This is a genomic window from Burkholderia sp. 28_3 (assembly GCF_003253915.1).
In the GTDB taxonomy this organism is placed as follows: Bacteria; Pseudomonadota; Gammaproteobacteria; order Burkholderiales; family Burkholderiaceae; genus Burkholderia; species Burkholderia cenocepacia.
Genome location: NZ_QKZF01000016.1, coordinates 114677 through 172210 on the forward strand (window position 1 = coordinate 114677; position 57534 = coordinate 172210).

49 protein-coding genes, 1 tRNA gene and 1 pseudogene (2 of these 51 only partly in view) are annotated in these 57534 nt (G+C 69.9%); 28 read left to right on the forward strand and 23 right to left on the reverse strand.

Annotation, left to right across the window (positions count from 1 at the left end):
- Window positions 1-794, reverse strand: partial view of an acyl-CoA dehydrogenase family protein gene (locus DFS13_RS27555; protein WP_006482812.1) — the 5' portion only. The gene continues 340 nt to the left of window position 1, outside the view; 794 of the gene's 1134 nt are visible here — the first part of the coding sequence; its start codon is at window positions 792-794; its stop codon lies beyond the left edge, outside the window.
- Window positions 795-931: 137 nt separating this feature from the next.
- On the opposite strand from DFS13_RS27555, the gene DFS13_RS27560 reads away from it, so the two are divergent.
- From DFS13_RS27560 to DFS13_RS27570, 3 genes are all read left to right on the forward strand, one after another.
- Window positions 932-1966: an AraC family transcriptional regulator gene (locus tag DFS13_RS27560; RefSeq protein ID WP_111442339.1), complete on the forward strand. Its 1035-nt coding sequence runs from the start codon at window positions 932-934 to the stop codon at window positions 1964-1966.
- Between the two features lie 122 nt (window positions 1967-2088).
- On the forward strand, window positions 2089-3639 hold the full coding sequence (locus DFS13_RS27565; protein WP_006498835.1) for a nodulation protein NfeD: 1551 nt from the start codon (window positions 2089-2091) through the stop codon (window positions 3637-3639).
- On the forward strand, window positions 3636-4409 hold the full coding sequence (locus tag DFS13_RS27570; protein WP_006483242.1) for a slipin family protein: 774 nt from the start codon (window positions 3636-3638) through the stop codon (window positions 4407-4409). Before DFS13_RS27565 ends, DFS13_RS27570 begins: the two co-directional genes overlap by 4 nt.
- A 96-nt stretch (window positions 4410-4505) precedes the next feature.
- Here the strand turns inward: DFS13_RS27570 and DFS13_RS27575 are convergent, their stop codons facing one another.
- Complete coding sequence (locus tag DFS13_RS27575) at window positions 4506-5783, reverse strand: haloacid dehalogenase-like hydrolase (protein ID WP_111442340.1); 1278 nt, start codon at window positions 5781-5783, stop codon at window positions 4506-4508.
- Window positions 5784-6292: 509 nt separating this feature from the next.
- Between DFS13_RS27575 and DFS13_RS27580 the strand changes: the two genes are divergently transcribed.
- From DFS13_RS27580 to DFS13_RS27605, 6 genes are all read left to right on the forward strand, one after another.
- Window positions 6293-7192, forward strand: coding sequence for a M24 family metallopeptidase (locus DFS13_RS27580; protein WP_006498833.1), 900 nt, complete (start codon window positions 6293-6295; stop codon window positions 7190-7192).
- 40 nt (window positions 7193-7232) lie between these two features.
- Entirely contained in the window at window positions 7233-9020 is a 1788-nt protein-coding gene (locus tag DFS13_RS27585) for an SDR family oxidoreductase (RefSeq protein WP_111442341.1), read from the forward strand.
- A gap of 29 nt (window positions 9021-9049) precedes the next feature.
- The gene (locus DFS13_RS27590; RefSeq protein ID WP_012493501.1) at window positions 9050-9955 is read left to right on the forward strand and encodes a metal-dependent hydrolase; all 906 of its coding nucleotides are present in this window, start codon (window positions 9050-9052) and stop codon (window positions 9953-9955) included.
- Between the two features lie 78 nt (window positions 9956-10033).
- Window positions 10034-10321: a hypothetical protein gene (locus DFS13_RS27595; protein WP_006486730.1), complete on the forward strand. Its 288-nt coding sequence runs from the start codon at window positions 10034-10036 to the stop codon at window positions 10319-10321.
- A gap of 251 nt (window positions 10322-10572) precedes the next feature.
- Window positions 10573-10953 (forward strand): DUF2917 domain-containing protein, encoded by a 381-nt coding sequence (locus tag DFS13_RS27600; RefSeq protein ID WP_069352604.1) that lies wholly within the window; start codon window positions 10573-10575, stop codon window positions 10951-10953.
- A gap of 265 nt (window positions 10954-11218) precedes the next feature.
- On the forward strand, window positions 11219-11593 hold the full coding sequence (locus tag DFS13_RS27605) for a DUF2917 domain-containing protein (protein ID WP_006493550.1): 375 nt from the start codon (window positions 11219-11221) through the stop codon (window positions 11591-11593).
- 171 nt (window positions 11594-11764) lie between these two features.
- On the opposite strand, the gene DFS13_RS27610 is transcribed toward DFS13_RS27605, so the two are convergent.
- Together DFS13_RS27610 and DFS13_RS27620 are read right to left on the reverse strand one after the other, a co-directional pair.
- On the reverse strand, window positions 11765-12043 hold the full coding sequence (locus DFS13_RS27610) for a hypothetical protein (RefSeq protein ID WP_006480752.1): 279 nt from the start codon (window positions 12041-12043) through the stop codon (window positions 11765-11767).
- A gap of 427 nt (window positions 12044-12470) precedes the next feature.
- On the reverse strand, window positions 12471-12722 hold the full coding sequence (locus DFS13_RS27620; RefSeq protein ID WP_111442343.1) for a hypothetical protein: 252 nt from the start codon (window positions 12720-12722) through the stop codon (window positions 12471-12473).
- Between the two features lie 121 nt (window positions 12723-12843).
- Between DFS13_RS27620 and DFS13_RS27625 the strand changes: the two genes are divergently transcribed.
- The gene (locus DFS13_RS27625) at window positions 12844-14145 is read left to right on the forward strand and encodes an NCS2 family permease (RefSeq protein ID WP_006480751.1); all 1302 of its coding nucleotides are present in this window, start codon (window positions 12844-12846) and stop codon (window positions 14143-14145) included.
- A 244-nt stretch (window positions 14146-14389) separates the two neighbouring features.
- Here DFS13_RS27625 and DFS13_RS27630 read toward each other — a convergent pair whose 3' ends face one another.
- Window positions 14390-14677 (reverse strand): DUF1488 domain-containing protein, encoded by a 288-nt coding sequence (locus DFS13_RS27630; protein ID WP_006486743.1) that lies wholly within the window; start codon window positions 14675-14677, stop codon window positions 14390-14392.
- Between the two features lie 240 nt (window positions 14678-14917).
- A complete protein-coding gene (locus tag DFS13_RS41180) occupies window positions 14918-15193 on the reverse strand; it encodes a DUF2964 family protein (protein WP_006498826.1) in 276 nt (91 codons plus the stop codon).
- A gap of 185 nt (window positions 15194-15378) precedes the next feature.
- On the opposite strand from DFS13_RS41180, the gene DFS13_RS27640 reads away from it, so the two are divergent.
- The 8 genes from DFS13_RS27640 to DFS13_RS27675 all read left to right on the forward strand — a co-directional run bounded on the left by DFS13_RS27640 (window position 15379) and on the right by DFS13_RS27675 (window position 20851).
- A complete protein-coding gene (locus DFS13_RS27640) occupies window positions 15379-17328 on the forward strand; it encodes a sigma-54-dependent Fis family transcriptional regulator (RefSeq protein ID WP_111442344.1) in 1950 nt (649 codons plus the stop codon).
- A 72-nt stretch (window positions 17329-17400) separates the two neighbouring features.
- Window positions 17401-17703 (forward strand): 2Fe-2S iron-sulfur cluster-binding protein, encoded by a 303-nt coding sequence (locus DFS13_RS27645; protein ID WP_006486753.1) that lies wholly within the window; start codon window positions 17401-17403, stop codon window positions 17701-17703.
- A 58-nt stretch (window positions 17704-17761) separates the two neighbouring features.
- Window positions 17762-18256, forward strand: a complete 495-nt coding sequence (locus DFS13_RS27650; protein ID WP_012493504.1) for an SRPBCC family protein — start codon at window positions 17762-17764, stop codon at window positions 18254-18256.
- A gap of 92 nt (window positions 18257-18348) precedes the next feature.
- Window positions 18349-18726 carry a DUF2946 domain-containing protein gene (locus DFS13_RS27655; protein ID WP_012493505.1) on the forward strand — a complete coding sequence of 126 codons (378 nt, stop codon included), beginning with the start codon at window positions 18349-18351 and terminating at the stop codon, window positions 18724-18726.
- A 290-nt stretch (window positions 18727-19016) separates the two neighbouring features.
- A complete protein-coding gene (locus DFS13_RS27665; RefSeq protein WP_006486759.1) occupies window positions 19017-19382 on the forward strand; it encodes a copper resistance protein CopC in 366 nt (121 codons plus the stop codon).
- 92 nt (window positions 19383-19474) lie between these two features.
- A complete protein-coding gene (locus DFS13_RS27670) occupies window positions 19475-19918 on the forward strand; it encodes a copper chaperone PCu(A)C (protein WP_043206152.1) in 444 nt (147 codons plus the stop codon).
- 32 nt (window positions 19919-19950) lie between these two features.
- On the forward strand, window positions 19951-20124 hold the full coding sequence (locus DFS13_RS40400) for a hypothetical protein (RefSeq protein WP_006486739.1): 174 nt from the start codon (window positions 19951-19953) through the stop codon (window positions 20122-20124).
- 97 nt (window positions 20125-20221) lie between these two features.
- On the forward strand, window positions 20222-20851 hold the full coding sequence (locus tag DFS13_RS27675) for a LysE family translocator (protein ID WP_111442345.1): 630 nt from the start codon (window positions 20222-20224) through the stop codon (window positions 20849-20851).
- Window positions 20852-20866: 15 nt separating this feature from the next.
- On the opposite strand, the gene DFS13_RS27680 is transcribed toward DFS13_RS27675, so the two are convergent.
- Window positions 20867-22180, reverse strand: a complete 1314-nt coding sequence (locus DFS13_RS27680) for a leucine-rich repeat-containing protein kinase family protein (protein ID WP_111442346.1) — start codon at window positions 22178-22180, stop codon at window positions 20867-20869.
- Window positions 22181-22322: 142 nt separating this feature from the next.
- Between DFS13_RS27680 and DFS13_RS27685 the strand changes: the two genes are divergently transcribed.
- Window positions 22323-22407 (forward strand) — tRNA-Leu (locus DFS13_RS27685).
- A 75-nt stretch (window positions 22408-22482) separates the two neighbouring features.
- Here DFS13_RS27685 and DFS13_RS27690 read toward each other — a convergent pair.
- The gene (locus tag DFS13_RS27690; protein ID WP_111442347.1) at window positions 22483-23355 is read right to left on the reverse strand and encodes a LysR family transcriptional regulator; all 873 of its coding nucleotides are present in this window, start codon (window positions 23353-23355) and stop codon (window positions 22483-22485) included.
- A 139-nt stretch (window positions 23356-23494) separates the two neighbouring features.
- Between DFS13_RS27690 and DFS13_RS27695 the strand changes: the two genes are divergently transcribed.
- Window positions 23495-24736 (forward strand): MFS transporter, encoded by a 1242-nt coding sequence (locus tag DFS13_RS27695; protein WP_059721908.1) that lies wholly within the window; start codon window positions 23495-23497, stop codon window positions 24734-24736.
- 76 nt (window positions 24737-24812) lie between these two features.
- On the opposite strand, the gene DFS13_RS40615 is transcribed toward DFS13_RS27695, so the two are convergent.
- The 10 genes and pseudogenes from DFS13_RS40615 to DFS13_RS27740 all read right to left on the reverse strand — a co-directional run bounded on the left by DFS13_RS40615 (window position 24813) and on the right by DFS13_RS27740 (window position 45639).
- Window positions 24813-26060, reverse strand: a complete 1248-nt coding sequence (locus DFS13_RS40615; protein ID WP_006486728.1) for a RhtX/FptX family siderophore transporter — start codon at window positions 26058-26060, stop codon at window positions 24813-24815.
- Window positions 26061-26573: 513 nt separating this feature from the next.
- A pseudogene (locus tag DFS13_RS40620) lies at window positions 26574-27599 on the reverse strand (PepSY-associated TM helix domain-containing protein); the annotation flags it as partial.
- Window position 27600: 1 nt separating this feature from the next.
- A complete protein-coding gene (locus DFS13_RS27705) occupies window positions 27601-27864 on the reverse strand; it encodes a hypothetical protein (RefSeq protein WP_006486734.1) in 264 nt (87 codons plus the stop codon).
- Window positions 27864-30047 carry a TonB-dependent siderophore receptor gene (locus tag DFS13_RS27710; protein WP_208328486.1) on the reverse strand — a complete coding sequence of 728 codons (2184 nt, stop codon included), beginning with the start codon at window positions 30045-30047 and terminating at the stop codon, window positions 27864-27866. The genes DFS13_RS27705 and DFS13_RS27710 overlap by 1 nt, the downstream gene beginning before the upstream one ends.
- A gap of 146 nt (window positions 30048-30193) precedes the next feature.
- The gene (locus tag DFS13_RS27715; protein ID WP_043206150.1) at window positions 30194-31957 is read right to left on the reverse strand and encodes an ABC transporter ATP-binding protein; all 1764 of its coding nucleotides are present in this window, start codon (window positions 31955-31957) and stop codon (window positions 30194-30196) included.
- Window positions 31957-33678, reverse strand: a complete 1722-nt coding sequence (locus DFS13_RS27720; protein ID WP_034202021.1) for an ABC transporter ATP-binding protein — start codon at window positions 33676-33678, stop codon at window positions 31957-31959. Before DFS13_RS27720 ends, DFS13_RS27715 begins: the two co-directional genes overlap by 1 nt.
- Window positions 33675-34727 carry a Gfo/Idh/MocA family oxidoreductase gene (locus DFS13_RS27725; RefSeq protein ID WP_059721902.1) on the reverse strand — a complete coding sequence of 351 codons (1053 nt, stop codon included), beginning with the start codon at window positions 34725-34727 and terminating at the stop codon, window positions 33675-33677. The genes DFS13_RS27720 and DFS13_RS27725 overlap by 4 nt, the downstream gene beginning before the upstream one ends.
- Window positions 34724-40210, reverse strand: coding sequence for a non-ribosomal peptide synthetase (locus DFS13_RS27730; RefSeq protein WP_111442349.1), 5487 nt, complete (start codon window positions 40208-40210; stop codon window positions 34724-34726). The genes DFS13_RS27725 and DFS13_RS27730 overlap by 4 nt, the downstream gene beginning before the upstream one ends.
- The gene (locus DFS13_RS27735) at window positions 40207-44574 is read right to left on the reverse strand and encodes a non-ribosomal peptide synthetase (RefSeq protein WP_111442350.1); all 4368 of its coding nucleotides are present in this window, start codon (window positions 44572-44574) and stop codon (window positions 40207-40209) included. Before DFS13_RS27735 ends, DFS13_RS27730 begins: the two co-directional genes overlap by 4 nt.
- A gap of 123 nt (window positions 44575-44697) precedes the next feature.
- A complete protein-coding gene (locus DFS13_RS27740; RefSeq protein ID WP_046338026.1) occupies window positions 44698-45639 on the reverse strand; it encodes a helix-turn-helix transcriptional regulator in 942 nt (313 codons plus the stop codon).
- A gap of 217 nt (window positions 45640-45856) precedes the next feature.
- On the opposite strand from DFS13_RS27740, the gene DFS13_RS27745 reads away from it, so the two are divergent.
- From DFS13_RS27745 to DFS13_RS27760, 4 genes are read left to right on the forward strand one after another with little or no spacing between them, the layout of a single operon-like run.
- Complete coding sequence (locus DFS13_RS27745; protein WP_060263776.1) at window positions 45857-47506, forward strand: (2,3-dihydroxybenzoyl)adenylate synthase; 1650 nt, start codon at window positions 45857-45859, stop codon at window positions 47504-47506.
- Window positions 47503-48276: a thioesterase II family protein gene (locus DFS13_RS27750; protein ID WP_111442351.1), complete on the forward strand. Its 774-nt coding sequence runs from the start codon at window positions 47503-47505 to the stop codon at window positions 48274-48276. The genes DFS13_RS27745 and DFS13_RS27750 overlap by 4 nt, the downstream gene beginning before the upstream one ends.
- Window positions 48273-48578, forward strand: coding sequence for an isochorismate lyase (locus DFS13_RS27755; protein WP_006484772.1), 306 nt, complete (start codon window positions 48273-48275; stop codon window positions 48576-48578). The genes DFS13_RS27750 and DFS13_RS27755 overlap by 4 nt, the downstream gene beginning before the upstream one ends.
- Complete coding sequence (locus DFS13_RS27760; RefSeq protein WP_111442352.1) at window positions 48575-50008, forward strand: isochorismate synthase; 1434 nt, start codon at window positions 48575-48577, stop codon at window positions 50006-50008. The genes DFS13_RS27755 and DFS13_RS27760 overlap by 4 nt, the downstream gene beginning before the upstream one ends.
- 12 nt (window positions 50009-50020) lie before the next feature.
- On the opposite strand, the gene DFS13_RS27765 is transcribed toward DFS13_RS27760, so the two are convergent.
- A complete protein-coding gene (locus DFS13_RS27765) occupies window positions 50021-50905 on the reverse strand; it encodes a LysR family transcriptional regulator (RefSeq protein ID WP_012493511.1) in 885 nt (294 codons plus the stop codon).
- Window positions 50906-50982: 77 nt separating this feature from the next.
- Here DFS13_RS27765 and DFS13_RS27770 point away from each other — a divergent pair, with 77 nt between their 5' ends.
- On the forward strand, window positions 50983-52284 hold the full coding sequence (locus DFS13_RS27770) for an aspartate aminotransferase family protein (RefSeq protein WP_111442353.1): 1302 nt from the start codon (window positions 50983-50985) through the stop codon (window positions 52282-52284).
- Window positions 52285-52357: 73 nt separating this feature from the next.
- Here DFS13_RS27770 and DFS13_RS27775 read toward each other — a convergent pair whose 3' ends face one another.
- Window positions 52358-53107: an SDR family oxidoreductase gene (locus DFS13_RS27775; RefSeq protein ID WP_034202015.1), complete on the reverse strand. Its 750-nt coding sequence runs from the start codon at window positions 53105-53107 to the stop codon at window positions 52358-52360.
- Between the two features lie 41 nt (window positions 53108-53148).
- Between DFS13_RS27775 and DFS13_RS27780 the strand changes: the two genes are divergently transcribed.
- The 3 genes from DFS13_RS27780 (at window position 53149) to DFS13_RS27790 (ending at window position 55509) form a co-directional block, all read left to right on the forward strand.
- Window positions 53149-54123, forward strand: a complete 975-nt coding sequence (locus DFS13_RS27780) for an AraC family transcriptional regulator (protein ID WP_006493043.1) — start codon at window positions 53149-53151, stop codon at window positions 54121-54123.
- A 76-nt stretch (window positions 54124-54199) separates the two neighbouring features.
- Window positions 54200-55057 carry an AraC family transcriptional regulator gene (locus tag DFS13_RS27785; protein WP_006484752.1) on the forward strand — a complete coding sequence of 286 codons (858 nt, stop codon included), beginning with the start codon at window positions 54200-54202 and terminating at the stop codon, window positions 55055-55057.
- Window positions 55058-55101: 44 nt separating this feature from the next.
- Window positions 55102-55509, forward strand: a complete 408-nt coding sequence (locus DFS13_RS27790; RefSeq protein WP_006484757.1) for a DUF2000 domain-containing protein — start codon at window positions 55102-55104, stop codon at window positions 55507-55509.
- A 30-nt stretch (window positions 55510-55539) separates the two neighbouring features.
- On the opposite strand, the gene DFS13_RS27795 is transcribed toward DFS13_RS27790, so the two are convergent.
- The 3 genes from DFS13_RS27795 to DFS13_RS27805 form a co-directional block, all read right to left on the reverse strand.
- Entirely contained in the window at window positions 55540-55890 is a 351-nt protein-coding gene (locus DFS13_RS27795; protein WP_006484732.1) for a VOC family protein, read from the reverse strand.
- Between the two features lie 65 nt (window positions 55891-55955).
- Window positions 55956-56879: a DMT family transporter gene (locus tag DFS13_RS27800; RefSeq protein ID WP_006484773.1), complete on the reverse strand. Its 924-nt coding sequence runs from the start codon at window positions 56877-56879 to the stop codon at window positions 55956-55958.
- Between the two features lie 13 nt (window positions 56880-56892).
- Window positions 56893-57534, reverse strand: partial view of a 2OG-Fe(II) oxygenase gene (locus DFS13_RS27805; protein ID WP_006484762.1) — the 3' portion only. Its footprint extends 345 nt past the window's final position; 642 of the gene's 987 nt are visible here — the last part of the coding sequence; its start codon lies off the right edge, out of view — the gene reads right to left on this strand; it ends in the stop codon at window positions 56893-56895.

A 57534-nucleotide genomic window follows, 5' to 3' on the forward strand; every position in this document is an offset into this window, starting at 1 on the left:
GCATAGCGGCGCGCCTTGTCGAACGCGGCGCGCGCGATGCCGAGCGCCTGCGCGGCGATGCCGATGCGGCCGCCTTCGAGGTTCGACAGCGCGATCTTCAGCCCTTCGCCGCGATTGCCGAGCAGGTTGTCTTCCGGAATCGCGCAGTTCTCGAACGTGATCGGGCACGTATCCGACGCGCGGATGCCCATCTTCTTCTCGGGCTTGCCGACGATGAAGCCCGGCGTGTCGGTCGGCACCAGGAACGCGGAAATGCCGCGCTTGCCGGCTTCCGGGTCGGTCATGGCAAAAACGATCGCGACACCGGCGCGCTGGCCGTTGGTCACGAACTGCTTCGCGCCGTTCAGCACCCATTGGCCGTCGCGCAGCTCGGCCCGCGTGCGCAGGTTGTTCGCTTCGGAACCGGCATGCGGCTCGGTCAGGCAGAACGCGCCGATCACGCGACCGGCCGCCATGTCGGCCAGCCAGCGGTCCTTCTGCGCGGGCGTGCCGAAGCCGAGGATCGGCCCGCAGCCGACCGAGTTGTGCACGCTCATCATCGTCGCGCACGCGGCGTCGCCGGCCGCCACTTCCTCCATCGCCAGCGCATAGGCCACGTAGTCCGTATACGAGCCGCCCAGCTCCTGCGGCACGATCATCCCGAGCAGGCCGAGCTCGCCGAGCTGCGCGACGATCGCGTCGGGCAGGTGCGCGTCGTGGTCCCACTGCGCGGCGTTCGGCGCCAGCATCTCGGTGGCAAAAGCGCGCGCCGCATCGCGGATCATCCGCTGGTCTTCGGTGTAAAGCTCGTCCATGGTGCTGCTGTCTCCCGCGGCCGCCGGGCGCGACCGTCCTTGCGTTTCGATGCAACAAGTGTAGGCAAGCACGCGCGACTGTTCGATGCTCGCGTCGCTCATTTACACTGAGCGTTTTTGCCACACCGGCGACACCGATGAAGCAGGAAGACAAGGGAACCGTCGCGATCAGCCTCGTCGCGTACAGCGTCGCGCTGGCCACGCGGCGCGGCGTCGCGGCCGAGCCGCTGCTCGCGCAGGCCGGCATCGCGCCCGCGCTGCTCGGGCAGCCGCGCGCACGCGTGTCCGCGCAGCAATACGGCGCGCTGTGGAACGCCATCGCGCGCACGCTCGACGACGAGTTTTTCGGGCAGGATCACCACCCGATGCGCAGCGGCAGCTTCATCGCGATGAGCCAGGCCGCGCTGTCGGCGCGCGACGGGCTGCACGCGATGGCGCGCGCGGTGAACTTCATGCACTGCGTGCTCGACGACCTCCACGCGGAGCTCGACGCGAACCCGCAGCGCGTGCGGCTGCGTTTCGTGCACCGCAACAACGGCGCGACGCCCGCGATGTTCACGTACGCGACCTATTTCATCATCGTGTACGGCCTCACCTGCTGGCTGATCGGGCGGCGCATTCCGCTGCTGCATGCGAGCTTCCGCTGCGACACGCCACCGGCCGATCACGAATACCCGTCGATGTTCTGCGACGACATGCGCTTCAACGAGCCCGAGTCGTATGTCGATTTCGATCCCGAATTCGCGACGCTGCCGGTCGTGCAGAACGCGAAGACGCTGAAAACGTTTCTGCGCAACGCGCCGGCCAGCTTCATCGTCAAGTACCGCAACCCGAACGCGCTCGCGCAGCGCGTGCGTGCGGTGCTGCGCGGGATGCCGCCCGCCGCGTGGCCGGGCGCGGGCGGGATGGCCGCGCGGCTGCACGTGGCCGAGGCCACGCTGCGCCGCAAGCTGCATCAGGAAGGCCACGCGTACCAGTCGATCAAGGACACGCTGCGGCGCGATCTCGCGTTCGAGGCGCTGGCCGACCCCGCCCGCACGATCGCCGACGTCGCGGCCGCGACCGGTTTCGCGGAACCGAGCGCGTTCTACCGCGCGTTCCGCAAATGGAGCGGGCGCAGCCCGGCCGAGTTTCGGGAAGAAGCGCTCGCGCGCGGCGGCGGCGCCGGCTGAAGGCGCGGCCGGCCCGCCTCGCCTTCGCGCTTTGCGCCGAAACCGCCTAATCTTCAAGCATCGGGCCTACGCCCTTTCCGCCAGCCGGACGGCACGCGGCCGTGCGCCGCCCGGACGTCCCGATGCGCTTTCACCGTCATGGCCCGCCGCCGGCGCCTGCCGCGCCCGACGGCCGCCCCCGTCACCCGCTGTCCGCGCGGGTCGCGCGCGCCGCGCTGTTCGCGGCGCTGCTCGTCGTGTGCGCCGCGCTCGCCGCGCCGCCATCGGCCGACGCGCCCGCCGCGCATCCGGTCGTCGTGATTCCCGTCAACGGCGCGATCGGCCCGGCCAGCGCCGATTTCATCGTGCGTTCGCTCGACCGCGCGGCCCGCGAGCATGCGCCGCTCGCGATCCTGCAACTCGACACGCCCGGCGGCCTCGATACGTCGATGCGGCAGATCATCAAGGCCGTCCTCCGCTCGCCGGTGCCGGTCGCCGCCTTCGTCGCGCCGGGCGGCGCGCGGGCGGCGAGCGCGGGCACCTACATCGTCTATGCGAGCCACTTCGCGGCGATGGCGCCCGGCACCAACCTCGGCGCGGCGTCGCCCGTGCAGTTCGGCATCGGCGGCGCGGCGCCGCCAGGCGCGAATCCCGCCGCGCCGCGACCGACCGGTGCATCGGGTGCGTCTGGCGTGTCGGACGCGGCTGCCGTGCTGCCGACCGATACGCAATCGACCGAGATCCGCAAGGCGATCCAGGACGCTTCCGCATACATCCGCGGCCTCGCGCAATTGCGCGGACGCAATGTCGAATGGGCCGAGCGCGCGGTGCGCGAGGCCGTGAGCCTGTCGGCGAACGAAGCGCGCGCGCAGCACGTCGTCGACGTGATCGCGCCGGACCCGGCCGACCTCGCGCGCCAGCTCGACGGCCGCACGGTGACGACGACTGCCGGCACGCTGCATCTCGCGACCGCGCACGCGCCGCTCGTCGTGCTCGCGCCCGACTGGCGCAGCCGGTTCCTCGCGATCATCGCCGATCCGAACGTCGCGCTGATCCTGCTGACGATCGGCATCTACGGCCTCTTCTTCGAATTCGCGAACCCCGGTTTCGTGCTGCCGGGCGTCGCCGGCACGATCTGCCTGCTGGTCGGACTGTTCGCGATGCAGTTGCTGCCGATCAGCTATGCGGGCCTCGGCCTCGTGCTGCTCGGGCTCGGCTGCCTCGTCGCGGAGGCGTTCCTGCCGACCTTCGGCGTGCTCGGGTTCGGCGGGATCGTCGCGTTCACGATCGGCGCGCTGATGCTGATCGACACCGACGTGCCCGGCTACGGGATTCCGTGGCCCGTGATCGCGAGCCTGGCGCTCGGCGGCGCGCTGCTCGTCGCGGGCGTGTCGAGCGTCGCGCTGCGCGCGCGGCGCCGCCCGGTCGTGACGGGCGCCGAGGCGATGCTCGGCAGCATCGGCGAAGTGCTCGACGACGGCCTGCAGCCGGACCAGCCACATGGCGCGACCGACGCCGCGCCGTCGGCCGCCGGCTGGGCGCGCGTGCACGGCGAGCGCTGGCGCGTGGCGAGCAGCACGCCGCTGGCCGCCGGCTGCCGCGTGCGCGTCACCGGCCGCCACGGGCTGACGCTGACGGTCGCGCCGCTCTACGACGTGCCCGCCCCCGCCCATCCCCAGGGAGAACCTTCATGATCGGTTACACGTTCGGCTTCAGCAGCGTCCTGGTCGTCTTCGTCGTGGTCCTCGTCGCATCGTCGATCCGCATCTTTCGCGAGTACGAGCGCGGTGTCGTGTTCATGCTCGGCCGGTTCTGGAAAGTGAAGGGGCCGGGGCTCGTGCTGATCATCCCGATCGTCCAGCAGGTCGTGCGGATCGACCTGCGCACCGTCGTGTTCGACGTGCCGGCGCAGGACGTGATCACGCGCGACAACGTGTCGGTGAAGGTCAATGCGGTCGTGTATTTCCGCGTCGTCGATCCGGAGAAGGCCGTGATCCAGGTCGCGCGCTTCTTCGAGGCGACCAGCCAGCTCGCGCAGACGACGCTGCGCGCGGTGCTCGGCAAGCACGAACTCGACGCGCTGCTCGCCGAGCGCGAGCAATTGAACGCAGACATCCAGAAGACGCTCGATGCGCAGACCGATGCGTGGGGGATCAAGGTGTCAACGGTCGAGATCAAGCACGTCGACCTGAACGAGACGATGATCCGCGCGATCGCGCGGCAGGCCGAAGCCGAACGCGAACGGCGCGCGAAGGTGATTCATGCGGAAGGCGAGCTTCAGGCGTCGGAGAAGCTGCTGCAGGCCGCGCAGCGGCTCGCGCTGCAGCCGCAGGCGATGCAGTTGCGCTACCTGCAGACGCTGACGACGATCGCGGCGGACAAGAATTCGACGATCGTGTTTCCGTTGCCGGTCGATCTGCTGGGGGCGTTGCTGGATCGGCTGGGCCCGCCGCGCGAGCGTTGAGACGCGCATGCGCCGGCCGCACGACGCCGCGGGCCGATGCCGATGGGCGCGGGAGCCGCGGCGGCCAGCGCCCGGCGGCCCAGCGGCCCGCCCGCGTCAGGCCAGCAGCTTGCGCTCGGCCTTGCCGTACTTGATCGACTTCTCGTCCGGGATCATCAGGCCCGTGTGCTCGTCGCGGCCCTGCAGCAGGAAGCGCGCGTCCGGGTTGCCGATCTGCTCTGCTGCGAGCTTGCTGTCCGCGCCGATCTCGCCCTTTTTCATCCGGTTGACGATCACGCCGGCCGCGGTGTCCTTGAAATCGCGCAGCATCCACGCGTCGCCGTCGCTGTCGCCGAACACCAGCAGCGGGCCGTAGCCCTTCTTCGACGCGAGCACGTTGCGGATGCCCACCGTCTTGCCGGGCCCCCAGTTGAAATGCCAGCCGGCCGGATAGGTGCTCGTGTACTTGCCGTCCTGCATGTCCAGCCGCAGGCCGATCACGTTCTCCGGCGGCACGCCGTAGCCATAGTTCGGATTGCCGGCGAACACGCGCACGACGTCGTCGAGCGACGCGGTGCTCACGTACACGTCGATGCCGTTCGCCCGCAGCGTGTGCATCACCGCGCGGATTTCCTCGTGAATGCGGATGCCGTGGAAATGCGTATCGGCCACCACGCCGGCCTTGCCCGGCAGCGCCTTGGGGCTTTCGTAGCGGACCTTGCGCAGCGCGTCGCCGATCCCGTAGTTGTTCGACGCTTGCGCCATCGCCTGCAGCTCGGCGGTCGTCATGTTCTGGTAGAAGTAGATGATCCACTTGTAGCCGACTTCGAGCGGATGCGTGTCGCAGATCGCGTCGTACATGAAGTACAGCTTCGCGTGGAAATCCTTGAACTGATCGGTCTCGCGAATCTCGTCGAGGCTCTTGTCGCCGCCGAGGCCCTTGTAGTTCGCATGGAGCCAGCGGTAGTCGGATTCGACGTCGGCCGCGAGGTCCTCCATCGTCACCGGCTTGCCGTCGACGGTCGTGTAGTCCTTCATGAACGCGCCCTTCGGCACGTCCTTCCACATCACGGCGACGAATTCGTCCGGCGTCAGCTTGTACTGCAGATGGTTGATCTGGTACATCAGCAACGCCTCTTCGCAGTCGTTCATGATGCACGTGTTGTCCCAGTCGAACACCGCGTACGGGCGGCGCTTTCCGTCGTAGCGGGCGCTCGCGACGCCATGCTGGTCGAGCACCGCCTGCAGGCGCGCGGCGTTGAACGGCGACCAGCGGCCGGGGTCCAGCGCGTCCGGGGCGGTGGCGCTCTTCGCGCCGGCGAGGCCGGCCTTGAGCATCAGCGGCGTCGCAGCGGTCGCCGCGGCAAGGGTGTTCATGAACTGGCGGCGTTGCATGGTCTCTCCGTTGATATGCCGAATCGGCCTCGGTCGCGGCCCCGCGCGACGCGCGACACACCGGCCTCGCGAAGCCGCAAAGGCTTCGAATCGGGGCGGATGATGTGACGAAATTATTTCGGCAATTTGACAGCGTCCCGCCGCGACACGACGGCGAGTTGATCCGGCGCGACATGCCGGACCGTGCGGAAGCCTTGCATGGGGTGCCCCGACCGGTTTCCCCGTTCGGCAAGCATGAACAAGCAACGGCCATCCGGCCCCGCTCGCCGGAAATCTAGAGCTTCCCCTCCATTTCGGCCCTTCATTAGGAGAAGCCCTCATCTCCGGGGGCTGGCGCGCGACGTCGAACCGGCTATGATCATTACATTGCCCAATGACACATTAAGTGCTGACTGAATAACCGTGTGGCGATGGACGCCGGCGGACGCATTCCGGATCAGCACCCCAGCCTTGCCCAGGACCCGCGTTGCGCCGAGACGCAAACGCGGGCCGACACATGGAGACGCATCATGGCCGACCACCATCCGCTGCCGGAAGTCCACCTCGACGAGCTGCCGCAATTCCGCGCGGTCCAGCAACTGGCGTACCGCTGCGTCGAAACCGTCGGCGCGATGCTCTACCCCGGCATCACCGAGAAGGAAGCCGCGCGCCTCCTGACCGAATGGCTGCAGGACAACGGCGTGCACGACTGGCTGCACAAGCCGTTCGCGTGGTTCGGCGACCGCACCGCGTTCGAAGGCTTCTCGGGCCTCAAGCACATGGGCGGCTTCAATCTCGCGTTCTTTCCGAGCAACCGGCAACTCGAAACCGACATGCCGGTGATCCTCGACGTCGCACCGGTGCTCGACGGCATCGTCGCCGACGTCGGCTACGCGCACTGCCTGGGCCACAACCCGATCCTCGAGCAGCTGCAGGACGACCTGATGGACCATCGCGACATGATCGTGCGGCTCGTGAAGGAGCGCCGGTCGATGGCGGAAGTCGCGCAGGAAGTCGACGCGCTGTGCCGCCGCCAGGGCGTCGAGCCGCGCCACAAGGCCTATCCGTTCAAGGTGCTCGCGCATCGCGTCGCGAAGATCCACAAGCTGTCGAAGCCGCGCTTCGTCGCGCGCTTCGGGCTGAACGCGACGCGCAACCTGCTGCTCGACCAGGGCCGCGCGGCGAAGCAGCAAGGCTGGTCGCCGCTGTGGTCGATCGACCGCCGCTCCGAGCATGCGCCCGTGCCGGGCCTGTGGGCCGTCGAGCCGCATCTCGGCTTCGCCGGCGTCGGCGCGAAATTCGAGGAACTGCTGGTGATCACCGACGACGACGCGTACTGGCTCGACGAGGACCTGCCGCACGTGCGCCGCTGGCAGCGCCGCCAGGCCGAACGCGCGCAGGCGGCGTCGACCGTGCCGGCCGCCGCCTGACGCGCCCCTTCCTCACGACTCCCTGAACGACGGACTCACGATGCAGCCTCTTTCCGACGAAGCGCCGCTGGCCCTGTTCGAATCGGTTCACAACGAAACGGCGGTCGCCTCCGGCGACCTGACGCTCGCGGTCCGGACCTGGGGCGACCCGGCCCGCTCGCCGGTCGTGCTGGTGCACGGCTATCCCGACGACAGCAGCGTCTGGCAGCATGTCGCGCCGCTGCTCGCGCGCCGGCACTACGTGATCGCGTACGACGTGCGCGGCGCGGGCCTGTCCGGCGTGCCGACGCGCACGGCCGACTACCATCTCGCGAAGCTGACCGACGATTTCGTCGCGGTGATCGATGCGCTCTGCCCCGGCCGCGCCGTGCACCTCGTCGCACACGACTGGGGTTCGATCCAGGGCTGGGAATTCGTCACCGATCCGCGCCTGGCCGGCCGCATCGCGTCGTACACGTCGTGCTCGGGGCCGTGCCTCGACCACGTCGGCTTCTGGCTGCGCGAACGCGTGCTGCGGCCGACGCCCGCGTCGCTCGCCAAGCTCGGCGGCCAGCTCGTGCGCTCGTGGTACGTGTACCTGTTCCACCTGCCGTTCCTCCCCGAACTCGGCTGGCGGCTGTGGCTCGGCCGCGCGTGGCCGGGCCTGCTGCGCCGGCTCGAGAAAACGCCCGCCGCGCCGCGCCCGACGCAGGCCGACGACGGCGCGCGCGGCGTGCGCCTGTATCGCGCGAACTTCATCCGCTGCCTGTTCGCGCCGCGCGAACGCTACGCGCACGCACCGGTGCAGACGATCGTGCCGCTCGGCGACAAGTACGTGAGCCCCGCGCTGTCCGAAAACCTGTCGCGCTGGGTGCCGCAGTACTACCGCCGCGAAGTCGCGGCCGGTCACTGGCTGCCGCTCGCCGATCCCGCGCGCTTCGCGGATCTCGCCGGGCAATTGATCGACGCAGTCGAATCCGGCAACGAACCGCCCGCGCTCGCGAACGCGCGCCGCCGCGCCACCAGCGGGCGCTTCAGCGGCAAGGTCGCGGTCGTCACCGGCGCGGGCAGCGGCATCGGCCGCTGCGCGGCGCTGGCCTTCGCACGCGAGGGCGCGACGGTCGTCGCATGCGACATCGATCTCGCGAGCGCCGAGCGCACCGCGCTGCTGATCGGGCTGACCGGCGCGCAGGCCCACGCGAAACGCGTCGACGTCGGGTCCGCCGACGAGATGGAAGCGCTCGCGGCATGGGTCGGCAGCGAACTCGGCGGCGCGGACGTCGTGATCAACAACGCGGGCATCGGCATGGCCGGCGGCATCCTCGACACGAGCGCGCGGCACTGGGAGCGGATCCTGCACGTGAACCTGTGGGGCGTGATCCACGGCTCGCGGCTGTTCGCGCAGCAGATGGCCGCGCGCGGCACCGGCGGGCATATCGTCAATACCGCATCGGCAGCCGCATTCGGCCCGTCGCGGGACCTGCCCGCCTATGCGACGACCAAGGCCGCGGTGCTGATGCTCAGCGAATGCATGCGCGCGGAACTCGCGGAGAAAGGCATCGGCGTGACGGCCGTGTGCCCCGGTTTCGCGGAGACGGGAATCATGGCGTCGACGCACTATGCGGGCGCCAACGCGCAGGACGAAGCGCGGCTGCGCAAGCGCGCGACGAAGCTGTACCAGATGCGCGGCCTGAAACCGGAAACCGTCGCGCAGGCGATGGTCGACGGCGTGCTGCGCAACCGCCCCGTCGTCGCGGTCGGCGGCGAAGCGCACGCGCTGCGCTTCGTCGGCCGCTTCATGCCGTGGCTCGGCCGGAGGATCGCCCGCGTCAGCATGGCATCGCATTGACGGCGCACGACGCCGCACAGGGAGACAACATGACCGATACCGCCGACTATCACAAGATCAAGGCCCGGCACGTGAAGTTCGACTTCAGCGACACGCCGGTCACCTGGGTGCCGAACGATCCGGGCAGCACGCACATCATCAACACGCTGAACCTGCTGTTCCCGGAAGGCGAGCTGTGGTTCTGCCGCGTGTACAACAAGGCGCTGCCGCTGATCACCGATGCACGCCTGCGCGACGAAGCCGAAGGCTTCCTGCGGCAGGAAGCCGTGCATTCGCGCTCGCACGGCGGCGTGCTGAAGCACTACTACGACCGCCACGGCATCGACACGAAGCCGTTCACGCAGAAGCTCAACCGTTTGTTCACGCGCGTGCTGGGCGAAGCCCCGTTCGGGCTGAAGATCGGCCATACGCGCTTCTGGCTGCGGCAGCAACTGGCCGTGATCGCGTCGCTCGAGCATTTCTTCGGCTATCTCGGCAACTGGGTGCTCAACGCGCACGGACTCGACGAAGGCCGCGCCGACCCGACGATGGTCGACCTGCTGCGCTGGCACGGCGCCGAGGAAGTCGAGCACCGCACCGTCGCGTTCGACATCTACCGGCATATGGGCGGCACCTATCCGGAGCGGTGCGTGCACATGGCGTTCGTGATCCTGCTGCTGCTCTACTACATCACGACCGGCGCGAAATTCATGTACCGGCGCGATCCGGACGCCGGCCGCTACCCGGGCTTCGTGCTCGCGTGGTGGCAGGGTTCGCGGCGCGGGCACCTGCCGTCGTTCTGGAAGGTGATCGGCGCGGCGCTGCGCTATTTCAAGCCGGGCTATACGCCGCATCACGAAGGCTCGACCGAGCAGGCGCTCGCGTACCTCGCCCGCTCGCCGGCCGCACAGGCGGCCGCGCACGGCGGCAACTGGGGCACGACGAAAGGCGCGTGACCGGGTTTTCGGCCGGCCCGGCAGGCGGCGCCCGCCGAAATGCGTACAATCGCGGCTTCATTTCCCGGAGGTGCCGCGATGGCCATGAAGAAAACCGATCTCGAAAAGAACAAGGCGCTCAAACTGACGCACGCGATGAAGCAGTCGAGCTCCGCGCGTTTCGGCAAGGGCGCCGACGAAGCGGCCAAGCTGGACCGCCGCGCGCAGCGCAAGCTCGACCAGGAACAGGGCCTCGTGCCGTTCGCGTGCAAGCTCAACGCCGCGCTCGTCGAACAGCTGAAGGCACGCGCGGCCACGCACCCGGAAGGGATGACGGGCCTGCTGTCGGAACTGCTCGTGAACGGCCTCGCGCAACGCGACGCGTAACCGCCACGTATCTCGAAATTGCTGTTGACACGGCAGCGCGGCCACGACACACTCGTTCGCATGCCTATGCTCAAGCCCGTCGCCATCGCGCATGAAAACCGAGTGAACGCCCATACGCGGCGATCACCGGAGGCACTTGTGCGTTAGCATCGAAATTCAGTCACGCATGTCACGAGGCCTCGCCGGAAACGGATGAGGCCTTTTTGTTTGGGTGCGCGTCATCCCGCCCGGCTCAACGGATGGAGATGACGATGGACCACGCAAGCCGGCTGGTTGTCTGCCCCGATCGGGGCCGCGCCGATACGATCGCATTGCCGAGCGTCGAGCTGCATTTCATGGTCGCGCCCGGCAAGACGCTCACGTGGCGCGCGCAGCACGACGCCGAGATTCGCGTACACAACGCAACGCTGTGGATCACGCGGCTCGGCAGCATCGACGATTACCGGCTGCGCGCCGGCGACGTGCTGCGCGTACGGCGCGGTGACCGCATCTGGATCGGCACCGGCGACGCCCAGCCCGCCGAAGCGTCGATCGCGACCGTGTACGTGATGCGGCGCGATACGTCGCTGGGGCGGGCGATCGCACGAATGCGCGACATGCTGGGCAGACGAGGTCGAAGAACGCGCGAGTGACGCATCCTGTATCGCCCGCGCATATCCCGAAAATAGTCGTTGACAACGCCGCACGCCGACAACAAAATCGTTCGCATGCCTACGTTCAAGCTCATCGCCATCACGATGCATTGCCCGGTGAACATTCGAAAGAATGGATCACGGGAGGCGCTTGTGCGTTAGCAATCGGGCAGTACCGCATGTCACACAAGGCCTCGCCGGAAACGGATGAGGCCTTTTTGTTCTGGTGCACGTCATCCGTCCGGCTCACTGAATGGAGAAGACGATGGACCAGGCAAGCCCGCTGTTTGAACGCCGCGATCGGCGCCACGCCGGCACGATCGCATTACCGACCGTCGTGATCCGTTTCGCGGTCGCGCCACGCACGACGATGACCTGGCGCGCGCCGCAGGATGCGGAGATCCGCGCGCACGGCGCGGCGCTGTGGATCACGCGGCCGCCGAGCGTCGACGATCACTGGGTGCGGCCCGGCGAGGTGCTGCGTATCGCGCGCGGCGAGCGCATCTGGCTCGGCACCGATGCCGACCGGTCGGCCGAAGCGACGATCACGACCGCGTACGTGCGGCGCGGCGAGCGCGTCAAGCGCATGCTCGCGCAAGTGCAACGTTTGCTCGTCGGGATAGGGAGAAGGAGCGGATGAGCGACGTGCCGTGTCGCACGCGTCACGCGCGCGACACGCGGAGCGGCCGCGACCGGAAACGAACGCACCCGCGGCGCAACGCGCCGCAGGTGCGCATCGAAGGACGCGGCACGCCGGTGCATGCCGCGAGCGATCGCGCGCCGTGCGCAGCGACGGGATGCAGCAGAGGCATCAGGTGCTGGCGGCGAGACGCGGGCCCGTGCTTCGTGGAGTGGAATCGAGGTCGGGACGTTGCGCGGCCTGCGAGGTCACCCACGGATCGATGCCCTGCTTCTGCACCTCTTCGAGGAATGACACACGTGTGCGCCAGTAATCCGCCTGTAATTTCGCATCGATGACGCGCTGTTCGGCTGCGAACAGTTCCATGCGCGCCGTCACGAGCATCGACGCAGCGGTTTTTTCCGGCGTGGGGGCGTGTCGCATCGCCCAGCGGCTGATCCAGTTCAACATGCTGACCTCCGTGATTACGGACGAACCCGCATCGGGCAATCGCAACCGGCCGTGCCTGCCCAAACGCGCAACGGCCTTGACCGCCATTCACCGCCTGGCCTGCACGGACTGCGACTCCCCCGCGTCGGCAATGACCGGCCGGCGTGTGCATGCGCGGTGTATCTATCGTAGAAAGACTTGCCGGTTTACGCGATGGGGTCTTGCAATCTTTTACACAGAAACCACAGTCGCCCCCGCATCGCGAAATGACTGTTGCGCACGGGACGGCTTCGGCGCAGGATAGCCTGATACCTGCAACTGCCTGGACTGACGAATGGCCGCCGCACGCCGCGGCCGCGCATCCGCATCGGCCGCGCACGCGCGTTCGCGCGCACCGCCGCCTGCACCGCGTTCGTGCAGCATGCGGGCGCTCCGTTTCAGTCGCATGTCATCGCGCACCGGCCGCGTCCGATGCCGCCGGCGTGCCGTTGCGCACGCATCGGCCCGTCTCGCCCGCCTGCGCCGCGCCGCTTTCCGCCGCTTCCCGTCGTTTCCACCGCTCCCGCCGTTTCAGCCATTTCTGCCGGCCCTCACCGCGCGAACCGGTAAAATGCGCGCCTTCGTCGCGCGGGCGGGCTGCCAGACCGTTCGCGCGCAGGCAACCGATCGTGCCCCCAACTATATCGTCCGAGCTATCCACGCTATTACAATCCGCCGATAGCCGGACAATAGTGGCTGGTTACAGTTAGCCGGCCGCGCGCTGCCTTTACAACAATTCGGCACAACAATCAACACGACAACCCGACCGGAGAAACGCCTTCATGGAATCCATCAAGCGGTATTTCGGCTTCGCTGAAGCCGGCACCGACTTCCGCACCGAAATACTCGCGGGCGTCACCACGTTCCTGACGATGGCCTACATCATCTTCGTCAACCCCGCGATTCTCGGCGACGCCGGCATGCCGAAGGAATCCGTGTTCGTCGCGACCTGCCTCGTCGCGGCGCTGGCGTCGATCATCATGGGGCTGTACGCGAACTACCCGATCGCCTGCGCGCCCGGCATGGGCCTGAACGCGTATTTCGCGTACACGGTCGTCAAGGGGATGGGTTTCACGTGGCAGGCGGCGCTCGGCGCGGTGTTCATCTCCGGCTGCCTGTTCCTGCTCGTCACGCTGTTCCGCGTGCGCGAGGCGATCGTCAACGGCATTCCGAAATCGCTGCGAATTTCCATCACCGCCGGCATCGGCCTGTTCCTCGGCATCATCTCGCTGAAGACGTCGGGCGTGATCGTCGGCAACCCGGCCACGCTCGTCACGCTCGGCGACCTGCACAAGCACGAGACGATCCTCGCGATCGTCGGCTTCTTCACGATCGTCACGCTCGACCACCTGCGCGTGCGCGGCGCGATCCTGATCGGCATCATCGGCGTGACGATCCTGTCGTTCTTCTTCGCCGGCAACCAGTTCCACGGCGTGTTCTCCGCGCCGCCGTCGATCGACGCGACGCTGTTCAAGCTCGACATCGGCGCCGCGTTGTCGACCGGCATCATCAACGTGATCCTCGTGTTCTTCCTCGTCGAGCTGTTCGACGCGACGGGCACGCTGATGGGCGTCGCGAATCGCGCGGGCCTGCTCGTCGAAGGCAAGATGAACCGCCTGAACAAGGCGCTGCTCGCCGACAGCACGGCGATCGTCGCGGGCTCGGTGCTCGGCACGTCGTCGACCACCGCGTACATCGAAAGCGCGTCGGGCGTGCAGGCCGGCGGCCGCACCGGCGTGACGGCGATCACCGTCGCGGTGCTGTTCCTCGCGTGCCTGTTCATCGCGCCGCTCGCCGGCGTCGTGCCGGCCTACGCAACGGCGCCCGCGCTGCTGTACGTGTCGTGCCTGATGCTGCGCGAGATGGTCGAGGTGCCGTGGGACGACGCGACGGAAGCCGTGCCGGCCGCGCTGACCGCGCTGCTGATGCCGTTCACGTATTCGATCGCGAACGGCGTCGCGTTCGGCTTCATCGCGTACGGCGGCCTCAAGCTGCTGACGGGCCAGGGCCGCACGGTCAAGCCGATCGTCTGGATCATCGCGGCCGTGTTCCTGTTCCGCTTCTTCTATCTCGGCAGCGAGTAAGCGAAGCACATCGCCGCGCCACACGATGCAACGAAAAAACGCCACCTTCGGGTGGCGTTTTCGTTTTCGCACGATTCATCCGCGATCCTGACGAATCGACGCGCACGCCCCTATCGATGGTCGACCATCCCGCCCGGCGCGCATACGAAAATGCCGCCCGGCCCCACCGAACGGCATTGCGTGAAAGGCAACGTCTTCGTGCGCCGCGCTCGATCGCGCGCGCCGCCGGACGAGCGTCGTGTCGTCAGCGCCAGTTGGCCTCGTAGAAACGCACGTAGCCGCTACGCAGCGTCACGCACTGCGCGCGCGTTTCCGACAGCAGGCGCCGTGCGGCCGCCTCGATGCGCTCGCGGTGCTGGTCGAATGCGCCGACCATGTCCTCGAAGCGCGGCGACGCCGCACCGAAGTGGTCTTCCAGCGCCTCGGCGGTGATCTGACATTGGACGCGCTCGCCATTGACCAGTGCCGTGAACCCCAGCATCAGGTCACGCCCCGAATACTCAGGCTTCTCGTTCGTGAAATGGATCTGCATGGGCGCCGCCTCGACCGGTAGAAAACGAATGACCGCGTCCGTCGTCCGCTACCGGCCGGACGAAATGTACGCGGGCTCGCCGGCGGAGGCCCCGACCGCGGGGTGTGGCGCGGTCGATGCATGCCGGTTGAATTCCACTTTAGACGGTTTCGCGCGGGACACAAAAATTTCGGTGTGCGTCGTTCCGACGCGCATTTCGTCTGATCTGCGCGGCATCCGGCACCGTTTCAGCAACGGACGTCAGTGCGGATCGGTCGGCCAGATGTTGAGCGCGATCGCGGCGGTCGTGACGCCCACCGCAATCGCGGCCGCCCCGTATCTCACCGCATCGGTCAGATCGAACAGCAATCCGTGGATCGCCACGGCAATGCCGCCCAGCATGATGAAAGTGGCGATGGCCGCCAGCACGACTCTCAGTTCCGCCCGAACCATGATGCGTCTCCCGAACGGATGCATGTCGCGTCGCATGCATGTTGCACTGCGGAACACGGCGCGTGCGTGTTCCATTTCCATCATTGCAGGCGGGCGCTTAAAAGCAAGGGGATTTTGTTCGCGGTCGCGCATCGCACGTGGCGCTTGTATGATGATGCGTACCCGGACGGTCGGCCGTCGCGCCGAATGGTGCACCGCGAGCGGAGCCGCACTCCGCCGCCGATTCCGATCCGGTCGGCCCCGGCGGCCCCGGGAACAGGAGACACATCATGCCGCAACCCTTCGTGCTGCCCGCCACCGCGGGGCGTACCGACCTGCTCGCGCAGGCGCATGCGCGTTCGACCGCGGTCGGCCTGCGCGCGCATGAACGCCCCGATTTCTCGCCGCTGTCGCGCGTCGCGCTGCGCGAACTGCTCGACACGAACCACACGCTGTTCTCGCACGCCCGCCCGGTGATGGAGGACCTCCACGCGCAGATCGCCGAGACGCAAAGCCTCGTGCTGCTGACCGATGCCGACGGCGTGATCCTGCACAGCATCGGCGACGCGGACTTCATCGAGAAAGCGAACCGCGTCGCGTTGTGCAACGGCGTGTCGTGGGCCGAAGGCGCGCGCGGCACCAACGCGATCGGCACCGCGCTCGCGTCGGGCCAGGCCGTGGTCGTGCACGGCTCCGAACATTTCCTGCGCGCGAACCACATCCTCACCTGCGCATGCGCGCCGATCGTCGATCCGTTCGGCCGCACGCTCGGCACGCTCGACGTGAGCGGCGACCCGCGCGGCTCCAGCCCGCATACGCTCGCGCTGGTGCGGATGTCCGCGCAACTGATCGAGAACCACCTGTTCGCGAACCAGTGCGGCGAAGCGCTGCGGCTGCGCTTTCACGCGCACGAGGATTGCGTCGATTCGCTGTTCGCCGGGCTCGTCGCCTTCGGCCCCGACGGCGGGCTGATCGCCGCGAACCGCAGCGCCCAGTTCCAGCTCGGCGCGTCGTTCGACGCACTGCAGCATCAGGCGAGCGACGCGTTGTTCGGCATGCGCTTCGCCCAGCTCGCGCAGCAGGCCGCGCGCGCGCCGGGCGCCACGTTCCGCCTCACGCTGTCGACCGGCGTGCGCGTGCTCGCCCGCTGCGAATTCCCGGAAGCGCAGAAAACGACCGTCGCGGTCACGCCGCCGGCGCCGGCCGCGCGCGTGCGAGCACCGGACCCGGACGCGATCACGTTCGCGACGCTCGACACCGGCGACGCGCGCATGGCCGCCGTACTCGAACGCGTCGCGAAGATCCGCGGGCGCGACCTGCCGCTGCTGATCCTCGGCCAGACGGGCACCGGCAAGGAATGGCTCGCCCGCGCGCTGCACCAGGCGTCGCCGCGCGCGGACGGCCCGTTCGTCGCGGTCAACTGCGCGGCGCTGCCCGATTCGCTGATCGAGGCCGAGCTGTTCGGCTACGAAGACGGCGCGTTCACGGGCGCACGCAAGCGCGGCAGCCCCGGCAAGATCGCGCAGGCCGACGGCGGCACGCTGTTTCTCGATGAAATCGGCGACATGCCGCTCGCGCAGCAGGTGCGGCTGATGCGCGTGCTGCAGGAGCGCGCGGTGATGCCGCTCGGCGGCGCACGCGCGGTGCCGGTCGACGTGCGGGTGGTCTGCGCGACTCACCGCGACCTGCGCGCGATGATCGCGGAAGGCACGTTCCGCGAGGATCTGTTCTACCGGATCAACGGGCTCGCGGTCACGCTGCCGGCGCTTGCCGCCCGCACCGACCTTCCGGCGCTCGTCGAGCGCATCCTCGCGCGGCTCGCGCGCAGCGAGCCGATGCCGCGCCGTCTCGCGGCCGACGTGCTCGATGCGTTCGCGCGCCATCGCTGGCCCGGCAACCTGCGGCAGATGACCAACGTGCTGCGCACGGCCGGCATGCTCGCCGAAGACGAAGCCGAAATCACGCTCGCGCATTTGCCCGACGATTTCTGGCTCGACTGCGACGATGCGCCGGCTGGGCCAGCGGCGGCCACCCCGGCCACCCCGGCCGCATCGGCCCCATCGGCCCCATCGGCCCCATCGGCCCCATCGGCCGGCAAGCACGAAGGCACGACGCTGCAAAGCCACCAGGCCGCGATGATCGACGCGGTGCTCGCGCGGCACGGCGGCAACGTGTCGGCGGCCGCGCGCGAACTCGGCCTCGCCCGCAATACCGTGTACCGGTATCTGCGGCGGCACTGATGCACACGGCCGGCGGCCGGCGCGTTCGGGTATGCTTGGCGCGTTGCCGCCGAACCGCCGCCCGCTTCAGTCATGACCGATCCAGAACACCCGCCCGTCGTGCGCATCGAGCCGCTCGGCGCCACCTTCGACGCGCCCGATGCGCTGACCGTGCTCGAAGCCGCCGCATTCGCGCGCGTATCGCTGCCGCGCTCGTGCCGCAACGGCACGTGCCGAAGCTGCCTTTGCCGGATCGTCAGCGGCAGCGTACGCTACACGATCGAATGGCCGGGGCTCTCCCGCGAGGAAAAGGCCGACGGCTATACGCTGCCGTGCGTGGCCGTCGCGACGTCGGACCTCGTGCTCGACGTGCCCGACGCGGTCATGCTCGACTAGACGCGGCGCGCGACCGCGCGCGTCGTCCTGCAACGCTCGATCCTGCATGGAGAACGTGATGGTCCAGCCAACCGATCGCATCGAAAAACAGACGCTGCTCGCCGCATCGCCCGACCGCGTCTGGGCAGCCGTGAGCAATTCCGGCGAATTCGGCCAGTGGTTCGGCGTGTCGTTCGACGGCCCGTTCGAGGCCGGCCAGTCGCTGTTCGGCCGCATCACCCCCACCCGCGTCGACGACGACGTCGCCAAGGCACAGGAGCCCTATGCGGGCACTGTGTTCGAAATCGTCGTCGACCGTATCGAACCCAAGCAACTGTTCTCGTTTCGCTGGCATCCGTTCGCGATCGATCCGAATGTCGATTACGCGTCCGAGCCGATGACGCTCGTCACGTTCACGCTCGCGGCGCAGGCGGGCGGCACGCTGCTCACCGTCACCGAAACGGGTTTCGACCAGTTGATCGAAGCGCGTCGCGCGACCGCGCGCGACATGAACGACCAGGGCTGGGCCGCGCAGATGACGCTGATCGCAAAGTATCTGGCGCTGCACGCGTAGCGCGCCGCTACGCCGCACGTCCGCGCCGACCGGCGCATCGACGTGCGTGGCATAATCGGCGGCATCGTCGTCCACCCGCCGCCGCACATCGCATGCTGAGTCGTCGTCTCCGGAAGATCGGCAGTCTGATCGGGATGCTCGCCATCCTGATGACGGCGCTCGCGCCGACGATCTCGCAGGCGCTGACCACGCAAGGGCGCGTCGACGCGCTGCTGGCCGGCTACTGTTCGTCCGCGCCGGCCGCCGGCACGCCGTCCGCCGATGCGGCGACGAAAAGCCTGCAGGCCCATCTCCAGGCATGCGGCTACTGCAGCCTGCTTGCCCATACCCCCGCGCTGCCCGCGCCCGAACTGACGTTCGCGGCTCACGTGCACGCAATCGAGCATCGCGCGGCCACCCGCTTCGAAAGCCTGCGCCGCGCGCTACCGCTCACGTCCGCGCAACCGCGCGCCCCTCCGTTCACGTCCTGATCCGTCGTCATTGCGCGTGATGCCGTCGTGCATCGCGCCGTCCGCGCACGCCGCCGGCGTGCGCGACGTGTCACGTTTCGAAGGACGATCATGTCTCACCCTGCTGCGCACGGCGTCGTGCCGGGCATGTGGTTGGCCGCCGCCGGTTCGGATTGCCGCGCCCGCATTCGCCCGCATGCGAATGCCTGGCCGCGCAGGTCCGCGCCGACCGGCGTCGGCATCGATGCCGCTCCGCGCAGCCGTCCGTCGAATCCGTTTTTTCATCCGATTCGTCATTCGCTCATCCAGCCATGAAAACCACCCTTTTCGTTCGCGGCGCACTCGCCGCACTCGGCTTCGTCGTCATCCAGGCCGCCCACGCGCATGCGCTCCCGAAAACGCAGGACCCGGCTCCCGACGCCACGCTGTCCACCGCGCCGCACGCGGTCACGATCGATTTCGGCGAGGCGCTCGAGCCGGCGTTCAGCTCGATCGCCGTGACCGACAGCCAAGGGCAATCGGTCGTCGACGGGAAATCGGCCGTCGACGCCGGCAACCGGAAGCGAATGCACGTCCCACTCGCGAACCTGAAGCCCGGCACCTACACGGTCGCGTGGATCGCGGTGGCCAGCGACGGCCATCGCACGCACGGCCGCTACACGTTCACGCTGAAGTAACGCATGGCACGCACGCGGTGCGCATCGGCGCTTCGTGCCGAGCGCATTCGTATCGATGCCCGCGGCATCGCACCCAATAAGGAGAACACATGATGAAACGCCCGATTCCGACCGGCCTGCTCATGGCACTGACGCTGCACGCCACCGCCACGTTCGCCGCGCCGGCCATCCAGGCCGATGCGTGCTGGATCCGTACGATGCCGGCGACGGTGCCGTCGTCCGGCTACTTCACGCTGAAGAACCACGGCGACGCGCCCGCGACGCTGACCGGTATCGACACGCCCGCCTACGGGATGGCGATGGTGCATGAAACGCAGACGAGCGGCAGCACCGCGAAGATGGTGCACGTCGATTCGGTCGTCGTGCCGGCGCATGGCGCGGTGACGTTCAAGCCGAAAAGCTATCACGTGATGCTGGAGGAGCCGCGCCAGGCCGTCGCGCCCGGCGCGAAGGTGCCGTTCCGGCTGCACTTCGCGGACGGCTCGACCGTGTCCGTGACCTGCGACGCGAAGGCGCCGACCTACGCCGGCCAGTAACGCCGCCCGCCTCACGATCGAAGGAGACGTACATGAAAGACCGCCTGCCGCTGGCCGACCTGATCGTTCGCTACCGGACGCCGCTGAATGTCGCGGTACTGATCGTCTGCGGGTTGTGGGCCGCATGGATCGCGTGGATGACGCGGCCTGCCGCCATCGATACACCGCCGTCGATTCCCGCGTACTGCATGCGCGACGCGCGCTGACACGCCGGACGGCACGGTTCCGGCGGCGGCCCGCGCCATTATTGGCGTGGCATCATCGCGTCATCCCGACCGCCGGAACCGCCTCTCGGAGCGCCGCATGTCCATTCAGACCTGGATGCTGTTTGCCGCCGCCTATCTCGCGACGACGCTGTCGCCGGGGCCCAACGTGCTGCTCGTGATCCGCAACACGGTGCGCTACGGCGCGCACGGCACCGCGGCGACGATCGCCGGCAACCTCGTCGCGCAGGGTGTGATCGTGCTGCTGGTCGCGCTCGGCGTCGGCGCGGTGCTGGCCGCGATGCCGCCGCTGTTCGTCGCGATGAAGGTGATCGGCGCCGCGTACCTGATGGTCCTGGGTGTCCGGCAGTTGCGCGGCGATCGCAAGGCCGCCGCATCGAGCGGCCCAACGGAAATCGCCGTGCCCGATCGCCGCAAGCTGTTCCGCGAAGCGCTGTTCGTATCGGGCAGCAATCCGAAGACGATGATCTTCCTGTCCGCGTTCATGCCGCAGTTCGTCGTGCACGACCGGCCGCTCGCGCTGCAGTTCGTCGTGATGTACGCGACGATCGCGTGCACGGTCGTCGTCGTTCACAGCGTCTATTCGGCCGGCGTGCGCCGCCTGCATCGCGGCTTCGGCATGAGCCGCGCGGTGTGCGCGCTCAAGCGTGCGAGCGGGCTGCTGTTCGTCGGGCTCGGCATCAAGCTGCTGAGTGCGCGGCAGGCATGAGACGACCTCTTCCCGTCAGCGCAGGCGAGCGGCCAGTGCGGCGGTGATCTCGTCGAACGACGGCCGCGCATCGACGTCCTCGTTCACACAGGCCGCCGCCAGCGCATCGAGCGCGTCGGCGTGCGATCCACAGCGCTCGAGCAATTCGCCGAGCAGATAGCCGAACGCGCGCACTTCGAGCCGCTCGAACCGGGCGCCCCACGTATGCTCGTTTCGGTCGTACAGCGACGCCGCGCCGAAATCCCCGAGCAACGCGCCGCCTGCGCCGTCGTGCAGGATGTTGTGCGCATACAGGTCGCCATGCATGATGCCGCGCGCGTGCAGATGACCGGCGACCGACGCGATGCCGTGCGCGATTCGCACCGCTTGCGCCGGATCGAACCTCGCATCGGCGGCGTAGACGTCGCGCGTGCAGGACGCGAAGCTCGGCGGCCCGGCGAGGTTCGTCAGCGCCGGATCGACCAACGCCATCACCAGGCCGTGCGTGCCGTCCGGATGCCCGCGCACCTTGCCGATCACGGGAATCAGGTTTGGGTGACCGCCGGCATGCAGGCACGCGGCCATTTCGCAATCGGGCAGGCCGTCGCTCGTCACCGCGCCCTTGAACAGCTTGACCGCGACCGTGCGCGGCGGGTGGCCGTCCGCGCGCCACTGCGCACGGTAAATGACGCCCGACGCGCCCTCGCCCAGCTTCTGTTCGCATGACAGCGCCGCCCAGTCGATCTCCGCGACGTCCGGCCCGGCGGACGCCGCGGCCTCCGGCACCGCGCCGAGCGGATTGCCGGCAACGGCAAGCCATGCGAGACGCGGCAGGCGCAGCAGCCAGTCGGGCAACGCCCCCAGCCGGTTCGCGGACAGGCGCACCAGTTCCAGCGCGCGGCACGCGGCCAGTTCCGCGGGCAGCGCGCGCAGCTGGTTGCCGGCGAGCATCAGCTTCTGCAACCGCGCACAGTCGCCGATGTCGGCCGGCAGTTCGTCGATCGCGTTGTCGGTCAGGATCAGCCAGCGCAGCGCACGCGGCAGCGCGCCGCGCGGCACGGTGCGGATCCGGTTCGCCTTGAAGCCGATCATGTCGAGCTGCTCGCACGCGCCGAGCACGCCAGGGAAAGCGGTGAAGCGGTTGCCCGACGCGAACAGGATGCGCAGGCGATGCAGCCGCGGCAGATCGTCCGGCAGCGCGGACAGCGCATTACCGGTCAGGTCGAGCACTTCGAGCGTGTCGGCCAGATCGAAGATCTCGCGCGGAAATTCGGTCAGCCCGCACGCGAGCTTGAGTTGCCGCGCGCCCGCCAGTTGGCCGGCCTGCAGGTGTTCGAGGGTGTGGGTCACGGGAAGAAGACGGGTGGCGGTTGCGTTGATCGTCGGGTCGATCGGACGAATTCTACCGGGATCGATCGGGTGCCCGTGCACGACCTTGTCATACCCTCTTCACAAACGCGCGATGTGACGTTAGAATTGCGCCCCTTGCAGTGCCGACGTGGTGAAATTGGTAGACACGCTATCTTGAGGGGGTAGTGGCGAAAGCTGTGCGAGTTCGAGTCTCGCCGTCGGCACCAGATGCGTTTTCCCCGCATTCCAGCATTCTCTGAAACCCGCGACAGCACCTGGCTTCGCGGGTTTTTTGTTTTCCGCTACGCCAACAACAAAAAATTCCGCACCACCGCGGACGGCTCGTCGCAGCGCGACGCAATCGCCAGCCTGGCGCGAAACCGGTTACCCGCGAACGGCCGGTACACGACCCCGGGAACCTGCACCTGCGTAATCGCCTTCGGCACGACCGACACGCCGAGCCCGGCCGCCACCAGCGTCACCGCGGACGCGATCTGCGGCGCCGGTTGCGCCATGCGCGGCTCGAACCCGGCGGCCCGGCACGCGGCGACGATGTCGTCGAACAGCGCGCCGCCGGCCGCGCGCGGCACCTGCACGAACGACTCGTCGGCCAGTTCCGCCAGCTCGATGCGCCGCCGCTGCGCGAGCCGGTGCGCGACGGGCAGCGCGACGAACATCGGCTCCTCGTCCCAGTCCGACACCCGCAGCGTCGCGGCGACGCGACGCTCGGGCCGCACGATCGCGACATCGACGCGCCCGGCCTCGAGCGCCTCCAGCAAAACCCCCGACGTCGCTTCCTGCAACGTCAGCTCGGCCTCCGGAAACGCCTCCCGAAAGCGGCGAATCAGATCCGACACCTTCGGATTGAACGCGGCCGTGCCGGTGAAGCCGACCCGCAAATGGCCGGTTTCCCCGCGCGCGGCGCGCCTGGCCGCCCGTGCCGCGCGCTCGGCATCGTCGAGCACGCGCCGCGCCTCTTCCGCGAACACCTCGCCCGCCAGCGTCAGCTCGGCGCCGCGCGCGGTCCGCTTGAACAGCTCCACGCCGAGCTCGTTCTCGAGCACCTTGATCTGCTGGCTCAACGGCGGCTGGCCGATGCCGAGCGTTTCGGCGGCCTTCGTGAAATTCGACGCGGCCGCGACGGCCAGAAAGTAGCGGAGATGCCGGAGTTCCATGCGTGACGTGACCTCGCGGTGAGTCGGATTAATCCGTCAGCCAGTGTTAAAAGATATGGCTTCGGTTCATTTCATATATTGGACATATACATGACCGTGCGCAAGAATTCGTGTATTCCGTCGCACAACGAGTGCCTTCATGTCCTCCGCTTCGATTTCCCGTTCCCTGCCCGGCACGCAGAACACCGCACCCGATGCGCTGCCGGCCGGTGTGTCCCCGCGCTCGGCCGCGTACAAGCGCATCGCGTTCGCGCTGTTCCTCGCCGGCTTTTCCACTTTCTCGCTGCTGTACTGCGTACAGCCGCTGCTGCCCGCGTTCGCCCGCGAGTTCAACGTCGGCGCGGCGTCGAGTTCGCTCTCGCTGTCGCTGTCGACCGGGATGCTCGCGGTGTCGATCCTGTGCGCCGGCGCGCTGTCCGAACGCGTCGGGCGGCGCGGGCTGATGTTCGCGTCGATGACGCTGGCCGCGCTGTTCAACCTGCTCGCCGCGTGGTCGCCGAACTGGCACCTGCTGCTGGTCTGGCGTGCGCTCGAAGGCTTCGCGCTGGGCGGCGTGCCGGCGGTGGCGATGGCGTATCTCGCGGAAGAAATCGCGGCGGACGGCCTCGGCTTCTCGATGGGGCTCTATGTCGGCGGGACCGCGTTCGGCGGCATGATCGGACGGATCGGGATGAGCGCGCTCGAAGAGCACTTCTCGTGGCGAACCGCGATGCTGTCGATCGGCGTCGTCGACCTGCTCGCGGCGATCGCGTTCGTGATGCTGCTGCCGCCGTCGCGACGCTTCGTGAAGCGCACCGACCTGACGCTGCGTCACCACCTGCGGCTGTGGCACGCGCAATTGCAGCACGCGCGCCTGCCGTTCGTATTCGCGATCGGCTTCCTCGTGATGGGCGCGTTCGTGACGATCTACAACTACGCCGGGTTCCGGCTCATGGCCGCGCCGTTCAACCTGAGCCCGACCGCGTGCGGGCTGATCTTCGGCGCGTACCTGTTCGGGATGGTGTCGTCGTCGAGCGCCGGCGCGCTCGCCGATCGTCTCGGGCGGGCACCGGTCCTCGTCAGCGGCATCGTCGTGTTCGCGGCGGGCCTCGCGCTGACGCTGTCGCACTCGCTCGCCGCGATCGTCGTCGGCATCGTGCTCGTGACGATCGGCTTCTTCGTCGCCCATTCGGTCGCGAGCGGCTGGGTCGGCGCGCTCGCGGGCGCCGCGAAGGGGCATGCGGCTTCGCTGTATCTGCTCGCCTACTACGTCGGGTCGAGCGTGCTCGGCTCGGTCGGCGGCGCGTTCTGGCAACGCGGCGCGTGGACGAGCGTCGCCGCGTACGTCGCGGTGCTGCTCGTCATCGCATTGCTGGCGGCGCGGCGGTTGAGCCGCGCTTGAGCCACGCTCAGCCACGCGTGGCCAGACGCAGCGCGGCGCGATGCGCACCCTGCATCGCACGCCGGCCGCGCAGCCGTCACGACACCAGCGCATCGTCCCCCTTCACCGCATACGCCGCCTCGCGCCGCCGCAGCTTCATCGCGATCAGCGCCGCCAGCACCGCGAGCGCGACGCCGGTGAGAAACCCGCCCGTGTAACCGACCTTCGCGGTCAGCGACAGGATCGTCGACGACGCGATCAGCTCGCCGAGATCGCGCGTGCTCTGCACGGCCGTCACGTCGGTGCCGGCCTGATCGCTGCCGCCGGCGAAACGCATGCCGGCCGTCATGATCGACACGGACGTGATGCCGGTCGCCAGCGAGCCGAGCACCGTGCACAGCCACGCCCACGACGGCGACACCGGCAGCCACCCATTCGCCTGCGCGAACCACAGCAGCGCGGCCGCGCCCGCGCAACTCACGCCGGCCGTAAACGCGCGCCACAGCCCGAGCGCCCTCACGAGCCACGCGCCGCCGCCGCAACCGAGCACGACCGTCACGACGCCGCCCGCCATCCCGAGTTTGCCGATCGCGTCGAGCGACCAGCCCGCGTCGTTGAGGAACAGCTTCGACAGGCCGAAGCCCGATACGGCGGTCATCGCCGACAGCAATGCGAGCGACAGCAGCGACCACGAACGCGGCCGCTTCGCGAAGCGCACGAGGCTCGCATCGTGTTCGGGCCGGACGCGCGCGCGATCCGCGTCGCGCGGCAGCACCCACAGCACGCAGACGAGGCTCGCGAGCGGGACGGCGGCCAGCGCGAGAAACGCGGTAGGCTGGCCGAACAGGCCGATCAGCGTCAACGTGCCGGCGCCGCCGCCAAAGAAGCCGATCATCACGCCCGCGATCTGGATCGCGTTGATCTTCGCGAGCGTGTCGCCGCTGAAATGCTCGGCGGCCATCCCGTCGTTCGCGATGTCCTGCGTCGCGCTCGCGAGCGACGCGACGGCCAGCAGCCCGACCGCCCAGCCGGCCGTCGCGACCGTCATCCCGATCTGCGCGAGGCTGACCAGGCACAGCACGACGATCGTCTGCATCGGCAACATCCAGCTGCGCCGCCGGCCGATGCGGGGCGACCAGCGGTTGTCGACGACGGGCGCCCACAGGAATTTCACGACCCACGGCAGCCCGACGAGCGGCAGGAACGCGAGCGCGTGAAGCGGCGCGCCGTCGTGGCGCAGCAGCGTCGGCATCGCGTCCATCGCGATGCCGATCGGGATTCCCTGTGACAGGTAAAGCAGCGTGATCGTGATGACCAGGCGGCGATGTTCGAGCAGGTCGCGCATCGAAGTCTCCAGTTGCATGAGGTTAAAAAGGTTCGGCGCCGGCCGGCACGCGCGCAGGCTGCATCGCGTCGCGTCGCGCCGCGGACGGCGCGCCGCACGCAGCAGCAATGCGCCGAAGGCGACGAGCGCCACGTCGATCGGCCAGTACACGGGCTGGCCCGCGCCCCGCAGCGCGAGCGCGCAATGGGTCGCGCCGGCCAGCCCGTACGCGATGCCGGCCGCACGCATCAGCACGCGCAGCCATGCCGCGCGATCGGCGACACAGGCCGCGAGCGCGATCGCGCCGCCCCACACGGCCCAGAACAGCATCGCGAGCGCATGGTCGACGTGCACGCCGTCCGGCAGCGCACGGCCGGCGAACAGCAGGGCGCCGCCCGCGAGCACGAGCCCGCCGCACACGCCGACCGCGGCGGCGGCCAGCACGTCCGCCGAACGCTCGCGCTGTGCACGCCGCCGCTCGATCCACAGGTGCAGCCCCGTCGCGCACAACGCGCACGCGGCGAGCCCCATCAGGAAATGCAGCACGCGCAGCCCATCACCGGCCGCCCCCACCCAGCCGTATTGCGCGAAATGCAGCGGCTGCACCGCGATGAACGCGCGCAGCCAGAAGCCGCGGCCGCGCGACGTCGCATTGGCGAGCCATTGCCCGTCCGTCGCACGGTACAGGTGGCGTTCGAACACGGCGGTGCTCGGCAGGCCCGCGGTCGTGCCGGCAATCTCGACGCGCGCATTCACATCGCCCCAGCGATGCAGCACGACGGTTTCGGGCCGGAAATCCGGCCTGCGCACCGCGTCGCGCCGCAGCAGCGCATCGAGATCGGGCGCATGTCGCCACGGGCCGCCGGCTTCCACGGGCGGCGGCCCGCCCAGCAGTTCGGCGAACGCACGCTGCGGCTGCCCCGGATACGCGACGCCCGCGAGCGACACCGTGCCGAGCGCGCCGAGCCCCGACAACGCGCCGGTGAACGCGAACAGCACGAGCCACGGCGTGCCCCATAGGCCGATCCATGCGTGCAGGTCGAACAGCGCGACGCGCAAGCCGTGGCCGCGCCGGATGCGCGCCGCATCGGGCCAGCGCTTGCGATGCACGACGATGCCCGCGACGATGAGCACGAGCAGCACGATGCCCCACAGGCTGACGAAGATGCGCCCGGGGAAGCCGGCGAACAGCGTCTTGTGCAGCGTGACGATCAAGGTCGCCCGCCCTGCGTCGGGCAGCGGCGCGCCGGTTGCCGGATCGAGCGCGAGCGTGCATGTCTGGCGCGCGTCGCAGAAACGGATGGCCGGATCGTCCGGCCGCGGCAGCACGATGCGCGCGTCGCGCAACGCCACCCCGAGCGACGCCGCGCGCGTGACGAGCGCATCGAGCGACAACGTCGGCCGCGCGACGGCCACCGCCGGCGGCCGCCACCAGCCCTGCATCGAATCGAATGCGAGACTCCAGGCGCCGCTGAACAGCACGACGAACAGCACCACGCCGAACAGCGCACCGGCGCCGCGATGCAGCGCGCGCCAGCGCGAACGCGACGAAGCATCCATGTCAGCGCCCTCCCCAGAACATCGCGCACGGCACGAGCACCGCGAGCCACACACCCGCGCGCCACGCGGCCTGCCGCCAGCCGGGCGCGACGAGCACCCACAGCAGCGCGGCGACGCTCGCGGCGAGCGTCAGCAACACGGCCGCATAGAGCCGGTTCAGGCCGTCGTCGGGGTAATGACGGGCCAGCGTGAGCGCGAGCGCGACCGCACCCGGCAGCACGCCGCCGATCGCGATCGCCGCCCGCGCCCCCCAGCCGGACGCCATCAGAATTGCCCGCGCACGGTCAGCATCACGTTGCGCGGTTCCCCGTAACGGTTGTTCCAGCCCGGCTGGCTCAGGCTCAGGTAGTAGTGGCGGTCGAACAGGTTGTTGACGTTGAGCGCGGCGCTCCAGTGCTTGTCGTAGCGGTAGCCGAGCCGCACGCTCGCGAGCGCGTAGCCGCCCTGGCTCATCGTGACGCCGTTCGCCTGCGCCGAGTAGCTGCTCTGCACCTGCACGCCGCCGCCGATGCTCCAGCGCCGCTCCTGCCACGGCAGGTCGTAGTTGGTCCACAGCCGGAACAGGTGGCGCGGATTCAGCAGCGGCGCGAACGTGCCCGCGTTCGCGAGGTTGTCCGCATAGCGCATCGTGTCGTACGTGTAGCTCGCCCACACGCTCCACCACGGCGTGATGCGGCCGTTCGCCTCGAACTCGAAACCCTGGCTGCGCACGCTGCCGCCGTTCACGTAGTAGCAGCTCGGCCCCGCGCACGGATGCGCGAGGTCGACCTGCGGGTTGTTGTCGAGATCGATGCGGAACGCCGCGAGCGACACGTTGAGCTTGCCGCCCGCCAGTTCGCCCTTCACGCCCGTTTCGTAGGTGCGCCCCTTCACCGGCGTCAGGATGCCACCGCCCCACATCGACTTGGTCTGCGGCTGGAACACCTCCGCATAGCTCGCGTACCACGACCAGTCGCGCGCGAAATCCCAGATCAGCCCGCCGTATGGCGTGAACTGGTGTCCGGTGTTGTAGTGCGCGGCGAGGCTGTCCTGGTTCCACCAGCTCATCCGGCCGCCGAGCACGAGCGTCAGCGGTTCCGCGAGCTTGATGCGGCCGAGCCCGTAGACGCCCTTCTGCGAAATGTCGTTCTGCTGCGATTGCTGGTACGGCCCGATGCCGGGCTCGGGCACGCTGCTCGGGTTCCAGCGATACACGTTCACCGGCGTGCCGGCCACGTCGCCGAGCAGCGGCGCCGTCATCTGCCCGCTGCTGCTGTTCGCGTAGGTGACGCCGAACAGCAGGTCGTGCGTGAGCCCGAACGCATGCACGGGGCCCTGCACGTTCGCATCGAGGCTGCGGCTGTAGCTGCTGAACTGGTACGCGGCGCCGGTCAGCCGGCCGCCGGCGCCCGTCGCCGGATCGATCGCGCCGAACGAACCCGCGTACTTCAGGTCCGAGCGCACGCTCTGGTATTCGCCGCTGACCTTTGCTTTCCAGCCGGCGCCGAGCTTCTGCTCGACCGACGCGAACGCACGCGTCGTGTCCCAGTTGAAGCGGCCCCACGCGGTGTCGAGGAACGTCGAGCGCGACAGGCCGAGGCTCGACCCGTCGCGCGCCATCGGCACGCCGGACATGTCGGGCACCGACGACGTGGTCTGGTACTGCGCGCCGAACGTGAGCAGCGTGTCGCGCGTCACGTCGACTTCCGTGACGCTGTAGATCGAACGCGTGTCCTGCTTCGCATGGTCGTAGAAGAAGTGGCGATCCTCGTACGCGGCGACGAGCCGGCTGCGCACGGTGCCGGCCGCATTGAGCGGGCCGCCGATGTCGGCTTCCGCGCGATAGCGGTCCCAGCTGCCGACGCTTGCGGTCGCATGCGCGGAAAACTGGTATTGCGGGCGCTTGCGCACGAGGTTGACGGTCGCGGCCGGATTGCCGGAGCCGTGCAGCAGCCCGTTCGCGCCGCGCAGGATTTCCACGCGCTCGTACACCGAGATGTCCTGCGGCGCGCTCGCCATGTCGCCGATCACGACCGGCACGCCGTCGAATTCGAACGAATCGACCTTGAAGCCGCGCACGAAGTACGCGGTGGTGAGCAGCACGTAAGGCTGGACCGTCACGCCGGCCGACTGCTGCATCACCTCGTCGAGCGAGAACAGGTTCTGCTGGTCGATCCGCTCGCGCGTCGTCACGCTGACCGACTGCGGAATCTCGCGCAACGCGAGCGACATCTTGCCGACCGTCGCCACCGACGGATCGTCGGCCACGCTGCGCGACGCATTCACCGCAATCGCCTTCAACTCGCCCCCGGCAGGCTGCGCGGCGGCCGCCTCTTCCTTGCGGACTTCCGCGCCGCCCGCCGGCGCCGCATCGGCGAACGCCGCCGCCGGATGCGCGGCGATCAGCAGGCCGAGGTACAGCGACGGACGCCAGCGCCCGAAACGGGCGACGCGCGCGCCCTGCATCATCGATCTCTCAGGTTCCCGTACCTCGTACCGCATTCACGCCCCCGTATTTGATAATCATTCTCATTATCAATTAGAACCGGCAGGCGATTTTTCGATCGAGGGGCTTTTCCTATCGATTCCGGGCACGGCGGCCCGTATTGTTCACGTCACTGTTCGGATTCGGCCGGGCGGAATTCCGCGTCCGCGCCGGCGGGCGGCGCCCCGTCGGGTGGCCGTCCGGCGCGGGCGAACGTCGCGTACCACGCATCGGTCTCGATCAGTTGCGCGTGCGTGCCGGTCGCCCGCACGCGGCCCGCGTCGAGCACGACGATCGTGTCGGCGGCCGCCGCCAGCGCCGGCTGGTGCGTGACGACGATGCGCGTGCGCTGCCCGCGCAGCGCGACGAGACTGTCGCGCACGCGCCGCGCGCTCAGTTCGTCGAGGCTCGCGGTCGGTTCGTCGAACATCAGCACCGGCGCCCGCGCGAGCAGCGCACGCGCCAGGCACGCCCGCTGGCGCTGCCCGCCCGACAGCAACTGCCCGCCCGGCCCCACGTCGGTGTCGAGACCGTCCGGCAGGCGCTCGGCGTCGCGCAGCAGGCCGACCGCGTCCAGCGCGGCGCGCAGCTCGGCATCGGTCGCGTCCGGTCGCCCCATCCGCACGTTCCACGCGAGGCTGCCGCGAAACAGCCCGTTGTCCTGGAACACGAGGTTGCGCGTCGCGGCGAGCGTCGCCTCGCTCAGGTGCCGCACGTCGGCGCGGCCGAGCAGCACGCGCCCGGCGCACGGATCGTCGAGCCGCGCGAGCAGGCCGAGCAGCGTGCTCTTGCCCGCGCCCGTGGGGCCGACGATCGCGACGAAGCCGCCCGCCGGACAGTGCAGGTCGATCCCGTCGAGCAGCGTCGCGCCGCCGGCCGACCGATAGCCGACGCGCAGCGCGTCGACGCTCGCGTCATGTACCGGCGTGCCGCGCTCGGGGCTGTCGAAGCGCGGCGCGTGCAGCACCGCGAGCACCGTGTCGAGCGCGCGCCAGCCGCCGCGCAGCGCCTGATCGAGCTGCGTGAGTTGCGCGAGCGGCTCGATGAAGCGCACGAGCAGCACGAGCACCGCGACGGCCGTCGCCGCGTCGAGTCGGCCAGCCGCGACGGCCCACGCGCCGCCGATCAGCATCGCGACGAACACGCCCTGCACCGCGGCCGCGAATCCGAGCTCGAGCGGCAGCGAGCGCCGCATCAGCGCCCGCGTGCGGCGATGCTGTTCGTCGCACGCGCGCTGCAACGCCGCGCGTGCTTCGCCGTCCCGGCCCGCGAAGCGCAGCAGCCCCTGATGCGCGGCGAAGGTCTGAAGCTGCACGGCCATCTCGCGATCGCCCGCGGCGCGCGCCTGTTCGAACCCGAGCGTGCGGGCGCCGCCGCGCTGCAGCAGCGCGAACAGCAGCACGGCCGCCGCCGCGAGGCACAGCGCGATGCGCCAGTCGATCCATGCAAGGCCCGCGACCACCGCGAGCGGCGTGACGACCGCGCCGATCAACGGCCCGAGCAGGTGCGCGGGAATCCCCATCGCCTGCATCACCGGCCCGCGCAGCAACCCGGCCGGATGACTGTCGCGCACGGTCTGCCACGACGCGATGCGCGGCAGGTGTTGCACGAGGCGTTCGACGAGGCCCACGGCCAGCGCGCCGCCCGCGCGATAGCCGCCGCGTTGCGCGACGTACAGCACGAGCGCATGACCCAGCGTCAGCGCGCCGAGCACGATCGTCCAGTGCAGCGCGGCCGTATGCGCGCCGGCGAACCATGCGCGGATCAACGGCACGAGCAGCAGCCCGCACGCGCCGTCGAGCAACGCGGCGGCCACCGCCCAGCCCAGCCCGCGCCACAGCGCGCGGCGCGTGTCGCGCGGCAGGCACTGCAAACGTTTGAGCGATTTCGTCATCATGCGGCCTCCCCGCCTGCGGCGCCGCGTTCGCGCCAGAGCCGCGCATACAGCCCACCCGCGGCCAGCAGCGCCGCATGCGTGCCGCGTTCGACGATGCGGCCGCGTTCCATCACGAGAATCTGGTCCGCGTGCCGGATCGCGTCGAGATCGTGGCTGACGATCACACGGGTACGCGTGTCGGCGCGCAGCGCGTTGCGCAACGCGCGCCCGGTTTGCGGATCGAGCGCCGACGCCGGTTCGTCGAGCAGCAGCAACGGCGCACGCGACAGCAGCGCACGCGCGATCGACAGCCGCTGCAGTTCGCCGCCGGACAGGCGCACGTCGCGCCCGCATACGCAGTCGTAACCGCCCGGCAATGCGTCGATGCGTGCGTCGAGACACGCCGCACGCGCGGCGGCGCGAATCGCGTCGCGATCGGCGTCGGGCCGATAAAGCGCGATGTTCGCGGCAATCGACACGTCGAGCGCGCTCGCCTGCTGGAACACCATCGCGATCTGTTCGCGGCGCGTCTGCGAACTGACCAATCGCAGATCGGCGCCGCCGAGCCGCACCGTGCCGCGATCCGGGTCCATGAAGCGCGCGAGCAGCATCAGCAGCGTGCTCTTGCCCGCGCCGGACGGCCCGACGATCGCGGTGGTCGTGCCGGCCGCGAGCGTCGCGTCGATGTCGCGCAGGATCGGCTCGCCGTCGATGTCGACCTGCACGCCGCGCAGTTCGATCGACGCATCGCGCGGCGCCTGTGCCGCGCCGTCGGCGGGTTCCTGCAGGCCGGGCTGCGCAAGCAACGCATCGAGCCGCGCGGCGGCCGCGCGCGCGTCGCGCAGCGCATCGGCGCCATGACCGAGCGCACGCACCGGCGCCGCGACCGCCCAGATCAGCAGCGCGAACGCGCACAGCGTGCCGACCGGCAACTGTCCGGCCGTCAGCCACGTCGCGCCGAACACGACCCACGCGAGCAGCAACGGCGTGCCGAGCAGCACCTGCGTGCACGCGCCGAGGCCGCCGATGCGGCCGACCCACGCCGAGAACGCCCGCGAGAACTGCCCGCTCGACGCGAGCGCGGCCGCCTCGATGCCGGCGCCCGGATACTGCCGCACCAGCGCCGGGTTCTGCGCGAGCTGCGCGTAGTCGCCCATCAACCGTTCGAGCGCCGCGTTGCGTGCGGCGAAGGCCGGCGCGAAGCGTGCCGAGCGCATCCAGCGGAACAGCGCCGCGCCGGCGACGAGCGGCACGAGCGCGAACGCGAGCAGCGCGGGATTCAGGTAAAGCAGGCACGCGAGCGCCGCGCACGGCACGACCACGAGCTGCGTGAGATCGGCCGGCGCATGCGCGACGAGCTGGTGCAGCGCGCGCACGTCCTGGTCGACGTGGCGCGCGACGCGGTCGCTGCCCGCGCGCGCGAACCAGCCGAGCGGCAAACGCTGCAGATGATCGGCGAGGCGCTTGCGCAGGCGATCGCCGAGATCGGCGTCGACGCGGTGCGTCAGGTGCAGCGCGACCGTCTGGCCGGCCAGCCAGAACGCACCGGCCGCCACGGCCGCGACGAGCCAGCCGCGCGCCGCCGTGTCGAGCTGCGCGCTCGCGCGCCATGCGTCGGCGAGATGCGCGAGCGCGAGCCACGGCACGAGCGACGCGATGCCGGCCAGCGCCTGCAACGCCACCGCCGCGACGAGCGGCACCGCGAACGGTCGCAACATCGAAAGCAACGGCCCCTTCATGCAGCACGCTCCAGCAGCATGCCGAGCGTCGCGGCGCGCGCATCGCCCGGCGGCTGCGCCGGAAAACCGAGTTGCGCGGTCAACTGCTGCCACACGCGCGCCACGTCGATGCTGCGCTGGTTGCACGCGTGCAGCCCTTCGCCGGACACGAGGCGATCGACGGCGCGCACGGCCGCCTGCGGCCAGCTGCGCGCATGAATCTCGCCCCACGTGTCCTGCGCGTCGTCGCAGATCTGGAGGCTCGGCAGGTCGTCGCCGGCCGGCTCGCCGAAGATCGGGAACAGGCCGTCCTCGTCCTGCGCCGGCTCGCGCAGCGCGGGCGCCCACCACAGCGGGCCGTGCGGCGACGCGAGCGTCCAGGTGCCGGCGTCGGTCGTCAGCGTGATGCCGAACAGCATGCTCATCCGGCCGTCGTCGGCCGCCGCCATCTCGTTGTGCACGCGCAGCGACACCGGCGTTTCGGCGAGCACCATCGCGCATTCGCGCATCGACGACAACGCCGGCCCGATCGGTTCGACCGACCACGGCCCGACGCCCTGCAACGCGGCCGCGAGCACGTCGAGCGCCGCGTAGCTCGCCTGCACCGAGCACACCACGTCCGCATGCACCGGCGCGCTCGTCTCGCGCAGTCGCCGCGCGACCGCGATGAAACGCGCGACGACCGGCAGGTTCGGATAGAAGCTGTTGAGCAGGCAACGGCGGCCCTGGCGCGACGCGGTACGCAGCACGCCGGCCCATTCGTCGGGCAGCAGCGGATGCTCGATCACGACGTCGATCCCGCGTTCGAGCAGCCGGCAGGCCAGCGCGGCGCCCTCCGCGCCGCGGGCCGCGCCGCCGACGGCGACGCACGCGATGCGCACGTCGTCCGGCAACGCGTCGACGCGGTCGAACACCGGCGCCCCGACGCGCGCGGCCAATGCGGCCGTGCGCGCGCTGCCCTGGCCGAGGATGCCGGCGACGTGATACGAACCGGACGCCGCGAGGCCCGCCGCATAGAACTGACCGAAACGGGAGCCGGCCACGACGACCGGCAGCGGATGGACCTTCATCGTGCCTCCTTCAGGCGGGTGTCGACGAACGCGGCGTTCAGGCAGTCGAAATGACCGCCGGGGATATCGACGGCCGTGATGCCGCCGAGCGCCTGCGCCGTCCAGTAGTCCGTGAGCGCCGCGCGCTGCTGCGGAATCAGCGGATTGCAGCGCTCCGGCACGAACAGCCGCAGCGCGCCCGCATACGGCGCATCGCCGGCCCAGTGGCACGCCTGCACCGAATGCATGAAGAGCCGGTAGAGCCGCTCGCGCTCGTCGAGCAGCGGATGCGCGACCGCGTCCTGCATCGACAGGCCGGCCGCCGCGCGCAACACGCGGCCGCGCAGCACGTCGAGCGGCTCGCAGCGATCGCCGAAGATCTCGAGCTGCGCCTGCAGGCTGCCCGGCGCGAGCCGCGTGGAGTCGGCCTTCAATGCGTCGGCGAGCGCGTCGGCCAGCACGTACGTTTCCGGAAACCCGAGTGCGTCGAGCGCCAGCCCGAGCGTCGCCGCGAAGTTGAACAGCACGAGCCGTTCATCCTCGATCAGGTACGGAATCCGGTAGCTCGACACGATGTCGAGCGTGCGCACCGTGACGCCCAACTGCACCAGCGACTTCGCCATTTCGAGCGCGACCAGCCCGCCCGAGCAGTAGCCGAGCACGTCGACCTCGCGCACGCCGCTGCGCCACAGCGCATCCGCGTAACGCCGGCCCAGCGTCGCGTTCAGGTGACGCGCCGGCAGGTCGAGATAATCCTGCGCGTCGCGCACCGCGAAGCCGAGCACCGGGCCGAGCCGCGCGAGCGCGGGAAGCACCGGACGATACGCATGCACGGTGCCGAGCCCTTCGTGCACGATCACGCGCGGCACGCCGTCGCCGGGCGCGAGCGGAATCGGCCGCACGCCGGTGCGCACGCGCGGCGCCGGCGCATGGACGACCGCCGACCCATGCGCCGTGCGCGACGCGGCGGGCGCGGCCGTCGGCGTCGCGCTCGCCGGCTGTTCGCCCGCGTCGCGCAGGCATTGCGCGAACGCGGCGGGCGTCGGCTGCGCGAGCACCCAGCGCAACAGCCGGTCGAACGGATGCGCGTGCGCGAGCGGTTCCTCGCCGCGCAGCCGCGACACGAGTTGCGCGATCAGCAGCGAATCGCCGCCCGCGGCGAAGAAGTCCTGGTCCGGCGAGACGTTGCGCGTATCGAGCACGGTCTCCCACAAGCCGATCAGCCGCGCCAGCAACGGATCGGCTGCCGGTGCGGGCACCGCTCGCACCACGGCCGGCGCCGGCTCGCGGATATCGGCGATGCCGGCCAGCGTACGGCGGTCGATCTTGCCGTTCGCGGTCACCGGCAAACGTTCGAGCACGCGCAGTTGCGACGGCACCATGTAGCCCGGCACACGCTCGGCCACGAACGCCAGCAGCGTATCCGGCGCGATGCGCGCCGCGCCGCGCTTCACGTGGGCGAGCAAGATGTCGTAGCCGAGCGCGGCGAGCGGCGTGTCGGGCGCGACGCACCCGAGCGCGCGATCGCCCGCTTCCGCCTGCAGCCAGTCGAGCCACTGCGCATGCGGCACGAACAACCGCGCCGATGCGGCCCGCGCATCGTCCGGCGTCTCCATCATCAGCCCCTGGCTGATGCTGATTTCCGGATGCTCGGCCGTCAGTTCCTGGATCACCCACCACGCGTCGGGCGCCGACAGTGCGCGCAAGCCGGCAATCAGCGCGACCGTGTCGCGCGCATTGTTCAGCGCGCCGGAGCTGATCGTCATGTCGACCGAATGCGGCGCAATGCCCTGCGCGTCGCACGCCGCATTCATGTCGAAACGCACGAAGCGCATCCACGGATACGCAGCGAAACGCTCGCGCGCGGCCGCGAGGAAGTAGCTCGACACGTCGCTGAACAGGTAATCGATGCGCGTCCCGGCTTCCACCAGCGGCGCGAGCACCTCGACGATCGCCCGCGTCGCGGCGGCCGTGCCCGCGCCGATTTCGAGGATGCGCCACGCGCGCCGCGGTTCGCGTGCGACGACGGCGTGCACGGCCTGCGCCATCCCGCGATGCAGCGCGCGGGCGTGTTCGCCGTCGCTGTACATCGCTTCGGCGATATGCGAAGCCCCTTCCGGGAACATCAGGCCGGCCGGCGATACGCGGCCGTCGATCTGCGCGTCGAGGCATCCGGCGCTGGCGCGGAAGTAATCGACGAGGACGGCCGGCCACAGCGCGGGCGATGCGTGCTGCGCGAATGCGTCCCAGCATGCACGCGCGTCGACGACGCTGGCATCGGGCCGCCTGCGCCAGCCGTCGTCCGCGTCCGCGTCCAGCACGCCATGTGTGACCAGCATCGCGAGCCAGTGGCGCAGCAGATGTCGTCGCGCCGCCGGCACACGCAGCCGCTCGCACAGCGTCGCGAAACCGGTCACGCCATCGGTCGTCAAGCCGCCGGCCGGCACGATCCACGCGGCGAGCGACGCCACGCACGCTGCGTCGAGCTGCGCGACCGAACGCGACACGTCCGCCTGCGCGGGCCAGCGCGCGGCGTCGAACGCCGTGCGCACGTGCGTCGCGATCTCGTGCAGCGCGTCGTCCTGCGCCGGCGGGGGCGCTTCCGCGCCCTGCAGCGACACGAAGCTCGCAAGCCGGCGCTCCGCGCCCTCGCCGAGCACGATCGTGGCCGCCGCGCCGACGAGCGGATGCGCGGTCAGCGCCGCATCGATCTCGGCCAGCTCGATCCGGTAGCCGCGAATCTTCACCTGATCGTCCTGCCGCCCGAGGAATTCGAGCGAGCCGTCGGCGCGCACGCGCCCGAGATCGCCGGTGCGATAAAGCCTGCGCCCGTCCGGATGACGAATGAAACGCTCCTCCGTCCGCACGGGATCGTTCGCGTAGCCCGTCGCAAGCCCGACGCCGCCGATATGGATCTCGCCGCGCACGCCCGGCGGGCACGGCCGGCCGAGTGCGTCGAGCACTTCCATCGTCTGCCCGGTCAGCGCGCGGCCGTACGGAATGCTCGCGAGCTGCGTATCTTCCGGACGGATCGGATGTTCGATCGACCAGATCGACGCTTCGGTCGCGCCGCCGAGGCTGAATAGCGCGCTGTCGGGCCAGCGACGCCACCAGCGGGCCGGCAGCGTCACCGGAATCCAGTCGCCCGACCACAGCACGCGGCGCGGGCCCGGCACGTCGAGCGCCGGTTCGCCTTCGAGGTAGTCGATCAGCATCTGCCCCTGTGCGGGCACCGAATTCCACAGCGTCACGCGATGGCGCGCCATCAGTTCGGCCCAGTGCGACGGATCGTTGCCGCGCGCCGGATCGGGCAGCACGATGCACGCGCCGCGCGCGGTCGCCCCGAAAAAATCGTAGACGGACAGGTCGAAGCTCAGTTCGGCCAGGCCCAGCACCACGTCGCCCGCGCCGACCGCATGCCGCGCGCTGATGTCGGCGAGCGTGTTGCACACCGCCGCGTGGCTCAGCATCACGCCCTTCGGCTCGCCGGTGGAGCCCGACGTATAGATCACGTAAGCCAATGCATCTGGAGCGATGTCGCATGCGGCGCGCGGCGGCCATTGCGGATCGATCGGCACCGCATCGATATCGATGCGCACGCAACCATCATGGTCGAATGCGAGCGCCTGCACGCTGACGACCGCACGCACTCGCGCATTGCGCAGAATGGCCTGCTGCCGCAGCGCCGGCTGGCGGCTGTCGACCGGCACGTACGCGGCGCCCGCCTGGACGATCGCGAGCACGGCCGCGAGCTGGTGCGCGCACTTCGGCATCAGTACGGCGACGGTATCGCCCACGCCGACGCCCGCCTGTTCGAGCGCGGTACGCAGCGCCGCCGCCTGTTGCGCGACCTCGCGGTACGTGCGCGGCCCCCGTGCATCGATCACGACCGGCGCATCGGGCGTGCGCAGCGCCTGCGCGGCGAAACCGGCCGCGATATGCGTATCGGCATCCGGATGCACGTCGGCGACGGGCGCCGCGGACGGCAGCACGATGTCACCCTCACGCGACCACCATGCGGCATCGTCGGCCAGACGACCCAGCAGCGCGACATACGCGTCGAACATCGCGGCCGGCATGCCGTCCGGAAACAGGTCGTCGCGCACGTCCCAGCCGATTTCCAGCCCGCCGAACTGGTCGGTCACCTGGCAGTCGAGCCACACCTGCGGCGTCTGGCTGATCATGGTGCGCGGCGGCGCGGCGCGCGCCGCGTGCCCCGCGTGCTCGCCGAGCAGGCGCTCGACACTGCCGATCCCGCTCGTGAACACCACCGGCATCAGCGCCGCATCCTTGCCGCGCCGCCGTGCGAGTTCGCGCATCACGTCGACGCCGGTGAACGCGCGATGGTCGAGATCGTCGAACATCCGCGCGCCGATCGTGCGGGCACGCTCGACGAAATCGCGCCCGTGCGTCGCGTCGACGGCGAGCAGGCTCAGCGCGGTGAAATCGCCGAGCACCGCATCGATGCGCGGATGCACGGGCGGACGGTTCAGCACCGTCAGGTTCAGGCAGAACGCCGGCGTCTGGCTCCAGCGGCCGACGACCTCGGCGAACGCGGCCAGCGCGACGCTCGCCGCGCTCAGCCCGAAACGGCTCGCCTGGCCGCTCAGCGCGGCCCATTGCGCGCGATCGAGCCGCGCATGCCGATGCGTGAAGCGCGGCCGCCCGTCGGTGCGCCTCGCGGGCACGACCGGCAGATCGGGACGCGCGGGCAACCCGTCGAGTCGAGCGAGCCACCATGCCTTGTCGCGCGCATGGTCCGCACGCGTGCCGGCCTGCGCTTCATGCAGCACATAGTCGCGAAACGTCGCGTCGAGCGGCGCGGGCTGCCATTGCGGATCGTCGTAACGGCGCCGCCATTCGGCGAGCAGCAATTGCAGGCTCGCGTAGTCGATCAGCGTGAAATCCACGGACAGGTGCAGCACCGCCGCCTCCTGGCCGAGGCTCACTTCCGGCTGCAGCACCGGCCAGCGGTCGAGCGCATGCACCGCATGGTCGAGGCGTTCGCGCACGCGGTTCAGGTGCGCGTCGAAGGCGTTCGCGTCGGCCTCGCGCAGGTCGTGCACGGTGAGCGGCTGCCACGGCACGTCGGGCAGCACGCGTTGCCATGCGTTGTCCTCGACGATCGCGCGCAGCATCGGATGGCGCGCGACGCACGCATTCCACGCGGCTTCGAAGCGCACGCAGTCGAGATCCTGCGGTTCGTCGTATTCGACGTACAGGTGGCATGCGCTGCCGCCGAACTCGAACGATTCGTGGCGACCGAGCACATACGCGGCCTGCACCGGCGTCAGCGCGAACCGTTCGTGCCGGTGCGCCGGATCGTCGCGCCATGCGCCGTTCTGAAGGAAGCGGACGAACGCATCGCGTTCGGCCTTGATGCGCGCGGCGAGATCCGCATCGAGCGCGCCGGCCGGCGCGCGATAGCGCAACTGGCCGCCGTCGTCGCACCACAGTTCGATCCGCCGTTCGCGGCAGAGGTCGAGCACGTCGTCGAAACTCACAGCACGCCCTCCTCGATCGTCGCGACCGCTGCGTCGCCGTCGGCCGGCGCCGCCGGCGTCAGTTCGTCGAGCTGCGCCGCGAGACCGGCGAGCGTCGGCTGCCGGTAGAACGCGGCCATCCCGATCCGCACGCCGAGCCGCTCGCGCAGTTGCGCGAGCAGGCGCGTCGCGAGCAGGCTGTCGCCGCCGAGCGCGAAGAACGTCGCGTCGCGCGCGTTCGCCGCGCGGCCGAGCGCCTGTTCCCAGCAGGCGAGCAATATCGCGTGCCGCTCGCCGGCCGGCACGAATGCGTCGTGCGCGGCCGGCGTGTCGCCGAGTGCGCGCGCGAGCGCCTCCCCGACTGTCCGGCGATCGATCTTGCCGTTCGCGTTGAGCGGCCAGCGCGGCACGCACCACAGCGCATCGGGACGCATCGCGTCGGGCAAGCGGTCGCGCAACCAGTCGGCCAGCGCCGCCTGCGCGATCGGCTCGCCGACCCGGCGCGCGTCGAGGCAGGCGAACGCCGTCGAGCGCCAGCTGCGCGCATCGAGCGCAAAGCCGCACGCGTGGGCGGCCGCCGCGAGCGCGTCGTCGACGAACGGCCGCGGCGGCGACGTATCGCCCGCGACGCTCGCGACGAGTTCACGCAGCGGCGAATCGCGCAGCACGTCGGCGAGCAGCAGGCGGCCGTCCCGCGCGAGCAGCGCGGCCGCGATCCGGAACGTGTCGCGCGGATCGTCGCGCAGGTGCGCGGCCGCGAAACTGATCACGCAATCGAATGCGCCGAGATGACGTGCGGGCAGCAAGCCGTCCTGCATCGTCTGCAATGCGGGCAGCGTTCGCGTGAAGCGTGCCTGCGCGTTGTGCAGCAGGCCCGGCGACACGTCGAACAGCGTGACGTCGAAGCGCGGATCGTCGAGCACGCCGAGCCCCGCATCGAGCGCCTGGCCCGCGCGCGCATCGAGCACCGCGACGCGCAGCGCACCCGTGTGCGCCGCGGCCTGCGCGTCCAGCGCGACGGCGAACTCGCGCAGCGCACGAACGCCGTCCGGCAAGCGCGTCGCGAACGCGAGCGGCGCCACGCACGGGTCCAGCGGCACGCGTTGCGCGGCGGTCTCCGGATCGGCGGCGAGCGCGCGCAGCGCGGCCGTCAGAGCGTCGAGATCGGTTGCCTGCCAGGCGAGCCGGTCGAGCGCGTCGTCGATCGGGATCGATGCGGCGCCCTTTGCGCGCCAGTGCGCGAGCGGCGGCAGGCCCGCGTCGCCGTCGAGCAGCCGGGCGGCGACGGCGTGCGCGACGGCCGTTTCCGCCGGCATCGTGTCGACCATGTCGACTGCCGCGAGCAACGATGGCGCGGTGTCCGCCGCCGCGCAGTCGGCCGGCACGAACGCCGCGACGATGCGCGCGGCCTCGCCGTGGACGACGCTCGCACATGCGCCGTCGATCAACGGATGCGCGGCGAGCGCCGCTTCGATCTCGCCGAGTTCGATCCGGTGCCCGCGCACCTTCACCTGTCGATCCTCGCGGCCGAGGAATTCGAGCGTCCCGTCCGGCCAGTAGCGGCCGCGGTCGCCGGTGCGATACCAGCGGCCCGACGCGTGCTGCACGAAACGCTGCGCGGTCAGCTCGGGATCGTTCCGGTAGCCGCGCGCGAGACTGTCGCCACCGATCAGCAATTCGCCCGGCACGTAATCGGGCACATCGCGTCCGTCGCCATCGACGACGCGATACGCCTGCCCCGGCAACGGCCGGCCGTACGGAATCGAACGCCAGTGCGGCGGCACGTCGCGCACCGTCTGCACGTTCGACCAGATGCCGGCCTCGGTCGCGCCGCCGAGCGCGTGGAACGCACAGGCGTCGCCGCAGCGCTCGCGCAGGCGCGCCGGCAGGTCGAGCGCGATCCAGTCGCCGGACAGCAGCGCCGCGCGCACGCTGCGGCACGCGTCGCGCGCCGCCGGCACGGCCAGCGCCATTTCCAGCAGCGCGGGCGCCGAGTTCCACAGCGTCACGCGGTGCTGCGCGATCAGTTCGATCCAGCGTGCCGCATCGCGCGCTTCGTCCTGCGTCGGCAGCACGAGCTGCGCACCGGCGCCCAGCGCGCCGAACAGGTCGTACACCGACAGATCGAAATCGAGCGCCGACACCGCCAGCAGCCGGTCGTCCGCGCGCACGCCGAGCAGCGCATCGATCGCATCGATCGTGTTGACGGCCGCCGCGTGCGTCATCTCGACGCCCTTCGGCACGCCCGTCGAACCGGACGTGTAGATCACGTAAGCCGTCGCCTGCGGCGCGACCTCGAGCGGCGCAGCCAGCGGCGCATGCCGCAGCAGCGCGGCGATGCCGACATGCGGCAGCGGCCCGTCCGCGCAGGCGGTGTCGACGATCGCAGCCTTCACGCCCGCCGCGCGCTCGATCAGCGCCTTGCGCGCGACCGGCTGCGCGATGTCGAGCGGCACGTAGCACGCGCCGGCCGCCAGCACGCCGAATACGGCCGCGACCTGCTCGGGCCCGCGCGGCAAGCTGATCTCGACGGCATCGCCGTGCCCGATCCCGGCCGCGCGCAACCCGCCCGCGATCGCGAGCGCCTGCGCGGCCAGTTCGCCGCGCGTCACCGCGCGATCGCCGCACCGCACGGCGACGGCGGCCGGCTCGCGTGCGGCCAGCGCGAAGAAATCGTGATGCAGCGTGCGCGCACGGCCGGGGGCCGGCAACGCGTTGAGCGCATCGCGCACGCGCCGCTGCGCGGACGGCAACTCGACCGCGATCGGCAGCCGCCAGTCGCGATCGCACAGCGCCTGCACGAACGCGACATACGCGCCGAACATCGCGTCGATCATCCCGTCCGGAAACAGGCCGTCGACGCTGTCCCACGCAAGCAGCGCGCCGCCCGGCACGCGATAGAGCTGATGATCGAGCCATACCTGCGGCGTCTGCGAAATCATGTCGTGCAGATCGCCGAACACCTGCGCGAACGCAGCGGGCACGAACGGCTCGTCGCCGAGATTGCACGAGAACACGACCGGCGCCGCGCGCGGCGTGCCCTGCCGACGCGCATCGCGCAGCACGTCGAGCGCCGGATACGCGGCCTGCGCGATCGCACCGTGCAGCCGCTGCTGGAACGCGCGCACCGTGTCGGCCGCGCTCGCATCGGCGTGCACGTCGCATTCGACGAGCAACAGCGTCGTGAAATCGGCGATCACGCGGCCCAGATCGGGCGCATCGCCGTGCCGGTCGAACAGCGGCACGTTGAGCAGGAACGCCTGCCGGCCGCTCCAGCGCGCGAGCACCGCCGCGAATGCCGCACCGAACACCGACGACAACGTGACGCCATGCTGCGCGGCCCGCGCCTGCAGGCGCGTCAACTCGTCCGTGCTCAGCGTATGCGCGACGCGGCTGAAACGCGGCGCACGGATCGTTTCCGGCGCACGGGCGAGCGGCAGCGCCGGCCCTTCCGGCAGCGTCGCGAGCCGCGCCTGCCATGCGTCGCGCGCCGCGGCCCGCGCATCGCGCGTATCGGCCGCGCGACGCGCGAGCCAGGCCGGGAACCACGTCGACGGCGCAGCCGGCAGCGCCGACGGCTCGGCATAGGCGACGCCGATCTCCTGCATCAGCAGCCGCACGCTGTCCACGTCGGCCGCGAGCAGGTCGACGCTCAGCCACACGCGATCCTCGCCGCCGGGCATCTGCACCAGCCCCATCATGAACACTTGCGCGTGCTCGACGTCGAGACATTCGTGCGAGCGGAATGCGCGCAGCGACGCCCATTCGGCTTCCGCTTCGGCCGCCGTCCGGTCGCGCCAGTCCGCGTGCGCGAACACCGGCGAGTCCGGCGCCGCGACGATCTGCTGGCGGCCGCCGTCGAAGCGCGCGCGCAGCATCGGATGACGCTCACGCACGCGCCGGCACGCGGTGTCCAGCCGAACCGGATCGATCGCGCGGCTGCGGAATTCGAGAAACGCGTGGCAACTCACGTTGCCGAGCACCTCGCCGTCGCCGCGGCCGAGCCAGTACGCCTGCTGCACCGCGGACAACTCGAACGGCGCGTGCACGTCGACGGCTTCGGCCGCGACGACGGCTTCCGCCCGCGCGATGCGCGGCGCAGTCGCGAGCAACGCGGTCCACGCGCCGAGCGTCGGCGTACGCGCGAGCGCGTCGAAGGTCAGCGCATGACCGAGCCGGTTCAAGCGCGTCTGCAGATACATCAACCGGATCGAATCGAGGCCGCAGCTCAGCAGGTCCTCGTCATCGTCGAGCGACGCGATCTCGTCGACGGCTTCGTCGAGCAGCTCGGCGATCAGCGCAACGAGCTGCGCGCGACAGTCAGTGGGAGAACAACAGGAAGGATCGGAATGGTCGGTAGTGGAATCGACAACGGTCTGGCTCATGGGCACGCCTTGTATGGGTCGTTCGACGGCGGGTCCGCGCGGCGGCGGCCACCTGTGAATGAGAATCTATCTCATTAACACCCATGAGCCCGGTCGATTCCTTTAGGCGGCCGGTCAGTTGTTTTAGATCGCCGCGCCCGTCAATTCCTCATGATCCATTGCGTTGGGCGACACGCGAATATCGCTCGGCGAAATGCCGTAGCGCTTGCGGAACGCGATCGAAAAATGCGCGGGGCTGTAGCCGACGCGGTACGCGACGGTCGACACGTTCGCATCCTCCGCGCACAGCATCGCGTGCGCGGTCCGCAGCCGGTATTCCTGCAGATACGCGTACACGCTCGTGCCGAACACCTTGCGGAAGCCGGCCGTCAGCTTGCGCGAATTCATCCCGACGCGGCCCGCGAGCGCGTCGAGCGTCGGCGGGTGCTGGAGCTCGCGCGTCAGGATGTCGCTCGCCGCATACACGCGCTCGACATCCGACGACGTGACCCGCACGTCGGCCGGCGCGGACTGCCGCTGCGTGGCCAGCAACTGCGCGCTCAGCGCGGTCAGCTCGAACGCCTTCGCCTTCAGGTAGTACTCGCGCACCGCGCCCTCGAACGGGCAGGTGGCGATCTGCACGGCGAGCGCCTGCAGCGCCTTCGACGCCGGGCAACTGACGATGCGCGGATCGCCGCCCGTCGGCGCGAGCATCTTCTCCGGCAGCAGGCTCAGGTTGCGGTCGAGCGCATCGAGGCCGAGCTGCACGATCGTGTAGCGCAGCGGCACGTCGCGGTCGTAGATCTGGTGGGTCGTGAATTCGCCGTCGTTGGCGATCACGCACAGGCCCGGCCCCTTGATGCATTGCTCGGGCTGGCCCGGCACGCGGCAGCGCAACTGCCCGCTCTGCACGAGGACGAGCTTCAGCCCTTTTTCGAGCGGCTCCTCGTACCAGTCGCGGCTATCCGAGCACAGCGTGCCGCTCATGAGTTTCATGCCCGTGTCGATGTGCACCACACCCGGATGATTGCCGGGCACGAGCACCGGCGGGTGACGTCGTGACGAAGCGAAGGAGGTCGATCTCATCGGAGGTCCGTTGGTTAGGCGGCACGCGCGGACCGGCGCGCGCCGGCGGCAACCGGCCGATTGTCCGGCCGGACCGGGCGGGTGCCGCGCGACCGGCGCCCGATCGAACGAAATTGCCGCGATATCGAAAGAAACGGCGCTATCGCAGCACCTGTTACAAATGATAATACCTCTCATTTACATTTTCTGACAACTTGCCGGAACCCAAGGTCAGCGCATGCAATCCTCCCCTTCCTCCCTGGCGGCGGCCGTGCCGGCCGACGCGCCCGACTGGCCCGACGACTTCGCGCGCCGCTACCGCGACGCCGGCTACTGGCAGGACACGACGTTCTTCGACGCGCTCGATGCCTGCGCGCAGCGCCATCCCGACGCGCTCGCCGTCGTCGACGGCGCGCTGCGGCTGTGCTATCGCGATCTGCTCGCGCGCATTCGCCGCCTCGCGGGCGGCCTCGCGCGCCTCGGCCTGGTACGCGGCGACGCGGTCGTCGTCCAGTTGCCGAACGGCGCGCGCTTCATCGAGACGTGCTTCGCGCTGTTCCAGCTCGGCGTGCGGCCGGTGCTCGCGCTGCCCGCGCACCGTCACTACGAGATCGGCGCGTTCTGCCGCTTCGCCGGCGCGCGTGCTTATCTCGGCGCGTCGCAGCTCGGCGATTTCGACTGCCGGCCGCTCGCGGCCGCGTTACAGGGCGACTGCCCGACGCTCGAGCACATCGTGATGGCCGGCGACGATCACGCGTTCACGTCGTTCGACGCGCTGTACGACGCGCCGCCCGTGCTCGACTGCTCGGCACGCACCGACGACATCGCATGCTTCCAGCTGTCGGGCGGCACGACCGGCACGCCGAAGCTGATTCCCCGCCGCCATCGCGAATACCTGTACAACGTGCGCGCGTGCAGCGCCGCGAGCGGTTTCGACGCCGACACCGTCTATCTCGCCGCGCTGCCGATGGCGCACAACTTCACGCTGTGCTGCCCCGGCACGATCGGCGCATTGCTCGCGGGCGGCCGGGTGGTGACGACCGCGCGGCCCGAGCCCGACCAGAGCTTCGCGCTGATTGCGCAGGAACGTGTCACGCATACCGCGCTCGTGCCGCCGCTCGCGCTGCTGTGGCTCGACGAGCAGCCGCAACGGCAGGCCGACCTGTCGAGCCTGCGCGTGCTGCAGGTCGGCGGCGCGCGGCTGATGGACCACGCGGCCGAACGCGTGACGCCCGTGCTCGGCTGCCGGTTGCAGCAGGTGTTCGGCATGGCCGAAGGGCTGATCTGCTGCACGCGGCTCGACGACGCGCCCGAACGGATCGCGCACACGCAGGGCCGCCCGGTCTCGGACGGCGACGAAGTGCGCATCGTCGACGCAACCGGCGCACCGGTCGCGCCCGGCGAGATCGGCGAACTGCAGGTACGCGGCCCGTACACGATTCGCGGCTACTACCGGCTCGCGGCGCACGATGCGACGGCATTCACGGCCGATGGCTTCTATCGCAGCGGCGACCGCGTGCGGCGCACCGCGGACGGCGACCTGGTCGTCGAAGGCCGCGACAAGGATCAGATCAACCGCGGCGGCGAGAAAGTCTCGGCCGAGGAAGTGGAAAACCTGCTGCTCGCGCATCCGCAGGTGCACGACGCGGCGGTCGTCGCGATGCCCGATCCGATGCTCGGCGAACGGACCTGCGCGTTCGTCGTCGCGCGCGCGCCTGCCCCGTCCCGACTCGTGCTGAAACGCTACCTGCGCGACTGCGGGCTCGCGGCGTTCAAGATCCCCGACCGCATCGAATTCATGCCGCGCTTTCCCGAAACCGGCATCGGCAAGACCAGCAAGAAATCGCTGCGCGACCTGTTGCGCCGCCAGTTGCAGGCGGCCGCATGAGCGCGCACCCGACCGATTCGAACTGGATTCGCGAGTTACGGCTGTCGCCGTGCCCGCGTGCGCAGCTCGTCTGCCTCCCGCACGCGGGCGGCACCGCGAATTTCTTTCGCGGCTGGAGCCGTGCGCTGCCGTGGGACGTCGATCTGCTCGCGCTGCAGTATCCGGGCCGCGAGGAACGCTTCGGCGAGCCGTGCCTGCCCTCGATCGAAGCGCTCGCCGGCCCCGCCGCCGACGCGCTGCAACGCTATGCGCACGCGCCGCTCGTGCTGTTCGGGCACAGCCTCGGCGCGGCGCTCGCGTACGAGGTCGCGGTACGGCTCGAGGCGCGCGGCGCCGCGCCGCTTTACGTGGCGGTGTCCGCACTGCCGCCGCCGCATCGCCAGCGCCCGTCGGATCTGCACCTGCAATCCGACGACGCGCTCGTCGGCGACGTCGCCCGGCTGTCCGGCGAGCACGCCGCGCTGCTCGCCGATCCGGAAATGCGCTCAATCTACCTGCCGATGATCCGCCACGACTACCGCGCGATCGAAACGTATCGGCGCGAGCGGCCGCCGCGCATCGATGCGCCGCTCGGCGTGATGCTGCCGCTCGCCGATACCGAGCTCGACAGCGACGAGGCGCATGCGTGGCAGGACGTCGCGGCGCGGCCGATCCGCGTCGAGACGTTCAACGGCGACCACTTCTACCTGCGACACCAATACCCGGCGGTGATCGCACATCTGGTCGAACGGATCGACCAATCCCTTCGTTACGGAAAGGAGTACACATGAAAACACCGGACGCCTGCACGGGGCTTCCCGACATTCGCGAAGCCATCGATCGTCTGGACGCCGACATCATCGACGCGCTCGGCCGGCGCATGCAGTACGTGAAAGCCGCGTCGCGCTTCAAGCCGGACGAAGCGAGCATCGCCGCGCCGGAACGGGTGGCCGCGATGCTGCCCGACCGGCGCCGCTGGGCCGAGCAGGCCGGCCTCGACGCCGACTACGTCGAGACGCTGTTCGCCCAGCTCATCGCGTGGTACATCGCGCAGCAAACGCAATACTGGCGACAACAGCGGGGGCTCGCATGAACGCCGGCCTTCCGCTGCTGCACGACACGTTCGCGCGTGCGGCCCGCCGCGCCGCCGCCACCGGCACGCCGACGCTCGCGTCGGTCTCGGTGCCGCTGCGCCCGCTCGACTTCTGCGACCTGATCGCCGCGTGGGACGACGGCGCGACGCCGTGGTGCTTCCACGAAGCCGGCGATGCGTCCGTCACGCTCTACGGCTGGGACTGCGCGGCCGAACTGAGCGCCACCGGCGACACGCGCTTTGCGCAGATCGATGCGCGTTGGCGCGCCCTCGTGCGCGACGCGGTCACGGCAGGCCCGCAGCCGCCGCGGCTGGTCGGCGGCTTCCGGTTCGATGCGCAAGGCCCGCGCAGCGCGCACTGGGCATCGTTTCCCGATGCGAGCATGACGTTGGCGAAACTGCTGATCGTGCGCGAAGGCGATGCGCACTGGGCCGTCTGCCAGCAGGTCGTCGCCGCTCACGACGATCCGGCCGCGCTCGCGCATGCGTGCCTCGCGCGGATCGAGTCGCTCGGCACGCTTGCGCCGGCCGCGGAAGACGACGCGCCGCAACTGCTGCACACGCAGGCGCTGCAGGCCAGCGAATGGCAGCACGAAGTCCGCCGCGCGGTGGATGCGATCCACGACGGCGCGTTCGGCAAGGTCGTGCTCGCCCGCGACGTGCTCGAACAGTACGCGCGGCCCGTCGCGATCGCGCCGCTGCTGCGCCGGTTGCGACGGCGCGACGCGCATGCGCACCTGTTCGCGGTCCGTCGCGACGGGGCGTGCTTCGTCGGCGCGACGCCGGAACGGCTCGCGCGTGTCGCGGCCGGCGACGTGCGCACGCATGCGCTGGCCGGTACGATCCGGCGCGGCGCCACGCCCGACGACGATCGCGCACTCGGCGCCGCGCTCATGGCGTCCGCGAAGGAACGGCTCGAGCATGCGCTCGTCGTCGACGCCATCCGTGCCGCGCTCGCGCCGCTGTCGCGTGAGCTCGACGTGCCCGATCAACCGTCGCTGCACCGCTTGCCGAAGCTTCAGCACCTGAGCACGCCGATTCGCGCGACGCTGAATGCGGAGGCGACGCTGTTGCAGGTCGTCGCGGCGCTGCACCCGACGCCGGCGGTCGCCGGCCATCCGCGCGCGCCGGCGCTCGACCATATCCGTGCGCACGAAGGCTTCGATCGCGGCTGGTATGCGGCGCCGATCGGCTGGATCGACGCGCACGGCAACGGCGATTTCATCGTCGCGCTGCGTTCGGCGCTGATCGCGGGCGGCGCGTGCCGGCTGTTCGCGGGCTGCGGCATCGTCGCCGATTCCGAGCCGGTCAACGAATATCAGGAAACCGAACTGAAGCTGTCCGGCATGCGGGCGGCGATCCGCGTGCGCGAGGCGGCGGCGGAGCGTCCGGGCCGCACGCAGGCGTCGGCTTCGTCGATGGTCGACTGATCGCGTCGACGATCAAAGCAATGGCAGCGTTTGCCGGATATGCTCGGCGAATGCTGCCGTCAGATGCGACGGCCGCTTCCGGTCGAACCTCAGCGTAATGCCCACCGCCGGCAACGGCGGCAAGCGCGGATCACCGTGGACGATCGCGAGGTCGGCCGGCACGGCCGTCTGCGTCATCACCGCGAACGCCTGCCCCGAGCGCACCAGCGCGATCAGCCCGGCGAGACTGCTGCTCGCATACGCGACGCGGTAGTCGCGGCCGGCGCGATTCAACGCGTCGCAGGCCGCGAGGTGATCGAGCGTGTCGCGATCGGACAGCGCGAGCGGCAACGGATCGAAATGCGCGGGTTCGAGCCCCGGATAACCGATCCAGACCAGTGGCTCGCGGCGAATGACGTCGTCGGTCGCGCCGTCGTCCGGCACGGAAATCATCGCCAGATCGACCGCGCGCTTCTCCAGGTGTTCGACGAGCCGCGGCGTCGGCCCGCAGACGACTTCGACGATCGCCTGCGGATGCTGGCTCGAAAACTGCCGCAGCAGCGACGGCAGCCACACTTCGGCGTAATCGTCGGGGCACCCGAACCGGATCGTCCCCGACAGCCCCGTGCCGCACAGGTCGGCCATCGCCTCGTCGTGCAGCCGCAGGATGCGCTGCGCGTGCACGAGCAGCCGCTCACCCGGATGCGTCAGCACGACGCCACGGCCGGTGCGCTGGAACAACGGCTGGTCGACCGCTTCCTCGAGCCGCTTCATCTGCTGGCTGAGCGCGGATTGCGTGCGGCCGACGCGCGCGGCCGCGCGGCTCAGCGCGCGCACCTCGGCGATCACGACGAACGAGCGCAGCAGGTCGATGTCGAGCGAAAGCGCCAAGGTATTAGCTCCTTTTCTACCTTGCATTAGGACTATTCGTTTCCATCAAACCAGACCCGCGCCTAGACTGCAAGCGATCCCTGCCCTTTTGCCGGAGCCGCCCGATGTCCCTGAACGACGATGCAACCTTCTGGCGCAACGCCAGGCAGCACCTGGTCCGCTACGGCGGCACGTTCGAACCGGTGATCATCGAGCGCGCGAAAGGCAGCTTCGTCTACGACGCCGACGGCCGCGCGATCCTCGATTTCACGTCGGGCCAGATGAGCGCGGTGCTCGGCCACAGCCATCCGGAGATCGTCTCCGTGATCGGCGAATACGCGGGCAAGCTCGACCATCTGTTCAGCGGGATGCTGTCGCGGCCGGTCGTCGATCTCGCGACGCGCCTCGCCGACCTCACGCCCGCCGGCCTCGACCGCGCGCTGCTGCTCAGCACCGGCGCGGAATCGAACGAGGCGGCGATCCGGATGGCGAAGCTCGTCACCGGCAAGTACGAGATCGTCGGCTTCGCGCAGTCGTGGCACGGGATGACGGGCGCCGCCGCGTCGGCCACGTACAGCGCCGGCCGCAAGGGCGTCGGCCCCGCGTCGGTCGGCTCGTTCGCGATTCCGGCGCCGTTCGCGTACCGGCCGCGCTTCGAGCGCAACGGTGCGTACGATCCGCTCGCCGAACTCGACTACGCGTTCGACCTGATCGACCGCCAGTCGAGCGGCAACCTCGCCGCGTTCATCGCGGAGCCGATCCTCAGTTCGGGCGGAATCATCGAATTGCCGGAAGGCTATATGGCCGCGCTCAAGCGCAAGTGCGAGGAACGCGGGATGCTGCTGATCCTCGACGAGGCGCAGACGGGCGTCGGCCGCACCGGCACGATGTTCGCGTGCCAGAGCGACGGCGTGACGCCCGACATCCTGACGCTGTCGAAGACGCTCGGCGCGGGGCTGCCGCTCGCGGCGATGGTCACGTCCGCGGCCATCGAGGAGCGCGCGCACGCGCTCGGTTACCTGTTCTACACGACGCACGTGTCCGACCCGCTGCCGGCGGCGGTCGGCCTGCGCGTGCTCGACGTCGTGCAGCGCGACGGTCTCGTCGCGCGCGCCAACACGATGGGCGAGCGGCTGCGGCGCGGCCTGCTCGACCTGATGGAGCGCTTCGACTGCATCGGCGACGTACGCGGGCGCGGGCTGCTGCTCGGCGTCGAGATCGTCAAGGATCGCCGCACCAGGGAGCCGGCGGACGGGCTCGGCGCGAAGATCACGCGCGAGTGCATGAACCTCGGGCTCAGCATGAACATCGTGCAGTTGCCCGGCATGGGCGGCGTGTTCCGGATCGCGCCGCCGCTGACCGTCAGCGACGAAGAGATCGACCTCGGGCTGTCGCTGCTGGAGCAGGCGATCACGCGCGCGCTGTAACGCCCGCCGCCCCCCAGCCTCACACGCGCCGTCGCACCGGCTCAACCGACCGGTGCGACGGACTCCCGATCGATCACGCCGCTTGCGCCGCCCATGCTTCGGCGTCGGCGCCGGCCGGCAGCCGCAGCGGGCTCGACGGATCGGTCGCCGCGCGCCACACGGCTTCGGCAACATCCTGCGCATGGGTGATCGGCCCCGATGCATCGAGCATCCGCGCGACGGCCTGGCCGACGAATTCCGCATACGCTTCGTGGTCGAAGCCGTGCATGTTGGCCCGCGCGTTGTCCGCGAAACGCGTGTCGGGCGCGCGGCCCGGCAGCACCAGATGCGCGCGCACGCCGAACGGCTCGAGTTCGACCGCCATCGATTCGGTGAACGCATTCACCGCCGCCTTGCTCGCGCGGTACGCGCTGACGAGCGGCAATGCCTTCAGCGTGACGCTCGACGTGACGTTCACGACCACGCCGGCGCCGCGCGCGCGAAACTGCGGCAGCAGCGCCTGCGTCATCGCGATCGTGCCGATCGTGTTGGTGTCGAACAGCGCGCGCACCGTGTCGAGCGGCGTGAGCTCGGCCGGGGCGGCCGCGCCGAAGCCCGCGTTGTTGACGAGCACGTCGATCGGGCCAGCGGCCTCGATCGCGGTGCGAATGCTGTCCGCGTTCGTCACGTCGAGCGGCAGCACGCGCAAGCGCTCCGACGGCGGCAGCACGTCGTCGCCCGGCTTGCGCATCGTCGCGACGACCCGCCAGTCGCGGGCGAGGAAATGGCGCGCGATTTCGAGGCCGAAGCCGGAAGAACAGCCGGTAATCAGTACGGTCTTCATGCGAACTCCTGGGGTGTGTTGAGCATGTGTCCGTACGATAGATGGCCGGAACCGTATTCGCTACAATCGAAAATCCGCTTTTCTTTTGCGAGAGTCCGGCAATGAGCGACCCGCTGACCGAAGTCGTGACGCTGCTGCAACCCGGCGCGCGGCACGCCAAGTACGTGCGCGGCGCGAGCCCGTGGGCGATCAATCGCGTGGTCGCCGGCGAGCCGTTCTACTGTGCGGTCCTCGACGGCGGGTGCCGGATCGCGATCGACGGGCACGCGCCGATCGAGCTGCTGCCCGGCGATTTCGTGCTGATTCCGGCGGCCTACGGCGTGGCGCTGTCGAGCCTCGACGCGCCGGCGCCGGGCGTCGAAACCGCGCCGCCCGTCCCGCTCGCCCCTGGCGAGTACCGGATCGGCGACCCGACCAACCCGATCGATACGCGGATGATGGTCGGCAACTGCAGTTTCGGTTCGCCCGATGCATCGCTGCTGGTGTCGTTGCTGCCCCGCTTCGTGCACGTACGCGGCGAGCCGCGGCTGACCACGCTCGTGCAACTGGTGCGCGACGAGTCGCACGCACAGCGGCCGGCCCGCGAGATCGTGCTCGCGCGCCTGCTGGAAGTGCTGCTGATCGAGGCGCTGCGGTTCACGACCGGCACCCACGCATCTCCCGGCCTCGTGCGCGGGCTCGCCGACAGCCGCCTCGCGGCCGCGCTCCGCCGGATGCACGAACGCCCCGCGCACCCGTGGACGATCGTCGAGCTCGCGAAGGAGGCCGCGTTGTCGCGCTCGACGTTCTTCGAGCGCTTCAGCCGCGCGGTCGGCGTCGCGCCGATGGAGTACCTGCTGACGTGGCGCATGGCGCTCGCGAAGGATCTGCTCCGCCGCAACGAAGGCCGCATCGCGGAAATCGCGGCGCGCGTCGGCTACCGCTCCGCGAGCACCTTCAGCGTCGCGTTCACGCGGCATGTCGGCCGCCCGCCCGCGCAATACGCGCGCGACGAACAGATAGCGATCGAACCATGAACCGCACCGCCCGCCCCCGTCGCCTCGCCGGCTGCGGATCCATCCCGTCACGCGATGACGACGTGCGAGGAACCCGATGACGACCGCGACGAACCGAACCGGCACGACCGACCACTGGCTCGTCGCGCGCCGCGATGCGGACACCGGCATCGAAAGCCTGCACGCGCATTTCACCGGCCATGCGTACGATGCGCACGACCACGACGACATGCTGGTGGGCTTCACCGAACAGGGCGTGCAGCGCTTCCAGTGCCACCGCTCGCTGCATACCAGCGTGCCGGGCCGCGCGATCCTGATCGAGCCGGGCGCGATGCACGATGGCCACGCGCCCGAAGCCGGCGGCTTCACGTACGGGATGCTGTACCTGCCGCAGGCATGGGTCGAGCGCGCCGCGCGCCGGCTCGACCTGCCGGGCCTCGGCAGCGTCGAAGCGACGTTCGGCCATACGCTCGTCGACGATCGCGGCCTCGTCGACGCGATCCGGAACGCGTTCTTCGCGATCCACGACAACGAAGGCCGGCTCGCACGCGACCAGACGCTCGACCGCTTGCTGATGCGGCTCGGCAGCCAGCTGGGCGGCCCGCTCGCGCTGGAAAGCGCCGTCGTGCCGCCCGCGATCGCGCGCGTGCGCGACCTGCTGCACGCACACATGGACGGCAACCTCGGCCTCGACGAACTCGCGAGCGTCGCCGGCATCGACCGGTTCCGGCTGACGCGGATGTTCCAGCGTGCGTTCGGCACGTCGCCGCACGCGTATCTCGTGCGCCTGCGGCTGCGTGCCGCGCGCAAGCTGCTCGCCGCCGGCCGCACGCCCGCGCAGGCGGCCGCCGACGTCGGCTTCGCCGACCAGAGCCACCTCGGCCGCTGGTTCCGCCGCGCGTACCGGATCACGCCGGCCGCGTACCGGCAACTTTGCACAAACGTTCCAGACTGATCGCGCGCGCCGTCCGATCATGAGCGCTCCAACCAGGAGCAAGCATGTTCGATACCAAAGTAGCGCTGATCGTGCGCGACGATCTAGCGGCGTGGCAGAAACTCAACGTGGTCGCGTTTCTCGCGACGGGTGTCGCGGCCGGTGCGCCGGACGCCCTCGGCGAGCCTTACGAGGATGCGGCCGGGCGCCGTTACAGCCGGATGCTGGGCCAGCCGATGCTGGTGTTCGCGGCCGACCTGAACGGCTTGCAGGCCGCGCATCGGCAGGCGCTGTCGCGCGAACTGACGATCGTGCCCTACGTGCGCGCGATGTTTTCGACCGGGCACGACGCGGCCAACCGCGCGGCGTTCCGCGCCGAGGATGCGGACAATCCCGATCTGGTCGGCCTGGCGCTGCACGGGCCGAAGAAGGCCGTCGACAAGGCGGTGAAGGGGCTGGCGCTGCATGCGTGAACGCCGGCGTACCCGACTCCCGTCGCCGGCTCAGCGATGCGCGAGCACGTTGACGAGCTTGCCGAACGGGTCGCGCACGTAAAACCGCCGTACGCCCCACGGTTCGTCGGCCGGCCCGTATTCGACGGACATGCCGGCCGCCCGAACCCGCGCGAGCGCTTCATCGACATCGTCGACCTCGATCGACAGATCGGGCGTCGGCGTGCCCGATCCGCCGTGCGACGCGAAGCTGATCTGCACGTCCATCTGCTCGGCGTTGCCGTAGGTCGCGATCCAGCCGTGGTCCATCAGCAGGTCGAGACCGAAGATCCGTTGGTAGAAGCGCCTGGCGTCGTCGATCGAGCGCGTATCGACGTTGGCGACGATCCGTTTGACTTTCATCGGGTTCCTTCACGAGTCGGGCAGTCTCGCGAAGCTACACCGGAATCGCGCGCGCAACCAGTGCGTCAGCGGCCGGCCGTCTCCATGTCCGCGCAGCGCGGCCGCGCGGGCCGCGCGCCGTGCTTGCCGGCCAGCCAGACGCCGATCGCGACGACGACGATGCCGACGTAGGTCGTCACCTCGATCCGGTCGCCGAACATCCATGCGGCCCACAGCAGCGTCACCGGCGGTTCGAGATAGACGAGCGTCGCCACGCGCGTCGCGGGCATGCGTTTGAGGAGCGCCCACAGCGACAGGTAAGCGATGAAAGTCGAGAACACCGTCAGCCACACGACCGACACCCACACGTTCGGCTGCGTCGGCACATGCAGGTCGCCGGTGACGAGCCCGCACGCCGCGAACAGCACGAGGCTCACGCAACCCTGCACGAACAGCGGCAGGAACAGCCCGTCCTCGTTGCTGCGCGCGGCCGTCAGCGCGCGGCGGCGCTGATAGATCGTCGCGATCGACAGTCCGAACGCGGACACCAGCGGCAGCAGGTACATCACGATCCCGACCGACCCGGCCGGCAGCGCATATTGCCCGCCGATCACGATGCCTACGCCGACGAACCCGACGACGAGCCCGGCCCACTGGCGCGCCCCGCTGCGCTCGCTGCCGCCGAACGACGTCATCGCCGCCGTGATGAGCGGCTGCAACGCCGCGACGATCGCGGCGATGCCCGGCGGCAGGCCATGCTGGATCGCGACGTACACACAGGCCAGATAGAGGAACTGCGACAGGAAGCCGATCACCGCGTGATAGCGGATTTTTTCGAGCGTCAGACGCGCGAGCTGGCGATTGAGGACGATCGCAAGGCACAGCGTGACGAGCAGGAACCGCCAGAACAGCAGATTGAACGCGCCGGCCGTCTCCGCGCCGAGCTTGGCGCCGATGAACCCGGAACTCCACGACAGGACGAAAACGAGTTGGAGCAGGAAAAGCTGCATGGCGCGACGGTTCTCAGAAAGTGGCCGGAGCCAGACGCTGGTCGCCCAGGTCTTCCGGCCGGATCGGTTCGAGCCCCAGGCGCAGGTACTGCAATTCGGCGTCGTCCCGAAGGGCACGCTGCAGCGCCAGCCAGTTGACGACGGTGCGCGGAATACCGTCGTCCGACGCGAGATGCCAGAACCCGTTGTCGTCCTCGCGCGTGGTCGGGCAATGAAACGACAGCACCAGCGACATGCGACGCCCGCCCTGAACCGGTTCGACGCCATGAAACAGCTTGCTGCCGTAGATCAGCAGCGCATCGCCCGCGTTGTCCAGATTCGCGGTCTTGACGTGTCGGCGCGCCCGATCGTGGCGATCGAACGTCTCCGCCATCGATTCGTAGAACAGAAAGTTGCCGCCTTCGTACTCGGCGCGATCCGACAACACGATGTTCAGCACGAAACTGGTGCCGTCGGTATGCCACATGCCCAGTTGTTCCTTGCCGTCGCGCTGGTCCGTCGGATAGTAGTAATTGAACTGCGAGCGCGCATTGGCCATCGGGTACGGAATCAACGGCACGCCGGCGAGGCGCGACACCCGCAGCAGGAACACGCGATCGTGCATCATGTCGTCGATGAACCGCGAGCGGCTCGTCACCGCCCGCACGCGCTTCGA

Coding starts and splice junctions, on each gene's coding strand:
- DFS13_RS27590 (WP_012493501.1), top strand. CDS start 9,050: ATGACCGATACCGCCGACTATCACAAGATCAAGGCCCGGCACGTGAAG.
- DFS13_RS27785 (WP_006484752.1), top strand. CDS start 54,200: ATGACGACCGCGACGAACCGAACCGGCACGACCGACCACTGGCTCGTC.
- DFS13_RS27770 (WP_111442353.1), top strand. CDS start 50,983: ATGTCCCTGAACGACGATGCAACCTTCTGGCGCAACGCCAGGCAGCAC.
- DFS13_RS27570 (WP_006483242.1), top strand. CDS start 3,636: ATGATCGGTTACACGTTCGGCTTCAGCAGCGTCCTGGTCGTCTTCGTC.
- DFS13_RS27565 (WP_006498835.1), top strand. CDS start 2,089: ATGCGCTTTCACCGTCATGGCCCGCCGCCGGCGCCTGCCGCGCCCGAC.
- DFS13_RS27655 (WP_012493505.1), top strand. CDS start 18,349: ATGCTGAGTCGTCGTCTCCGGAAGATCGGCAGTCTGATCGGGATGCTC.
- DFS13_RS27735 (WP_111442350.1), bottom strand. CDS start 44,574: ATGAGCCAGACCGTTGTCGATTCCACTACCGACCATTCCGATCCTTCC.
- DFS13_RS27665 (WP_006486759.1), top strand. CDS start 19,017: ATGAAAACCACCCTTTTCGTTCGCGGCGCACTCGCCGCACTCGGCTTC.
- DFS13_RS41180 (WP_006498826.1), bottom strand. CDS start 15,193: ATGATGGAAATGGAACACGCACGCGCCGTGTTCCGCAGTGCAACATGC.
- DFS13_RS27760 (WP_111442352.1), top strand. CDS start 48,575: ATGAACGCCGGCCTTCCGCTGCTGCACGACACGTTCGCGCGTGCGGCC.
- DFS13_RS27630 (WP_006486743.1), bottom strand. CDS start 14,677: ATGCAGATCCATTTCACGAACGAGAAGCCTGAGTATTCGGGGCGTGAC.
- DFS13_RS27600 (WP_069352604.1), top strand. CDS start 10,573: ATGGACCACGCAAGCCGGCTGGTTGTCTGCCCCGATCGGGGCCGCGCC.
- DFS13_RS27715 (WP_043206150.1), bottom strand. CDS start 31,957: ATGACGAAATCGCTCAAACGTTTGCAGTGCCTGCCGCGCGACACGCGC.
- DFS13_RS27720 (WP_034202021.1), bottom strand. CDS start 33,678: ATGAAGGGGCCGTTGCTTTCGATGTTGCGACCGTTCGCGGTGCCGCTC.
- DFS13_RS40615 (WP_006486728.1), bottom strand. CDS start 26,060: ATGCGCGACCTGCTCGAACATCGCCGCCTGGTCATCACGATCACGCTG.
- DFS13_RS27640 (WP_111442344.1), top strand. CDS start 15,379: ATGCCGCAACCCTTCGTGCTGCCCGCCACCGCGGGGCGTACCGACCTG.
- DFS13_RS27750 (WP_111442351.1), top strand. CDS start 47,503: ATGAGCGCGCACCCGACCGATTCGAACTGGATTCGCGAGTTACGGCTG.
- DFS13_RS27625 (WP_006480751.1), top strand. CDS start 12,844: ATGGAATCCATCAAGCGGTATTTCGGCTTCGCTGAAGCCGGCACCGAC.
- DFS13_RS27610 (WP_006480752.1), bottom strand. CDS start 12,043: ATGTTGAACTGGATCAGCCGCTGGGCGATGCGACACGCCCCCACGCCG.
- DFS13_RS27710 (WP_208328486.1), bottom strand. CDS start 30,047: ATGATGCAGGGCGCGCGCGTCGCCCGTTTCGGGCGCTGGCGTCCGTCG.
- DFS13_RS27755 (WP_006484772.1), top strand. CDS start 48,273: ATGAAAACACCGGACGCCTGCACGGGGCTTCCCGACATTCGCGAAGCC.
- DFS13_RS27775 (WP_034202015.1), bottom strand. CDS start 53,107: ATGAAGACCGTACTGATTACCGGCTGTTCTTCCGGCTTCGGCCTCGAA.
- DFS13_RS27705 (WP_006486734.1), bottom strand. CDS start 27,864: ATGGCGTCCGGCTGGGGGGCGCGGGCGGCGATCGCGATCGGCGGCGTG.
- DFS13_RS27595 (WP_006486730.1), top strand. CDS start 10,034: ATGGCCATGAAGAAAACCGATCTCGAAAAGAACAAGGCGCTCAAACTG.
- DFS13_RS27675 (WP_111442345.1), top strand. CDS start 20,222: ATGTCCATTCAGACCTGGATGCTGTTTGCCGCCGCCTATCTCGCGACG.
- DFS13_RS27780 (WP_006493043.1), top strand. CDS start 53,149: ATGGCCGGAACCGTATTCGCTACAATCGAAAATCCGCTTTTCTTTTGC.
- DFS13_RS27695 (WP_059721908.1), top strand. CDS start 23,495: ATGTCCTCCGCTTCGATTTCCCGTTCCCTGCCCGGCACGCAGAACACC.
- DFS13_RS27740 (WP_046338026.1), bottom strand. CDS start 45,639: ATGAGATCGACCTCCTTCGCTTCGTCACGACGTCACCCGCCGGTGCTC.
- DFS13_RS27725 (WP_059721902.1), bottom strand. CDS start 34,727: ATGAAGGTCCATCCGCTGCCGGTCGTCGTGGCCGGCTCCCGTTTCGGT.
- DFS13_RS27645 (WP_006486753.1), top strand. CDS start 17,401: ATGACCGATCCAGAACACCCGCCCGTCGTGCGCATCGAGCCGCTCGGC.
- DFS13_RS27585 (WP_111442341.1), top strand. CDS start 7,233: ATGCAGCCTCTTTCCGACGAAGCGCCGCTGGCCCTGTTCGAATCGGTT.
- DFS13_RS27765 (WP_012493511.1), bottom strand. CDS start 50,905: ATGCAAGGTAGAAAAGGAGCTAATACCTTGGCGCTTTCGCTCGACATC.
- DFS13_RS27580 (WP_006498833.1), top strand. CDS start 6,293: ATGGCCGACCACCATCCGCTGCCGGAAGTCCACCTCGACGAGCTGCCG.
- DFS13_RS40400 (WP_006486739.1), top strand. CDS start 19,951: ATGAAAGACCGCCTGCCGCTGGCCGACCTGATCGTTCGCTACCGGACG.
- DFS13_RS27650 (WP_012493504.1), top strand. CDS start 17,762: ATGGTCCAGCCAACCGATCGCATCGAAAAACAGACGCTGCTCGCCGCA.
- DFS13_RS27795 (WP_006484732.1), bottom strand. CDS start 55,890: ATGAAAGTCAAACGGATCGTCGCCAACGTCGATACGCGCTCGATCGAC.
- DFS13_RS27690 (WP_111442347.1), bottom strand. CDS start 23,355: ATGGAACTCCGGCATCTCCGCTACTTTCTGGCCGTCGCGGCCGCGTCG.
- DFS13_RS27575 (WP_111442340.1), bottom strand. CDS start 5,783: ATGCAACGCCGCCAGTTCATGAACACCCTTGCCGCGGCGACCGCTGCG.
- DFS13_RS27605 (WP_006493550.1), top strand. CDS start 11,219: ATGGACCAGGCAAGCCCGCTGTTTGAACGCCGCGATCGGCGCCACGCC.
- DFS13_RS27800 (WP_006484773.1), bottom strand. CDS start 56,879: ATGCAGCTTTTCCTGCTCCAACTCGTTTTCGTCCTGTCGTGGAGTTCC.
- DFS13_RS27790 (WP_006484757.1), top strand. CDS start 55,102: ATGTTCGATACCAAAGTAGCGCTGATCGTGCGCGACGATCTAGCGGCG.
- DFS13_RS27745 (WP_060263776.1), top strand. CDS start 45,857: ATGCAATCCTCCCCTTCCTCCCTGGCGGCGGCCGTGCCGGCCGACGCG.
- DFS13_RS27560 (WP_111442339.1), top strand. CDS start 932: ATGAAGCAGGAAGACAAGGGAACCGTCGCGATCAGCCTCGTCGCGTAC.
- DFS13_RS27670 (WP_043206152.1), top strand. CDS start 19,475: ATGAAACGCCCGATTCCGACCGGCCTGCTCATGGCACTGACGCTGCAC.